The sequence below is a fragment of the Nannocystis pusilla genome, assembly GCF_020073745.1.
GTDB lineage: Bacteria > Myxococcota_A > Polyangia > Nannocystales > Nannocystaceae > Nannocystis > Nannocystis radixulma.
The window spans coordinates 1-57,671 of sequence record NZ_JAIRAU010000037.1 but is presented as its reverse complement, the minus strand read 5'-3'; the positions used below and the strand labels follow the sequence as shown (position 1 = coordinate 57,671).

General features: G+C 70.8%; 50 protein-coding genes and 1 pseudogene. 22 read left to right on the top strand and 29 right to left on the bottom strand.

Going from position 1 to position 57,671, the window contains the following annotated elements:
- Position 1: 1 nt before the first annotated feature.
- Positions 2-232: a hypothetical protein gene (locus K7C98_RS27495; RefSeq protein WP_224194750.1), complete on the top strand. Its 231-nt coding sequence runs from the start codon at positions 2-4 to the stop codon at positions 230-232.
- Here K7C98_RS27495 and K7C98_RS27490 read toward each other — a convergent pair.
- Positions 220-1,266, bottom strand: coding sequence for an IS630 family transposase (locus K7C98_RS27490; protein ID WP_224194774.1), 1,047 nt, complete (start codon positions 1,264-1,266; stop codon positions 220-222). The two genes, K7C98_RS27495 and K7C98_RS27490, sit on opposite strands and share 13 nt — an antisense overlap.
- Positions 1,267-1,477: 211 nt before the next feature.
- Positions 1,478-1,945: a hypothetical protein gene (locus tag K7C98_RS27485; protein ID WP_224194752.1), complete on the bottom strand. Its 468-nt coding sequence runs from the start codon at positions 1,943-1,945 to the stop codon at positions 1,478-1,480.
- Between the two features lie 266 nt (positions 1,946-2,211).
- Between K7C98_RS27485 and K7C98_RS27480 the strand changes: the two genes are divergently transcribed.
- A complete protein-coding gene (locus K7C98_RS27480; protein WP_224194751.1) occupies positions 2,212-2,538 on the top strand; it encodes a hypothetical protein in 327 nt (108 codons plus the stop codon).
- A 261-nt stretch (positions 2,539-2,799) separates the two neighbouring features.
- A complete protein-coding gene (locus tag K7C98_RS27475) occupies positions 2,800-3,906 on the top strand; it encodes an IS630 family transposase (protein WP_346660305.1) in 1,107 nt (368 codons plus the stop codon).
- On the opposite strand, the gene K7C98_RS27470 is transcribed toward K7C98_RS27475, so the two are convergent.
- Positions 3,894-4,124 (bottom strand): hypothetical protein, encoded by a 231-nt coding sequence (locus K7C98_RS27470; protein WP_224194750.1) that lies wholly within the window; start codon positions 4,122-4,124, stop codon positions 3,894-3,896. The two genes, K7C98_RS27475 and K7C98_RS27470, sit on opposite strands and share 13 nt — an antisense overlap.
- 399 nt (positions 4,125-4,523) lie before the next feature.
- On the bottom strand, positions 4,524-4,925 hold the full coding sequence (locus K7C98_RS27465; RefSeq protein WP_224194749.1) for a hypothetical protein: 402 nt from the start codon (positions 4,923-4,925) through the stop codon (positions 4,524-4,526).
- 301 nt (positions 4,926-5,226) lie between these two features.
- Between K7C98_RS27465 and K7C98_RS43950 the strand changes: the two genes are divergently transcribed.
- Positions 5,227-5,352 (top strand): hypothetical protein, encoded by a 126-nt coding sequence (locus K7C98_RS43950; RefSeq protein WP_263429865.1) that lies wholly within the window; start codon positions 5,227-5,229, stop codon positions 5,350-5,352.
- Between the two features lie 652 nt (positions 5,353-6,004).
- On the opposite strand, the gene K7C98_RS27460 is transcribed toward K7C98_RS43950, so the two are convergent.
- Complete coding sequence (locus K7C98_RS27460) at positions 6,005-7,393, bottom strand: hypothetical protein (protein WP_224194748.1); 1,389 nt, start codon at positions 7,391-7,393, stop codon at positions 6,005-6,007.
- A gap of 306 nt (positions 7,394-7,699) precedes the next feature.
- On the opposite strand from K7C98_RS27460, the gene K7C98_RS27455 reads away from it, so the two are divergent.
- Positions 7,700-9,022, top strand: coding sequence for a sensor histidine kinase (locus K7C98_RS27455; protein ID WP_224194747.1), 1,323 nt, complete (start codon positions 7,700-7,702; stop codon positions 9,020-9,022).
- Positions 8,965-9,816 (top strand): LytR/AlgR family response regulator transcription factor, encoded by an 852-nt coding sequence (locus tag K7C98_RS27450; RefSeq protein WP_224194746.1) that lies wholly within the window; start codon positions 8,965-8,967, stop codon positions 9,814-9,816. The genes K7C98_RS27455 and K7C98_RS27450 overlap by 58 nt, the downstream gene beginning before the upstream one ends.
- A gap of 423 nt (positions 9,817-10,239) precedes the next feature.
- On the opposite strand, the gene K7C98_RS27445 is transcribed toward K7C98_RS27450, so the two are convergent.
- Positions 10,240-11,499 carry an IS1380 family transposase gene (locus K7C98_RS27445; protein ID WP_224194745.1) on the bottom strand — a complete coding sequence of 420 codons (1,260 nt, stop codon included), beginning with the start codon at positions 11,497-11,499 and terminating at the stop codon, positions 10,240-10,242.
- A gap of 235 nt (positions 11,500-11,734) precedes the next feature.
- Between K7C98_RS27445 and K7C98_RS45530 the strand changes: the two are divergent.
- Both K7C98_RS45530 and K7C98_RS27435 read left to right on the top strand, forming a co-directional pair.
- Positions 11,735-12,061 (top strand): annotated as a pseudogene (locus K7C98_RS45530) (hypothetical protein); the annotation flags it as partial.
- Positions 12,062-12,142: 81 nt separating this feature from the next.
- The gene (locus K7C98_RS27435) at positions 12,143-12,412 is read left to right on the top strand and encodes a hypothetical protein (RefSeq protein ID WP_224194776.1); all 270 of its coding nucleotides are present in this window, start codon (positions 12,143-12,145) and stop codon (positions 12,410-12,412) included.
- 221 nt (positions 12,413-12,633) lie between these two features.
- Here the strand turns inward: K7C98_RS27435 and K7C98_RS27430 are convergent, their stop codons facing one another.
- From K7C98_RS27430 to K7C98_RS45060, 6 genes are all read right to left on the bottom strand, one after another.
- Positions 12,634-12,774 (bottom strand): hypothetical protein, encoded by a 141-nt coding sequence (locus K7C98_RS27430; RefSeq protein ID WP_224194744.1) that lies wholly within the window; start codon positions 12,772-12,774, stop codon positions 12,634-12,636.
- A gap of 10 nt (positions 12,775-12,784) precedes the next feature.
- Positions 12,785-13,123 (bottom strand): hypothetical protein, encoded by a 339-nt coding sequence (locus tag K7C98_RS27425; RefSeq protein WP_224194743.1) that lies wholly within the window; start codon positions 13,121-13,123, stop codon positions 12,785-12,787.
- A gap of 349 nt (positions 13,124-13,472) precedes the next feature.
- Positions 13,473-13,652: a hypothetical protein gene (locus K7C98_RS27420; RefSeq protein ID WP_224194742.1), complete on the bottom strand. Its 180-nt coding sequence runs from the start codon at positions 13,650-13,652 to the stop codon at positions 13,473-13,475.
- A 141-nt stretch (positions 13,653-13,793) separates the two neighbouring features.
- On the bottom strand, positions 13,794-15,809 hold the full coding sequence (locus K7C98_RS27415) for an alpha-ketoglutarate-dependent dioxygenase AlkB (protein WP_224194741.1): 2,016 nt from the start codon (positions 15,807-15,809) through the stop codon (positions 13,794-13,796).
- Positions 15,810-15,910: 101 nt separating this feature from the next.
- A complete protein-coding gene (locus tag K7C98_RS27410) occupies positions 15,911-16,378 on the bottom strand; it encodes a hypothetical protein (RefSeq protein WP_224194740.1) in 468 nt (155 codons plus the stop codon).
- A gap of 336 nt (positions 16,379-16,714) precedes the next feature.
- Positions 16,715-18,169, bottom strand: coding sequence for a DUF805 domain-containing protein (locus K7C98_RS45060; protein ID WP_224194739.1), 1,455 nt, complete (start codon positions 18,167-18,169; stop codon positions 16,715-16,717).
- A 143-nt stretch (positions 18,170-18,312) separates the two neighbouring features.
- Here K7C98_RS45060 and K7C98_RS27400 point away from each other — a divergent pair, with 143 nt between their 5' ends.
- A complete protein-coding gene (locus tag K7C98_RS27400; RefSeq protein WP_224194738.1) occupies positions 18,313-19,347 on the top strand; it encodes a hypothetical protein in 1,035 nt (344 codons plus the stop codon).
- A 262-nt stretch (positions 19,348-19,609) separates the two neighbouring features.
- Here the strand turns inward: K7C98_RS27400 and K7C98_RS27395 are convergent, their stop codons facing one another.
- The gene (locus K7C98_RS27395) at positions 19,610-20,359 is read right to left on the bottom strand and encodes an SDR family oxidoreductase (protein WP_224194737.1); all 750 of its coding nucleotides are present in this window, start codon (positions 20,357-20,359) and stop codon (positions 19,610-19,612) included.
- Positions 20,360-20,364: 5 nt separating this feature from the next.
- Positions 20,365-21,186 (bottom strand): NAD(P)H-binding protein, encoded by an 822-nt coding sequence (locus tag K7C98_RS27390; RefSeq protein ID WP_224194736.1) that lies wholly within the window; start codon positions 21,184-21,186, stop codon positions 20,365-20,367.
- Positions 21,187-21,248: 62 nt separating this feature from the next.
- Here K7C98_RS27390 and soxR point away from each other — a divergent pair, with 62 nt between their 5' ends.
- On the top strand, positions 21,249-21,722 hold the full coding sequence (soxR, locus tag K7C98_RS27385; RefSeq protein WP_224194735.1) for a redox-sensitive transcriptional activator SoxR: 474 nt from the start codon (positions 21,249-21,251) through the stop codon (positions 21,720-21,722).
- 9 nt (positions 21,723-21,731) lie between these two features.
- Here the strand turns inward: soxR and K7C98_RS27380 are convergent, their stop codons facing one another.
- Positions 21,732-22,628: an AraC family transcriptional regulator gene (locus tag K7C98_RS27380; RefSeq protein ID WP_224194734.1), complete on the bottom strand. Its 897-nt coding sequence runs from the start codon at positions 22,626-22,628 to the stop codon at positions 21,732-21,734.
- A 74-nt stretch (positions 22,629-22,702) separates the two neighbouring features.
- Between K7C98_RS27380 and K7C98_RS27375 the strand changes: the two genes are divergently transcribed.
- Positions 22,703-23,458, top strand: a complete 756-nt coding sequence (locus tag K7C98_RS27375; protein WP_224194733.1) for an SDR family oxidoreductase — start codon at positions 22,703-22,705, stop codon at positions 23,456-23,458.
- 9 nt (positions 23,459-23,467) lie between these two features.
- Here the strand turns inward: K7C98_RS27375 and K7C98_RS27370 are convergent, their stop codons facing one another.
- From K7C98_RS27370 to K7C98_RS27340, 7 genes are all read right to left on the bottom strand, one after another.
- Complete coding sequence (locus K7C98_RS27370; protein WP_224194732.1) at positions 23,468-24,658, bottom strand: hypothetical protein; 1,191 nt, start codon at positions 24,656-24,658, stop codon at positions 23,468-23,470.
- Positions 24,659-24,666: 8 nt separating this feature from the next.
- Positions 24,667-25,032 (bottom strand): hypothetical protein, encoded by a 366-nt coding sequence (locus K7C98_RS27365; protein WP_224194731.1) that lies wholly within the window; start codon positions 25,030-25,032, stop codon positions 24,667-24,669.
- Positions 25,032-25,613 (bottom strand): hypothetical protein, encoded by a 582-nt coding sequence (locus K7C98_RS27360; protein WP_224194730.1) that lies wholly within the window; start codon positions 25,611-25,613, stop codon positions 25,032-25,034. Before K7C98_RS27360 ends, K7C98_RS27365 begins: the two co-directional genes overlap by 1 nt.
- A 316-nt stretch (positions 25,614-25,929) precedes the next feature.
- On the bottom strand, positions 25,930-29,028 hold the full coding sequence (locus K7C98_RS27355; RefSeq protein ID WP_224194729.1) for a serine/threonine-protein kinase: 3,099 nt from the start codon (positions 29,026-29,028) through the stop codon (positions 25,930-25,932).
- Between the two features lie 39 nt (positions 29,029-29,067).
- Complete coding sequence (locus K7C98_RS27350) at positions 29,068-29,634, bottom strand: RNA polymerase sigma factor (protein WP_224194728.1); 567 nt, start codon at positions 29,632-29,634, stop codon at positions 29,068-29,070.
- Positions 29,635-30,274: 640 nt separating this feature from the next.
- Positions 30,275-31,087 (bottom strand): hypothetical protein, encoded by an 813-nt coding sequence (locus K7C98_RS27345; RefSeq protein WP_224194727.1) that lies wholly within the window; start codon positions 31,085-31,087, stop codon positions 30,275-30,277.
- A 136-nt stretch (positions 31,088-31,223) separates the two neighbouring features.
- Positions 31,224-32,375 (bottom strand): hypothetical protein, encoded by a 1,152-nt coding sequence (locus K7C98_RS27340; RefSeq protein ID WP_224194726.1) that lies wholly within the window; start codon positions 32,373-32,375, stop codon positions 31,224-31,226.
- A gap of 424 nt (positions 32,376-32,799) precedes the next feature.
- Here K7C98_RS27340 and K7C98_RS27335 point away from each other — a divergent pair, with 424 nt between their 5' ends.
- From K7C98_RS27335 to K7C98_RS27315, 5 genes are all read left to right on the top strand, one after another.
- Entirely contained in the window at positions 32,800-35,127 is a 2,328-nt protein-coding gene (locus tag K7C98_RS27335; RefSeq protein WP_224194725.1) for an alginate O-acetyltransferase AlgX-related protein, read from the top strand.
- Between the two features lie 13 nt (positions 35,128-35,140).
- Positions 35,141-35,464 (top strand): hypothetical protein, encoded by a 324-nt coding sequence (locus K7C98_RS27330; protein WP_224194724.1) that lies wholly within the window; start codon positions 35,141-35,143, stop codon positions 35,462-35,464.
- Positions 35,461-36,174 (top strand): ferritin-like domain-containing protein, encoded by a 714-nt coding sequence (locus K7C98_RS27325; RefSeq protein ID WP_224194723.1) that lies wholly within the window; start codon positions 35,461-35,463, stop codon positions 36,172-36,174. The genes K7C98_RS27330 and K7C98_RS27325 overlap by 4 nt, the downstream gene beginning before the upstream one ends.
- A 9-nt stretch (positions 36,175-36,183) precedes the next feature.
- Entirely contained in the window at positions 36,184-37,893 is a 1,710-nt protein-coding gene (locus K7C98_RS27320; RefSeq protein WP_224194722.1) for a carbamoyltransferase family protein, read from the top strand.
- Positions 37,894-37,958: 65 nt separating this feature from the next.
- On the top strand, positions 37,959-38,102 hold the full coding sequence (locus K7C98_RS27315) for a DUF5989 family protein (RefSeq protein ID WP_431312841.1): 144 nt from the start codon (positions 37,959-37,961) through the stop codon (positions 38,100-38,102).
- A 20-nt stretch (positions 38,103-38,122) separates the two neighbouring features.
- On the opposite strand, the gene K7C98_RS27310 is transcribed toward K7C98_RS27315, so the two are convergent.
- The 5 genes from K7C98_RS27310 to K7C98_RS27285 all read right to left on the bottom strand — a co-directional run bounded on the left by K7C98_RS27310 (position 38,123) and on the right by K7C98_RS27285 (position 47,537).
- On the bottom strand, positions 38,123-38,680 hold the full coding sequence (locus tag K7C98_RS27310) for a hypothetical protein (RefSeq protein WP_224194720.1): 558 nt from the start codon (positions 38,678-38,680) through the stop codon (positions 38,123-38,125).
- A 139-nt stretch (positions 38,681-38,819) separates the two neighbouring features.
- Positions 38,820-42,065 (bottom strand): protein kinase domain-containing protein, encoded by a 3,246-nt coding sequence (locus tag K7C98_RS45055; RefSeq protein WP_346660304.1) that lies wholly within the window; start codon positions 42,063-42,065, stop codon positions 38,820-38,822.
- The gene (locus K7C98_RS27295) at positions 42,062-44,125 is read right to left on the bottom strand and encodes an SIR2 family protein (protein WP_224194719.1); all 2,064 of its coding nucleotides are present in this window, start codon (positions 44,123-44,125) and stop codon (positions 42,062-42,064) included. Before K7C98_RS27295 ends, K7C98_RS45055 begins: the two co-directional genes overlap by 4 nt.
- Before the next feature lie 229 nt (positions 44,126-44,354).
- A complete protein-coding gene (locus tag K7C98_RS27290; RefSeq protein ID WP_224194718.1) occupies positions 44,355-46,658 on the bottom strand; it encodes a hypothetical protein in 2,304 nt (767 codons plus the stop codon).
- Positions 46,659-46,664: 6 nt separating this feature from the next.
- Entirely contained in the window at positions 46,665-47,537 is an 873-nt protein-coding gene (locus tag K7C98_RS27285; protein ID WP_224194717.1) for a peptidoglycan-binding domain-containing protein, read from the bottom strand.
- Positions 47,538-48,017: 480 nt separating this feature from the next.
- Here K7C98_RS27285 and K7C98_RS27280 point away from each other — a divergent pair, with 480 nt between their 5' ends.
- The 4 genes from K7C98_RS27280 (at position 48,018) to K7C98_RS27265 (ending at position 53,602) form a co-directional block, all read left to right on the top strand.
- Positions 48,018-49,508, top strand: coding sequence for a hypothetical protein (locus K7C98_RS27280; protein ID WP_224194716.1), 1,491 nt, complete (start codon positions 48,018-48,020; stop codon positions 49,506-49,508).
- 184 nt (positions 49,509-49,692) lie between these two features.
- The gene (locus K7C98_RS27275) at positions 49,693-51,660 is read left to right on the top strand and encodes a Hint domain-containing protein (protein WP_224194715.1); all 1,968 of its coding nucleotides are present in this window, start codon (positions 49,693-49,695) and stop codon (positions 51,658-51,660) included.
- Between the two features lie 183 nt (positions 51,661-51,843).
- Positions 51,844-52,908, top strand: a complete 1,065-nt coding sequence (locus K7C98_RS27270) for a hypothetical protein (protein WP_224194714.1) — start codon at positions 51,844-51,846, stop codon at positions 52,906-52,908.
- Positions 52,909-53,335: 427 nt separating this feature from the next.
- Positions 53,336-53,602: a hypothetical protein gene (locus K7C98_RS27265; RefSeq protein WP_224194713.1), complete on the top strand. Its 267-nt coding sequence runs from the start codon at positions 53,336-53,338 to the stop codon at positions 53,600-53,602.
- A gap of 642 nt (positions 53,603-54,244) precedes the next feature.
- Here the strand turns inward: K7C98_RS27265 and pyrF are convergent.
- A complete protein-coding gene (gene pyrF, locus K7C98_RS27260) occupies positions 54,245-54,976 on the bottom strand; it encodes an orotidine-5'-phosphate decarboxylase (RefSeq protein ID WP_224194712.1) in 732 nt (243 codons plus the stop codon).
- Between the two features lie 47 nt (positions 54,977-55,023).
- Between pyrF and K7C98_RS27255 the strand changes: the two genes are divergently transcribed.
- Together K7C98_RS27255 and K7C98_RS27250 are read left to right on the top strand one after the other, a co-directional pair.
- Positions 55,024-56,175 carry a serine hydrolase domain-containing protein gene (locus K7C98_RS27255; RefSeq protein WP_224194711.1) on the top strand — a complete coding sequence of 384 codons (1,152 nt, stop codon included), beginning with the start codon at positions 55,024-55,026 and terminating at the stop codon, positions 56,173-56,175.
- Between the two features lie 101 nt (positions 56,176-56,276).
- A complete protein-coding gene (locus tag K7C98_RS27250) occupies positions 56,277-56,783 on the top strand; it encodes a hypothetical protein (RefSeq protein WP_224194710.1) in 507 nt (168 codons plus the stop codon).
- Positions 56,784-56,919: 136 nt separating this feature from the next.
- Here the strand turns inward: K7C98_RS27250 and K7C98_RS27245 are convergent.
- On the bottom strand, positions 56,920-57,671 hold a 752-nt coding region (locus tag K7C98_RS27245; RefSeq protein WP_224194709.1), incomplete at its 5' end, for a hypothetical protein.

The window sequence follows — 57,671 nt, the reverse complement described above, 5'->3', positions numbered from 1 at the left end:
TGTGGGTAGCCATCTCGAGTTGCCACAAGTTGGCAGCGAGGCGGCGCAGGCGCGCGTGCAGGACCGGATCGTCGGCGGGGCCGGACTCGAGGGTGATGAGAGGGGCGCGATGCCGGACGCGGATGTGTGCGAGGCCCTGGTATTGGCGCAGGAACTGCTCGACAGCGCGAGCATCATCGTCCGTTTTCGCAGCGGTGTTGCGGCTGGTGCGTGGGCGGCTCATGCGGCGTGATGCCGCTGAGTTTGGACGAAGTGGCCACGAAAGGTCCAGTTGAACGGGTGGGCTTCGTCGCGGTTCCAGCGGCGGATGAAGGCCATCACGGCGCGGGGCAAGGCACCGGCGCAGGGAAAGTCGGCGCAGCGAAGGACACGGCGCTGCAGCAGCGAGAACCAGATCTCTATCTGGTTGATCCACGAGGCGTGAATCGGCGTGTACACGAAGTGGAAGCGGTCGCCGTGGCGCTGGTTGAAGCGGACCCAACGGTTGTCCGAGCCGTCATAGTGGATGTTGAGGTTGTCCCAGACGATGTAGACCTGGCCGGTGGGATAGTTGCGGGCGAGGGCTTCCATGAAGCCCACGAGATCCTCGGCCCGCCGCTGCGGCTTGCACTCACCCAGAACCCGGCCGGTGCGGACGTCGAAGGCTGCGATCAGCGACGACGTGCCGCGGCGGACGTATTCGAACTCGAAACGGCCCGCGCGACCGGGTGCGGGGAGCTTGCTGGGGAATCTCCGTCCGAGCGCCTGCATGCCGGTCTTCTCGTCCACGCAGAGCACGTGAGCTCCGTCGGGAGGATGATGGTAGAGGTCGCAGATGCGCTGAACTTTGCGGCAGAAGTCGGGATCGGGGCTGTGTAGCCAGAGCCTCATCTTGTGCGGCCGGAAGTCCTCGTTGCGGAGGATTCGCCCCACCTCAGATACGCTGAGGCCAATACCTGTCTCATGAAGCAGGCGCCTCGCCAACGTCGCGTACGTCCACGTCGTACGCGTCTGCAGGCCGTGGTTGGCAGGCTTGTCACAGGCGAGCTTGATGAGCTCGCAGCGTGCCGCCGGCGATATCCGAGCAGGTCGCCCACTTCGAGGGCGATCCTCGAGCGTCACGACCCGCCCATCACGCGCGAACCGCCCACGCCACACTCTCACCGTATCCACGTGGCAACCCAAGCTGCGCGCAATATCCTGGTTTGAGTGCCCCTCGGCGGCGAGCAGCACGAGCTTCGCCCGAAGGACGAGGCGTGCCTCGGCGCGCCCACTCCGAGCGAGCACCTTCAACTCCTCACGGACCGAAGGCGCCACACGAAGCCGTTGCGCTCGCGGGCCTGACACATCGACGAGATCGTTTTCGCGCCTCGTCTATTCCGCCGCCTGTATCGCCTTCGCGATGGATCCAGTTAGATCCAGGACGGAGCAGCTCGCAGGAACCCATGGAGAACTTCGGGTCGGCTGTACTAGTGCTGCCGGGCGTAAGTGATGGGCGTTATCGCTTATGCGGCCAGAACCTTGCCCTTGTAGCGGTGAGATCGGTCAGTGTGTCGTTGCCCTCGAAGATCAGGACGTCGACTCGGCGTAGACACTCGAGGCCGGAGAGGCCGACGAGACCGTCGTTGTGTTGCAGGGCGAACAAGCCGTCGACGTCACGCAGCGCGAGCAGCTCAGCGGGGAACGGTCTGGTGAAGTCGTGGATGGTCAGGTCGTTGGTGACGCGTCGCAGGCAGCGAAGGGCGGCGGAATCGGTGGCGGGGGTGATCTCGAGGTCGCCGTCGTGGGTCCATGGGAAGTCGCACACTGAGTCGCAGTCGAGCGGGGTGAGCGAGGTGGTCGGCTCCGACACAGCGGAGGACGAGCCGGTTGCGCCGGTGGTGGTGCTCATAGGCTCGGTCTGCTCGACGGGCGGGCGCGGGCCGCAGGTGACGAGCACGACCGCTGCGAGCACGACGCGCGACATCGCAATTCAAGATGCCGCACGCGAGTCGACAGGGCAACGCTCAGTCGCGGGCGCCGAGCGCCAGCACCTCCCGGACGAACGCCGCCGACGCGTCGAGCAAGGCGATGCATCCGGGCTCATGGCCCGCTCCGTGTCCGAGGCCATCGACACATCCGGGGACGCACTCGGAATCGACTGGCACGCCGTGGCATGCCGCCTGCGTCGCACACAGCGCTGCGCAGCCGGCCTCGGGCGTGACGGACGGCAGATCGAGCGGAGGCTCGGTCGTGGTGGTGACTGGGTCGCTCGCGCCGGACGATGTCGACGAGGACGTCGAGGAGGTCACGGTCGAGGTCGTCTCCGTCGCGGTGCCGGCTGGCTCGGGCGGGGTCGGCCCACAGGCACAAAGCAGCGCGAACAACAACCACGGCATCCGCACGCGTCCAGTATATGCCACGAACGTCCGTGGCGTGGGCCGCTGGCGGCCCCGCCGCTTGCACTTCCGCCGAACTCCCGGCTCCAGCAAGATGCTGGTGATGTCGGACGCGCCTCTCGTCGCCTTGTACTCGCTCGGCTTCCTCCGGCGTTTCGCCCACGGTGCTCGGCGCATGTAGCTCGGACACGCCGTGATTCCCGACGAGCAGCCTGTCTCTTAGGCCACGCAAGGGGCCGAACTCGCCGCGAAGGTCGGTTAGCCTGTCTCGACGGCCGGCCGGCCGCCGGCCGCGAAGCTTGGTTCGGCGGGCGGTCTAGTACAGCCGACCCGAAGTTCTCCATGGGTTCCTGCGAGCTGCTCCGTCCTGGATCTAACTGGATCCATCGCGAAGGCGATACAGGCGGCGGAATAGACGAGGCGCGAAAACGATCTCGTCGATGTGTCAGGCCCGCGAGCGCAACGGCTTCGTGTGGCGCCTTCGGTCCGTGAGGAGTTGAAGGTGCTCGCTCGGAGTGGGCGCGCCGAGGCACGCCTCGTCCTTCGGGCGAAGCTCGTGCTGCTCGCCGCCGAGGGGCACTCAAACCAGGATATTGCGCGCAGCTTGGGTTGCCACGTGGATACGGTGAGAGTGTGGCGTGGGCGGTTCGCGCGTGATGGGCGGGTCGTGACGCTCGAGGATCGCCCTCGAAGTGGGCGACCTGCTCGGATATCGCCGGCGGCACGCTGCGAGCTCATCAAGCTCGCCTGTGACAAGCCTGCCAATCACGGCCTGCAGACGCGTACGACGTGGACGTACGCGACGTTGGCGAGGCGCCTGCTTCATGAGACAGGTATTGGCCTCAGCGTATCTGAGGTGGGGCGAATCCTCCGCAACGAGGACTTCCGGCCGCACAAGATGAGGCTCTGGCTACACAGCCCCGATCCCGACTTCTGCCGCAAAGTTCAGCGCATCTGCGACCTCTACCATCATCCTCCCGACGGAGCTCACGTGCTCTGCGTGGACGAGAAGACCGGCATGCAGGCGCTCGGACGGAGATTCCCCAGCAAGCTCCCCGCACCCGGTCGCGCGGGCCGTTTCGAGTTCGAATACGTCCGCCGCGGCACGTCGTCGCTGATCGCAGCCTTCGACGTCCGCACCGGCCGGGTTCTGGGTGAGTGCAAGCCGCAGCGGCGGGCCGAGGATCTCGTGGGCTTCATGGAAGCCCTCGCCCGCAACTATCCCACCGGCCAGGTCTACATCGTCTGGGACAACCTCAACATCCACTATGACGGCTCGGACAACCGTTGGGTCCGCTTCAACCAGCGCCACGGCGACCGCTTCCACTTCGTGTACACGCCGATTCACGCCTCGTGGATCAACCAGATAGAGATCTGGTTCTCGCTGCTGCAGCGCCGTGTCCTTCGCTGCGCCGACTTTCCCTGCGCCGGTGCCTTGCCCCGCGCCGTGATGGCCTTCATCCGCCGCTGGAACCGCGACGAAGCCCACCCGTTCAACTGGACCTTTCGTGGCCACTTCGTCCAAACTCAGCGGCATCACGCCGCATGAGCCGCCCACGCACCAGCCGCAACACCGCTGCGAAAACGGACGATGATGCTCGCGCTGTCGAGCAGTTCCTGCGCCAATACCAGGGCCTCGCACACATCCGCGTCCGGCATCGCGCCCCTCTCATCACCCTCGAGTCCGGCCCCGCCGACGATCCGGTCCTGCACGCGCGCCTGCGCCGCCTCGCTGCCAACTTGTGGCAACTCGAGATGGCTACCCACACCGGGCGCTGGGAACCAACCCCCTTCCGCGCCTCCCGCGACGAGCTGCTCGAGCTGCTCCTCGGTAACTTCGGCTGGACCCTCTCTGAGAGGGCCTAGCAACCCCTGGAGAACTTCGGGCCGGGTGTACTAGGTCGGCGCAGCAGTCCGGATGCGCGACGGCGCGATCCCCTGGTCGTCGAGGAATTTCGTCTCGATTTCGTCGCGAATTTGGCTCTTTTCGAGACGACCCACCGTAAACGGGCCCGTAGGGGGGTCTAGCGCTGCCTGTGCATGATTTCACCAAAGACCAGCGCAGAACACTCGCATAGGTTCGCTTCTGGCCCTGAATCCTCGTCGAAGTGGAATGGCGTTTCAGTCGTGCGATAATGAGCTCTTGACATCCAGCCCGCACGTCGCTCACTCGCCGGAGCTCCCGGTGCCCGAGCCGGTTGCAGAAGTCGATGTCGTCGCGCCGCCCGTCGTCGCGCTGGTCGAGGCGGTACCGGTCGCGGTGACGTCGACGCAGAAGCCGTTCTCACACACGGCGTCGCCGCAGCAGCCGGCGTTGTCGACGCAGCTCCACGTGGGGGTCGCCGCGCCGGGCAAGGCGCAGCCAATGACGCAGGCGAAGAATGGGCAGCCGGGCAGACCGTGGCCGTTGCAAATGATCTCCAGACACGCCTGTCCGTCCGGACAGTCCTCGCTCGCCTGGCAGACCGGGGCGTCGGTCGTCGTGTCCGAGGCCGAGCTCGTCGGCTTATCGGGGCCGCAGCCGGCGAGGGCGAGGGAGAGCGCGAAGGCGGGGCGGAGCGGTCGCATCGTCGATGACCTTATATCATCGGTCACCGGCGGGTCTGGCGAGCGGCGGCCCGGCGCTGCGCCGGCGGGCTCACCGTGCTCGTGCGCGATCCTCCGGCGCTGGCGCGAGGGCCCTCGTGATCGACGCGCGAGGACCGGTCAGGAGCGCCGGCGAGGGCGGCTCAGCGCGCGCTGTGGCGGCGCGCGCCGCCGGCGAAGCGGCGCGCGCCGGTGACCGCCTCGGCGTCGACCGCCTGCAGGCCGCCGCGCGCCTTGGCGTGTTCCTTACCGAAGCTGGTTCGCGGCGGCCGACCTGGGGCCGATGCTCGAGACGCCGCTGTCGCGCCGCGACAAGTTGCTGCGACTCCGCCAGTGGTCGCCCGCAGACACGCAGGTCCCGCTCGATGACGTCGAGCCGTTGAGCGCCGCGCTGCGAGAGATCGCCTGAATGTGGCGGGCGGCGCTGAGCATCACGCCTGACCGGATGGCGGTCGAGGGCGCGGAGAGGCCAGGATATGCCGGCGCCGTTGGTACGTCCGCGATGCTCAGCGCATGGAGTTCGGAAACGTCGTGGTTCTCGACGAGCAGCCTGTCTCTTAGGCCACGCAAGGAGGCCGAACCCCGCCGCGAAGATCGGTTAGCCTGTCTCGACGGCCGGGCGGCCGCCGGGCGCAGAGCTTGGCCCGGCGGGTAGTCCAGGTCGGCACAGGAGCCCGGATGCGCGGAGGCGCGATCTCCCCGTTGTCTCGGAATTTCGTCTCGATTTTGTAGCGATCTTGGCTCTTTTCGAGACGACACAGCGTAAACGGGCCCGTAGGGGCACCTATCGCCGCGCCGACACGATTTCACCAAAGTCTCTTCGGCACCTGCACGTCCGGGCACTCTTCGGGCTCTAAATCTTCGTCGGAGTGGAACCGCGTTTCCGTTGCTCGTTATCGAGCTCTTGACAGACGGCATCGACCGCGCGAGGTCGCATCGACGAGCACGCGACTGCGCGACGTGATCGACCGCGGTCCCGGCCCGCCGACGCCGATCCCTCGGCGAGGAGGCGCGCGGGCGCGGTCCCCGAGTCGGGGCCCCGTGGATGCCCGTTCAGAACGCTAGTCAAGCAGCGTCGCGTACAAGATGTTCGTGCACATCTCGTCGTGGGTCCCCTCGCCCCAAGTCGTGGGCATCTCGCGTCCCGACGTGTCGAAGTTGCACGAGATGCTGAGGGTGTCGCCGGGGGACACGTCGATCGGGGTTTGGTACCACCACAGGTCCTGCCAATGGAAGTCCCAGCGGTCGACGTCGGTGAGGCATTGCTCGGATCCTTGGTGATGCAGCGTGGTCTGCTGGGTCTCGCCTATCACATGCATGTGAGGCATCGAGCCCCACACGCGGAGGCCGCCGGGGATCGTGATTCCAGCGTACCACCCGAGCATCTCCAGCGTCATCTCGGCGCTGACGTTGGCCTTCGGGTCACCGGGAGGCACCGAGAACTCGAAGCTGCCGGCCGGCACCAGGTACGCCCGCTCCAACGTCGCGCCCTGCTCGAGCTGGTACGTCACCTTCGAGCGGTCGGAGTAGAGGCCTGGCACCGGCACGTTGTAGTGGACTTGGACGACCACCTGGCGGCCCGCGCCGTGAAAAATCCCCGTGCCTTCGGGGAGGATGGTCGCCCCGCTGCCAGGGACCCAGACGCCGTACAGGATGGACTTCTGGACGCCGGCGGCACCGAAGCAGCGATACCCGGGCTCGGGGTCGGCCGCGTCCAGCGCCGCGGCCTCGGCCTCAGCCTCGGCGTCCAGCAGGTAGAAGAGCGACACGTGGTGCACGACGCGGGGGTCGCCCGGGAGGATGTCGTAGCCCGTGATGAAGGAGTCCTCGGTGATCCCGGGATCGACGACGAAGCAGCGATATTCGTCCTGCTCGCCCGGGGCGGGCTGGGGCATGTAATCGAGGCCGATGTCGAAGGTCGCCAGTTCTCCGCTGAGTTTTGGGCTGTCGTCCACAGGGGGTGGGGGTGCGTCCGCGGGGTCGCCGAGCGGCGCGCCGGCTTCCGACCAGCTTTGGAAGAGCGCGAGCTCCTCGTCGCTCAGCCACCGCGCGTTCTTGTACGTGTGGCACGAGCCGTCGTTGTTGACCGGCATCGGCGGCATCGTGCGCGATTGGACCGAAGCCGCGAGCAATCCGCTCAACGACGCTGCGGCCTCGGGGTCTTCCAGGGAGAACGGCGCCACGCCGCCGTCCCGGTGGCAGCCGAGGCACTCATTGTTGACGATGGGAGCGATGTCTTTGTAGTACGTGGGCGCGTTCGAGCTCTCGGTGGGGTCGGAACCCTCGGTGGGAGCGGAGCCCTCGGTGAGGCTTGCGCCCTCGGTGGGACTTGAGCCCTCGGTGGAGCCTGGGTTTTCGGTGCTCGACCCGTCGGTGCTGCCAGCGGTGCTCTCGCAGCCGACGATGAAGGCGAGTGTGACCAACGAGGGGATGGCCGGATGCAGTTTCATGATTCCTCCATGTGCACTGCCGTAATAAAGCAGGCGAGCAACTGAATGATCGCAGGTAGCTCCTGGTCGCTCAGGATAGGGCAGGCCGAAGTTGTGACGATACGATTCCGACGAACCGTCGTCTCCCACCGACGAGCCGTCGTCTCCCGCCGACGAGCCGTCGCCTCGCATGCAGAACCGCCCCGCCCCGCCCGCGAGTGTGTTCCACCCGTCTCGTACAGCTTGACAGATGTATCTCGACGATGCACTTTTCGAGGTGTAGTCAGATCATCGCATCGATGTCAGTCGTTGGTGAAGTCGGACGATATGATCTCGGTGGAGGCCGATACCACGCTGCGCCATCGGTTTGGCGGTTCACGACTGGCTTTGCGGGTCAGGCGGCGGAGTCCCCGCCTGCCTGTCGGCGCGGTCGGCCCGGGGCTGCTCAGGAGCCGCACATGGAGTACCCTCGATCCGAGCCGGACCAGTCGCACGCTCATGAGCGCATCGCCCTCGCCCCCCCATACGTTCCGCTGGAAGCGCTTGGCCGTGGGGATGGCCGTCATCTCTGTACTGGCGATCATGCACGGGGCGGCCAGCGCGCTCTCCGGGGACGGCGTCACCGTGTATTGGTTCGCCTTCTGGCTCCTCGGAGTGCCGGTGAACATGCTCCCGCTCTTCGTGAGCTTCACCTGGGGCACGCGCCGCGGCTTCGGTCCGACGCAGACGCTCCTCGCGACCCTCGTCGTTGCCGCCTTCTTCGGTGGTATCGGAGGCGTCGGCGCCTGTTACCTGATGCGGCATCATCCGCAGATCTTGCCGCCCCCGCCGCGCGAGCCGACCTACCTGGGGACCGCCGGATTCGGCGTCGTGTTCGGGGTTCTCATGTGCGCCCTCTGGGCGCTTGCGTTCATCTACCCGTTCGCCTTGGAGGACGCCAAGCTGCGCGCGCTGGAGGCGGAGAAGCTGAAGCTCGAGGCCGAGAAGCTGAAGCTCGAGGCTGAGAAGCTACGCAGCAGCGCCGAGCTCGCCCGGCTGCGCACGCAACTCGAGCCGCACTTCATCCTCAACACCCTCAACGCCATCGCGGGCTTCACGACCCAGGAGCCGCAGGAAGCTCGCCGCCTCATCGGCTGTCTGGGCGACCTGCTCCGCGACGTGCTCCATGACGCGGACGAGATGCAGACGCTCGGAGAGGAGATCGCCTGGCTGCGACGGTACGCCGAGATTCTCGAGGCACGTCATGCGGGCTCGCTCCACTTCCGGTGGGAGCTCGCTCGTGGCACCCACGACGTCTTGTTGCCACGCCTGCTCCTCCAGCCGCTGGTGGAGAACGCCGTGAAGCATGGCGCCCTGCGCCGCAAGGGAGGCGGGCAGGTGCGCATCCAGGCGACGATCACGAAGCCCGACAAGGGAGCCGCGCGCCTCGTATGCACGGTGGAGGACAACGGCCCGGGCATGGCCGCGACGCCGCCTCGCTCCGGGGCATTCGGCATCCGTTCCGTGCGCCGTCGCATCGAACTCAAGTACACGGACGGGTGCCTGCGGATCGATTCGTCCCCGGAGGGGACGCGCACCGTCCTCGATCTACCTTGTGCCACGGCGCGAGAGCCGATGACGGTCATGACAGCGGGAGAGGCGGCACGATGAGGGAGCTCTCCACGACGGGAGTTCTGCGCCCGCTCCGCGCCCTCGTCGTCGAGGACGAGTGGCCGGCGCGCAACTACCTGGTTGAGCTGCTCGAGGAGTCCCATCTCGCCGAGGTCGTCGGCGCAGTCGTCAGCGTGGACGAGGCTCGCCAGGCGTTGCATCTCGCGCCCTCGGGGCTCGGGATCGACGTCGTGTTCGTCGATGTGGCGCTCGGCGGGAACGGCGACAAGACCGGACTCGACCTGGTGCGCGCCTCGGCGAGCGAGGTATATCGGCCGATGTTCGTGCTGGCGACGGCGTTCAAAGAGCATGCGATCGAGGCATTCGCTCTGGGCGTCGACGACTACCTGCTGAAGCCGTTCACCGCGGAGCGGGTCGTGCAGTGCCTGCGCCGCCTACATGCCCGCCGCCGCTCCTCGCCCGCGAGCCCGCTCCGAATCGTGGCCCGTCGCGGCAAGAGCCTGGTGTTCCTCGACACGAGCGAGGTCTGGGCCTTCGAGGCGGCCGATCGGCTCACCTCGGTACACACCCCGCACGGCACGTTCGACCTCGATTTGTCCCTGGTGGCGATCGAGGCGTCGCTCGGTCGGGCGCTCACCCGCGTTCACCGGAACTGGCTGGTCAACGCGGCCCACATCAAGGAGCTCGAGCGCGACGGCGCAGAGACGACGATTTTCGTCGGCGCCGGCATCGGCCCCGGGCAGCCCGGCGTCCGGGTGCCCATCGCACGCGAGCGCGCGGCATCCGTGCGAGAGATGCTGCTCACGACGGCCACGGGGCTCCGCCGCAGCTGACCCTCCGCGACAACCGCAGCACGGCTGTGTCGAATTGGAACTCCGCCGGCGGTTTCTCCAAGACATCATCGTATCCACCATGCGGCGTAGCGACGGCCCTGCGACCTCCGGCCCCAAGGCTTGCTCCGGGGGGGCGCCCAGGCCTGCCCAGAGCCGTGGATGCGCGACGGCGCGATCCCCAGGTTGTCGCGAAATTTCGTCCCGATTTCGTCGCGATTCGGGCAGCTTTCGAGACAACCCCTCGCATACGGGCCCGTAGAGGGGTCTAGCGCCTCCTGCACACCACATCACCAATACGGTACGCGTGGTCTAGATCCGCCCAGTGCGCCCTTGAGCGCGAGAATATGTTCTTCGGGACATGTGCAAGGTCGCTCTAGTCCGGATTTCTCACCACGGATAGCGGAGCCTGCTGAGCGGCCGTCGTCAGACCTGGCACAGGATCATGTACGCGATCGAGGAGAGCCAGAGGCGGAGCTGGTTGGCGCGCAGCGTGTGCGCGCTGGTGCGGTCAGCGAAGAGGCCGAGCTGCTGCTCCTTGATCCGATTCTCCATGTCGCCGCGAGCGCAGTACAGGTCCTCGTAGAGGCCGCGGGCGTCGTACTCGTCGCACGACAGGTTGGTGGCGACGAAGCGCGGGTTCTCCTTGTCGGTGGTGTACTCGGCCTTGCCGACCACGCGACGCTCGCAGGACCAGGACCGGTTCGTCTCGTATCGGAAGTCCTTGAATACACGCGCGTTCTTGCCGGTCCGCTCGGCGATGACGCGGGCTTCGTACATCTCGTCCTCGATCTCGGCGACAAGACGAGAGTTCTTCTGCAAGCCCAGGACGAAGAAGAGGCCGTTGTCTTCGCACCAGCGCATGACCTCGTCCCGGCAGAAGCCGGAATCGCCCCGCACGATGATCCGGACATCGGGCCAGCGGGCGAGGATCTGTCCGACGATCCGCTCGAGCTCCTCGACCGCATGGCTGACTGGCTGCTCGTCGGCGGTGTTCAGCGCAGCGCCAAGGAGAAAGTCGCCGCAGAAGCCGTACAGCGGTAGGTAGCAGTAGCCGTCATAGAAGCCGTGAAAGAAACGGCCTTCCTGCTGACCGTGTACCGGGTCGTCGGTCGCATCGAGATCGAGGACAATTTCCGCTGGTGATTCAGCATGAGCGGCGAGGAAGGTGTCGACGAAGAGGCGCTGGATGCCGTGGTCGTCGTAGCTGATCTTCTTGTAGCGCTCGTCACCAGCGACGAGCGGCGTCGCCAGCTCCAGGCGGTTCAACGTGCTCTTGCCAGCCAGCGCGTGACCTCGGTCGCGCTCCCGCTTGCGCTGCTCGCCGGTCGGATCGGCCTTGCCGACCGCCAGCGCGAGCAAGGCGTCATCGCGGAGTGTGTCGTGGTCGTTCAAATCCTCGTAACCGCACAGCAGGCCCAGCACGCGCTGCGCGAGTAGTTCCTCGACGGTGTGCTCGATGCGGCTGGGGTCGCGGTGATCCCGAAAGCAGGACGCGAACTTTCGAAACACGCCTGAACTCTTGGTCAGCTCGCGCAGCAGCAGCAAACCGCCGTCCGAGCTGACCCGTCCGGCGTCGAACGCAGCTTCGACGCGTCGTCGCCCGGCTGGTTGAAAATCGAACTCGGCGCGGATACACCTTGTCGTGTTCCGGCCGTACCCCTGGGTGGCCAGCAACTGTTTCACACCTGCTCAAACTCGGGAAGTACGGCCGGAATTCCTTTTCTTGGTGAGAAATCCGGGCTAGCTCGGCTCGTTTGTCTCGAAAATCTGGGGGTAGGAGGAACGGTCATGATCACCGCTGCGTTCGTGCGCGAGTGCAAGACTCGCGCGAAGATGTACGAAGTCACCTGCGAAGCACTCCCAGGCTTCATCCTGCGGGTTCTGCCGACCGGGAAGAAGGTCGCGCTGGTTCGGTACCGTGCTGGGGGCACGGACCGACGGGTCAAGACCGGCCTGCTCGGGCCTGCGCTGCCGATCGAGGAGACGCGGCGATGCCGGCGAGCGCGATGCCGAGGCCGACCGTCGCGCCGGCGTCGTCGAGCAGCGCCGCGCCGCGGCCGTCGGCGAGCTCGCTGTCCCTCGCGACCGCAAGCCTAGCGGGGGACGGGGGACGTTCATCAAGATCTGCGACCCTACGTCGCCGTCGCGCCCGCTCTTCGGCGTCGAGCATAAGACAGGGTTTGTGAGGTCGCTGATCGGCCTGCCGGACGGGCGGATGGTGAGCGGCGGGGATGATGCCACGGTTCGTCTATGGGACGTGAGGCGGCCCGAAGAGGGGCGCCCCCTCGACTCCGTGGGGAGCACCCACGGAGGGGTTCGCAGGGCGATGTCGCTCGCGGTGTTGCAGAACGGGTGGCTGGCGAGCTGCTGCGAGGGTGAAGGTGAAATCGACATCTGGGACCTGAGCCCTGCGAACCCGTTGAAGAGTGTAAGGACCCTCGGGCTCTTCTCCACACGCCTGTCTTCATTGGCGGCGCTGCCGGATGGTCGGCTGGTGGGAAATTGTGATGGCGCCTTTCTGGTCTATGATAAGGATGTCGGCGAGGGACATTTTGTCCACCCAGGACTGCCTCCGGATACCGTCATGAGCCCATGATGATGAAAGAGAGCGATCGCGAGGAGATCGGAGTGCAGGGCGAGTGAGCAATGACGGCCGCGGTGAGCAGCCAGACGACGAGGGTCCGGTCGCCCGCTTCGCCGAGGCGGTCCACCGCCGCCGCCCCGCGGTGTGCGACAACCTGCAGCGCCCGGGCGCGAGCGGGGCACACCTCCTCGATTGCGCGAGTGCTGACAATCACGGGCGCCACCGACGCGCCGTCACGTCGCGTCCGGGACGTCCGCGGGCGGGACCTCGACCAGCACGTCGTACGTCCCGTGCCCGTCGTGAAACAGCAGGAGCGCACGCGGGACATCGAGCATCCGCTGCCCGCGGCGCGTGGTTGCCGCGACTTTCGCCACGGGCTGCTAGCTAGTACACGTCGAACTCTTGATGCTCGCTCGGGCCGACGAAAGCGATGAGACAGTCACCGTTCAAGGTCGTTACGACCCAAATGTGGCCGTAGTAGGTCTGCTGCCAGTGTCGGCTCCCGGGGTTGATGGTGGCGTAGTACGTGCGCTGGCCCTGGAAATCGAGCCAGTACAGGTCGACCGCCGAACTGCTGCGATTCGTTACTGCGAAGGAGGTCGAATAGTTGGTAGCCGGCGAAGCTCGCTCGCCGTTGCAGGTCGAATAAGCGTACGCGGGAGCGGCGGCCAGCAGCATCGCGGCGGCCACGGCCAGAGGCAGACGATGGAGAATTCGCTTCACGGGGAACCTCGGTGCGGGGGGAGGCGTCGTCGCGGCGAGCGGCAGGATACCGATCGCAAGCGACGGGTCGAATGTCCGCTATCTGGATCGATCGGGCCCCCGGCGGAGGAACCGTGTCGGAGAGGTCTGTGTCGATGTCTTACTCGGGCGCTCGCGTCCTCGGTGTGACGGACCGCGGTGACCGCCCGCCGATCGATCGGCGGACCTTCACCGGCCTCGTCCACGATGAGCGCGGAGAGCGCGAGCGGCGCTCGGCACGCCCGAGGGCCTGGCGAGCGAACGAGCATGGGCTCGGGCCTACTGCCATTACGAGCTGGCCGGCGACGGGCGCGAGAGCCACGCGGAGCCACTACGAGGGATCGGCGACGGAGTCGAGGTGCGCGGCGAGTCCGGCCGGCAAGGCGGGCGCGAGGACACGCAGGTGCGAGTAAAGGCGCGGCCACTGCTCCGGGTCGGCGACGAGGACGATCGCCGGGCCGTCGCCCGTCGATTCGACCGCGCGCACGATCCAGTCGTCCGCCCTCGGCACGCTCGGGATCGACGGCGCCGACTGAAGGGGACGCCTCGCGCTCGCACCCGCCGGCCAGGAGCACGGCCGCGATGGCGAGCGAGACACGAGCGGATCCGGCGGTCAGCATGGTGCCGCGATTGTGCCACAGGACCCATGGTCCTACGATAGCCCGCGCGCCGCACGAGCACCTGGCGTCGTGGCCGTCTCCGGCGGCCAGAGATCGCTCGGGCTCAGGGTGCAGGTGACGCGGGGGTAGATGAATTCAATCTCCTGGTTCTCCAGGCGTCGGAGCCGGAGGAATTCGCGGCGCTCCTCGTCGTCGGCGAGGGTCAGCGGTGTGCCGTCGGCGAGACGGGGCTGTCCGTCACGAACGTGCACCCACGTCTTCGAGGTGCGGAACGTGACCCCCAACCAGGTGTTGTCGGGAGCTCCAGCCGCGGGGTCCAGCACGATCCGGTGGCGGAACCTCCGATTGGTGTCGGCGGAGAACACGACGACACGGCCGTGGAGGAGCGGGATGACGAAGGAGGGCCCCCCGGGCTCCTTCGACTCCACCATCAGCCGCCGCGACGGCCCGGCCTCGCGGTGTTCATAACAGGAGAAGAGGGCGATCTCCCCGGCATCGTCCAGGTCGAGCGTTTGGTCGGAGTGGGCGCCCATGGTGGCGTAGGCGCGGGAGTAGACCTCCAGCAGCGCGTTGTTGAAGGGGATCGCGAGCGAGGCACACGCGCAGACCTGCCGCGCGAGCGCGGCGTGGATCGGTCGAAAGCACTGAGCCGGGAGCGTGTACGCGGTGGTGGTGCGGACGATGGGGACCCCGCGCGAGCTTTCGGTCACCACGAGCACCGCGCCGCGCCGGCCCTTTCCCAGCTCCTCGAGCCGGGCCGACGCGGACAGCTCCGCGAAGAGGTCGACCTCGGTGGAGATCGTATACGTGCGGAACAGGTCGGACGCCTCGTAGTTCGGCGCACGGTAGTCCCCCGCATTCATGCTGAAGCGAAAGCCGTCTCCGTAATCGATGTGGGCCGACGTCTTGTTCTCCTCGGCGTACAGCCGGCGCAGCTCCGTCATCCCCTCCGGTGTCGGGGCCTCCAGCTCCACCCGCGCCCCATCCCGGAGCAGGAAGGTGCGCCCATCCTCGTGGACCGCCTCGGTCTTCGAGCAGCGCACCACGTAGCCGAGCCGGGTCGGGAGCCGCGCGGCGTCCAGCTCGGACGGCACGATCTCGTGCGTGTAGCGCCGGTTGGTCGACAGCGGCATGAAGAACACGGAATTGGGATACAGCGTGATCGTGAACTGGTCCGGGGACGTGCCTCTCTCCGCGGCCTCGACCTCCTTGAGTCGGAAGCGGAGCCGGGTCAGTCCGCTGATCCCCCGGTGACCACGATCGAAGGGATCGCCGGCCATGGGACCGAGCCGATCGAGGTGTTCGTAGAAGGTGCAGAAGGCCATGACGCCGTGGTCCGGCATGTCCTTGGTCTTGTCGGCGTGGGACGAGATCCGGGCCTTCGCCTGCTTTTTTTCGAGGTCGGCCGGAGTGTTGTGATAGATCTGCGCCAATACGTGGTTGAGCGGCGCCGCCCCCGAGAAGACCAGCGCTGCTTCCTGGTTCAGCGCGTCGACGATGTGGCGGTCGGTCGAGCGGAAGTTGTCGGTCGGGCCCGACAGGTTGGTGGAGCAGCGCAGCAGACGGAAATGGAGCGCGTCGCGCTCCTTTCGCACCGGTGTCAGGTAGAGCCCGGTGCGGTGCGCCGTCGCGGGCTTGGTGGATTCGGTCAGCGACTGGAAGACGTGCTCGCCGCGGATCCGCGCGACGTAGTCGACCTCCGGGTCGAAGTAACACCGGTAGTACACGCCGAGCCCGTGTACGTGGATCGGGACCCGGCCGAGGCTCACCACCGGCCAGGGGGCGAGGTCACCCGCCGCGTCGCCGTGGGAGCCCTCCCGGATCACCAGGATCCGCGACGCGGCCGAGAGGTCGAGGGCTGCGGCCTTCGACACGTCACCGCACAGGTAGACGGCCTTGCCCGCGAGGTCGGGCAGCCCCGCCGAGGGTTCGGTGACCACCGCGCCGGCGAAGCCGTCCACCGGGCGTTCGTCACCCCGCGGTGCGAGCACGATCAGGACCTGGCGGGTGTCGACGATGCGGGCTTCGGGGATGCGCGGCCGGGCCATTGCGGCAGGATACCACCGGGACAGGCCCGCTCTCCCGCTCGCCGAGCGGGAGGCCGCCGCGCGCATGCGCAACGTAACCGTCCGGTCTCCCCGCGTCTGGACTACCCCGGCCTGGAGGCTCTACTGCGCCATCGCAGCCAGGCATCAAGCGGGCCGGACACGCCATGGGTGGCGAGCCAGCGAAGGAGCTCGACATCGGCCTGCCTGTCGCTCTCCCACCCGCTCCACCGAACTCGCGCGCTATCCAAGACATCGATGGTCGCCAACCGTCGTCCATCGGCCGCCAGCAGCTCGAGTACAGCAGCGGCACAGCTCATGCGAAGCGATCCCGTAGTCTCCACCGCCCGAAGCAACGCCCGGAGCCGCTCGAGCGGCTCCGGAGCCTCGACCACCGCGTGCACCCGAAAGTCTTGCCGGTTCTCGCCGTTGGCACCGTCGTGCCACACGCGGACCCGCGTCGTCAGTGACAGGAGCGTCGTGAACGAAACCTCTGCCGCGCCCCCAATCTGCTGGTCGCTCGCGGCCGGCAAGCCACGCAGACGTTGCACGAACAGCCGGAGCCAGCGCATGCCCGCAGCATCCACCATCTCACGCAGCCGTGCAAGTTGTCCAGGGCGGCAGCGAAACAGCGGGTGCATGACCAGCGAGGGCGACGGCGCGGAAGACGTCGGCGGCGAGGCGCTGCTGAGTGTCCTCTCGCTGGAGAGTCTGCTGCCAGAAGGCCGGCCTCGCCGTCGAAGTACCACCGACACTGCCCGGTCATCGGCAGCGCTCCATCTCGATCGACGCCACCGCCCTCATGTCAGAGGAGTCGTGACGTCGTGCGGTGAGCAGGGCTTCGCCCTGTGGATGCCGGCCGTTCGACGTTGTCGCACCACGGCCCGGTCCTACTTGCGACGCGCGCCTCACTCGCCTCGCGGGCTCGCACCGAGGCTCACGCCTGCGACGTCGTCGACGGCCGCCGGCACCGAGACCGCGCCGCGCTCGCTGAGCCGCGCGACGTGTGCGAGCGCGCGGCGGTGGATCCCGTGGATCAGCGCGTCGGTCCACAGCGCCCAGTATGTCGTCGGGGCCAGGTCGAGCGTGTACCACGTGCTGCCGGACAGCTCCGTACGGCCGTCGCCCAGGTCGCGCAGGCGGAACTCGCCCCGGCGCGAACGGAAGTAGCCGTCGAGGTGCGGCGGGTGGACATGGCGGTACGGGCTCAGCTCGTGCATCGGCGCCGGCTGGGCGACGACGTCGAACGCGAGCCGCCGGCCGGGCTCCCACGCGGTGATCGGCTCGACGAACGCGCCCGTGGTGAACTCGCAGTGACGGACCGCGCCGACGCCCTCGCCCTCGATCCGCGCGCGCAACGGATACGCGACGCCGAGCTCGTAGATCCACGCCGGCGGCGCGTCGAGCTCGACGAAGCCGACGACGTTGGGCCAGACCGCCGCCGGCGGCGCGTCGACCACGATCGTCGTCCGCACCTCGCGCTCGACCAGCGGCGCCGGTAGCCATGCCTCGACCGCTGTCAGGATCGGCAGGGCGAGCACCAGCGCCGCGATGCTCCCCGCGCCGACTCGCGCCGAGCCGGCGAGCGCCTGCCCGATCATCGCGCCGAGGATCCCGAGCGGCGCCGCGAGCGGCGCGGCCATCAACAGGCAGAGCGCGCCCTCGATCGCCAGCAGCAGCAGCGCCCCGCCGACCATCAGCAGCGCGAGCAGCCCGACGCCGATCGTCGCCCCGGTCCCGCGTTCCCGCGTACGGTTGTAGACATAGCCGGCGCACGCAGCGACCAGCGTCGGCGTGATGAAGAACAGGGTGTAGCCGTACTCGCGCAGGACCAGCGTCGAGAACAGCGTGATCCCGACCGCGAGCACGAGCCCGAGCGCGACGCCGAGGAGGGCCGCCCGGATGCCCTCGTGCGGCGCAACCACGCCGACGGGCGCCTGCGTGGCGGGGACCGCCGTCTCCGACCGCGGCGCAGTCGGCCACAGCGAGAATGCGAGCAGCAGCGCGAAGTTGACGCCCGGCACGAGGAACAGCAGCGCGAGCACCGGCGACTCGCCCGCGTCCTCCGCTCGCCGCACCGTCATGGCCAGGCCGATCCACGTGAACGGCAGCGACGCCGCGAGCATCACGAGCAGCGCCCACTGGTTGCCGCCGCGGAGGACCGCCTCGCGGGTCGACAGGAGCGGGCTCAGGAACTCCACCGGCGTCCACACGTGTCCGGTCGTCGCGTAGATCAGCCCGGCGTCGATCGCGTACTTGAGCGCCATCAACGCGACCCCGGTGACGAGGTACGAGCGCCTGCCGACCGGCGCCGTCATTCCGAACAGGAACCGGAGCAGCCCGGGGTCGTCGCTTCGCCGCACGTGGTCCAGCTTAGGACGACTGCGCGCACTCGGGAAGATGAGATACGGCCCATTCCCAGAGCTGCTCATCGTCAGGGTCGCCAAGGGCAATTTTGGCCAGCCGATCCCGCAGGAGCGGGCCGAGGTGGTACCGTGCGGCTCCGATGCGCCGCCGCCTCGACCGGCTGTTCTCCTTCGCGCGCGCCGTCGAGAACTGCGCGCTCGAGAACTTCACCACCGAGGCGCTCGCCGACGCCGTCGAGCGCGATCCGGGCCCGCTGCTGCGCGCGCTGCCGCGGGAGGTCGCCCACCTCGCGGCGTTCCGCGAGGCTCGCGTCGGCCGCGTCGACACCCAGGTGCGAGTCCCCGGCGGGATCGTCGACCTCGTCGTCGAGCTGGTCGTCGATGGCGTCCCGCTGCACCTGTGGATCGAGGTCAAGGCGCACGCCGGCCTCAGCGGCGATCAACTGCAAGCCTACCGCGCCGCCGCCGGCCGCTGGCCGTCCGCCCCGCTGCCGATCGTGTTTATGCTGTGCAAATATCCGCTGACGCGCGACGTACCGACATTGCGCTGGAACACGCTGCGCGCGTGCGTCACCGCGGACTGCCACCATTACTGGCTCGAACTGCGCGACTTCCTGGAGGACCACCGGATGGCCGACGAATTCGACGCACCCTTCACGGTCGCCCAGCTGGGCGCCGCTGGGCACGCGCGGGCGCTGCTGTGCAAGGCGACCCGGCTCGCCCGCGAATTCCTGGACCGACCCGATCTGCCGGCCAGTTGGTTCGAGTCGAACTTCCCGCGCAGCGAGGCCAGGCTCACCCGCGCGATCGTCGGGCAGTTCGTCCGCCACAACCGCCTCGTCGTCGACAGCCGGCGTTACCCGTGGGTGTGCTTCGGGATCTACTTCCGCGACAGCCCGGAGCTGACGCTGTGGATCGAGTTCCGGCCCGACGACCGCGCCGCGTACGACGCGATCGGGGCGCTCGCCCCCGGCTTGCCGAAGGGCTGGATCGTCGACTGGAACCCGGTGTCGCCGTGGATCGGAGCCTCGCAGGCGCTCGCCGGCGATCTCGAGCACGAGACCGCGATGGCGTGGCTGTTCGAGCGAGTGCGCGAGCTCGAGGCCGCGAAGATCCTCGCCGCGCTGCCGAGGTGGCGCCGCCACGAGCGGCTCGGCGACGACGAGACTGACTGACCGCGGCCTCGCGCCGCCGATACCGCGCAAGGATCTCCGCGACCTCGGCGAGATCGCCCTCGGTGGGACCGAAGCCGGGGACGCCAGGCATCAAACTTACAGGTCCAGAAACCCGTACTTGTGCGTCCCCCCAATCGACGCCGAACAGTCGCTCACCTCCGCGCCCGCGCGCGGGAGTGCCTCGACGCCCAGGGCCGTCGCGCGCGTGCGGGAGTCGACCGGAGTCCGTCGCGGACGAGCACCTCGACCGCGTGCGCGCGGCTCACCCGCCCTGGCGAAGCAGTCGCGTCATTCCGCCATCGACCAGCAGTTCTTCTCCCGTCATGAACGACGAGTCGTCCGACGCGAGGAACAGCGCGACCCTGGCGATGTCGTCCGGCGCTCCCACGCGCCCGAGCGGGATCTGCGACGCCCACCCCTGGACCCCCGCGGCGAGCCCCGCCTTCGCGTGGATCGGCGTATCGACCGGACCCGGGCTCACCGCGTTGACGCGCACGCCAGCGCCGGCGAGCTCTGCCGCGGCCGTCCGGGTCAATGAGGCGAGCGCGGCCTTGGTGGCTGCATACACCCCGGTGTACGGCCTTCCCACGAGGTGCGTCATCGACGTGTTGACCACGATGCTCGCTCCCCGCGGCATCAGGGGCGCGAATGATCGCACCGCCAGCCAGGGCCCCTTGAAATTGACGCGCAACGACTCGTCGACCGCCTGCTCGTCGATCGCCGTGAGCAGCCCGTAGCGGGTGATCCCCGCGTTCAGGAACAGGACGTCGACCCGCCCGTGTCTGGCGCCGGCGTCGCGCGCCAGTTGCTCGATCTCCGCCGCCGAGCCGGCGTCCGACGCCACCACCTCGGCGAGCCCTTCCAGGTCTCGACGTGCCGTCGCCAGCGTCTGCGGGTTCGTGCCCGTGACCGTCACGCGAGCGCCCTCGGCGGCGAACAGCTTCGCGCTCGCCAACCCGATGCCGGTCGTGCCGCCGGTGATGATTGCGATCTTGCCGTCCAACTTCTTCATGGCGGTCACCGGAAGTCCTCGGCGTGGTCGCGCGCCCAGTCGCGGAACGGACGGGCCGGCGAGCCGGTGATCTCCTCCACCGTGTGCGTCACGGGTTCGGGGTGGGCCACCATCTGCGCCCAGCCGGCGAGCGCCGCGTCGACAAAGGCGGCGTTGCCCCAGGCGGTCAGGAGTTCGCGTCGCGCCGTGTCGGGCGAGAGCTCCTTGTATTGCACCGGACGCCCGATCGCTCGCCCGATCGCGTGCGCTTGCTCGATCTGAGTCAGCGCCTCGGGACCGGTCAGCAGATAGCGCTGCCCGGCGTGGTTCTCCTCCATCAGCGCGCGCACGGCCACGGCGGCGATGTCCTGTTCATGGATGAGCGACCGGCGCGCCTCGCCGTAGGGCCAGCACACGATCCCCTCGCTGCGGATCTGCGGCGCCCATGCCAGGGTGTTGGTGGCGAACCCGGTGGGGCGCAGAAAGGTCCACTCGAGCCCGGAGCGTTCGATCATCTGCTCGAGCTCGGCGTGAAACGATCCGCCCGGCGCAGAGAGATACACGACGCGACGCGCGTGGCGGGCGAGCGCCTCGAGCACCGCGGGTGCGCCTTCGCTGGTGAGGAGCGGCCACAGCAGGAAGACCGCGTCGACACCGTAAAGGCCGGCCTCCAGCGTGTCCGGGGCCATCAGGTCGCCGCGCGCGACCTCGACTCCGGCAGGTAACCGCGCCGCCTCGGGGTCACGCGTCAGCGCGCGGACGCGGACCCCTTCCGTGCGCCTCAACCGAAGAGTGACATGACGACCGACGTTGCCGCTGGCGCCGGTGACCAGGACGTTCCTGTGCATGCCGGGAGCATGCAAGTTCAAGTGAACTTGAAGTCAAGCGGAAATCGTGCTCCGCTGGCCTCATGCTCGCCAAGACGTCGCCGCCCGCGCTTCCGCTCCTCACGATCGCAGAGGTCTCCCGCCGCAGCGGCGTGGCGTCGTCGGCCCTTCGTTTCTACGAGGAGCGCGGACTGATCCGCTCCGAGCGGGCCGGCTCGGGTCACCGTCGCTACCAGCGGGCCGTGCTGCGGCGGATCGCATTCATTGTGTTCGCGCAGCGGATCGGCCTGTCGCTCGAGGAGATCGGGGCCGAGCTCGCCAAGCTCCCGCCTGACCACGTGCCGAGCCCGCAGGATTGGTCACGCCTGTCGCGCGCCTGGATGTCGCGCATCAACGAGCAGATCGTCCAGCTCGAGCGCCTCAAGCTCGGGCTCACCGAGTGCATCGGCTGTGGCTGTCTGTCCTTCGAGCGCTGCCGCCTCGCCAACCCGAAGGACCGTGCCGGCCGAAATGGTCCCGGCCCCCGCTACTGGATGGGCGACGCGCCGGCGACCTGAAGCGACGCGCTAGTGCTCGCGCGCGTAGCGACCCGGAGGCTGGCCCACGTGCCGGCTGAACGCCGTGCTGAAGGTGCTCGCCGAGCCGTAGCCGACGCGTTCGGCGACCTCGGCGAGCCCGAGGTCGTGGCCGCGGAGCAGGTCTTTCGCCACGGCCATGCGCCAGGCGAGCAGGTACTCCATCGGCGGCAGGCCCACGGCGCCGGTGAAGCGCTCGAAGAACGCCGAGCGTGACAGCCCGGCGGTCTTCGCCAGCTGGGCCACCGTCCACGAGCGCGCGAACTGGTTGTGGATCTGCCGGATGGCCGGGGCCAGGCGGGCATCGGCCAGGCCGCGCAGCAGGCCCGGAGGCGCGTCGTCGCCCGGCGTCGCCCGCAGCGCCTCGATGAGCAGCACCTCCACCAGCCGCGTGAGCACGAGGTCGCGGCCCGACCTGCGCGCGCTCGCTTCGTCGCCGACGAGCCGCACCAGCAGCGACAGCCGCTCCACGCCGCGCACGTGGATCACCGCCGGCAGCAGCGAGACCAACAGCGTCGCGTCGGGCGAGTCGAACACGAAGTAGCCGCCGAGGAGGCGCACGTCGGGCCGCCCGCCGCGGGTGCCGTGGCGCACTTCACCGGTCGGCGCGGGCGTCAGCTTCGGGTCGATGTGTTCCGGCCGCGCCGGCTCGAAGCCCGACATGGTGAAGCCCGGCGTCGCCGGCAGGAGCAGGAAGTCGCCCGCCTCGAGCGTCAGGGCCCGGTGGCCGTCGACCGCGAGGCGACAGCGGCCCTCCAGCACGGTGCAGAAGCTCGGCTGGCCGAAGTCCGAGTAGCGGACGGCCCAGCGACCGGCGCCGCTGATCGGCTTCGAGAACACGGCGCGCGGCTGCAGCAGCGCGATGACTTGCGAGAGTGGGTCGTGCATGTCTGGACGCTCGCCAATAAAATGCGGACGCCACAGCATAGAGAGTCCGGCGCGCGCTGGCTATACCAGGACCCATGAAGACCGTGCTCATCACTGGTTGCTCCTCCGGTTACGGCCTCGAGACCGCGCGCCACTTCCACGCCCGGGGCTGGAACGTGATCGCCACCATGCGGACCCCGCGCGAGGACGTCCTGCCCCGGTCGGAGCGAGTGCGCGTGCTGGCGCTCGACGTGACGCAGCCCGCCAGCATCGCCGCCGCGCTGGCCGCGAGCGGGCCCATCGACGTGCTCGTCAACAACGCCGGCATCGGGGCGCTCGGCGCCTTCGAGGCCACGCCGATGGCCGTGGCGCGCGAGGTGTTCGAGACCAACACCTTCGGCGTCATGGCGATGACGCAGGCGGTGCTGCCCCAGCTCCGCGCCCGCAGGTCGGGCGTGGTGGTGAACGTGACCTCGAGCGTGACCCTGGCACCGATGCCGCTCGTGGCCGTGTACACCGCCAGCAAGACCGCCATCGAGGGCTTCACCGCCTCGCTGGCGCTCGAGCTCGAGGCCTTCGACGTGCGGGTCAAGCTGGTCGAGCCCGGCTACGGCCCGACCACGCGCTTCACCAGCAACACGGGGCCGCGCAACGACGGCCGGATCCCCGAGGCCTACGCGCCCTTCGCCCAGCGCGTCTTCGCGGCCTTCACCCAGCCGGCCGCGGTGACGACCGAGTCCGACGTGGCCGAGGCGGTGTACCTCGCCGCCACCGACGCCTCCGGGCAGCTCCGCTTCCCCGCGGGCCCCGACGCGGTGGCGCTGGCGCGGCAGTCCGAAAGCCGAGCCTGAGCGCCCGAGTCACTTGCGCCGCGACTTCTTGGCCGGCGGCGGCGGTGGTGGCGGCGGCAGCACCTCCGGCGGAGGATCGGCGCGCAGCCGGACGCCCGGCGGCAAGGAAGCGAACACCGGGCCGACGTCCTCGACGCGCACCGTCCCGGTGCCCGCCCGTCCGCCGGCGCCGCCCGTCCTGCCGGACGGACCGCTCGGTCCCTGGGCGCCGGGCGGGATCGACTTGCAGCCCGAACAGGGCGAGCGCGAGGGAGCGCCCATTCCGCCGCGGCCGCCCGGACCACCCTCACCCGGCGCGCCACCCGAGACGTCGATGCGGACGCTCTCGGCCAGCTCGGGATAGCGATGGTCGAGGACGACGAGCACCTGGCCGCCGTCGCCGCCGGGGCCGCCGTCGCCTCCTGGACCGCCCGGACCGCCGGTCCCCTGCGGGTCGGCCCCGATGCCGCCCTGCCCGCCCGGTCCGCCGCGGCCGCCGTCGCCCCCGCGCGCGACGACGGTGATCCCCGCCGAGAGGTCGAAGAGCGTCAATTGCTCGGAGTCACCGGTGACGCGAATGATGCCGAGCCGGTCGAACAGGGGGGTCTCGACGATCGACACGTGGGCCGTGAGATTGAGACCGGGCGCCCCCGCGCCGCCCGGGCCGCCGGGACCGCCCGCACCGCCGTTCGACGAGCCCTGGCTGCCCACCCTGCCGGCCTCGCTGCCGGACGAGCCGGCCGCGCCGACCTCCTTGATGCACGAGTACTCCGGCGCGAAGTGCCTGGTCGCTTCCTTGGTCTTGTCGAGGCGGTAGGTCGCCTTGACGTCGAAGCCGAGGAGCGCCGCGAACGGATCGGCGGAGGCGGAGAAGGTCCCGTTCTCGATCGTCCCGCCGCGCGCGGCCAGGGCGAACTCGGTCAGGTCCATCTTGCCGCGCGCGTCGTTCGCCGAGCCCTTCGGGTCGGCCGTCTCGAGCGTCACGGCCGCCGACTTCTTGCTGTCGATCGCCTCGGCGACGACCTTGAAGGCCACCGCGGAGGTCGGGCAGATCGCATCGCCCCCGTGCTGGGGCGCGAGGCCGAGGCTCTGGACCTGGTAGCGCTCCATGTCGACGGTGAAGGCCGACGCGTCGGCCCCGCCCGCGCTCGCGAGTCCGGTGATGAAGGCGCAGCCGGCCGTGTCGAACAGCGCGGCGGCGGTGAACAGGGAAATCATCATGCGTCGATTCACGGCTGGTCTCCGCCTTCCGGGGGCGCGACGGCGCATTGCAAGATCGCCGCGTCGCAGACCATCCGGGGATAGGTGGCGTGCAAGTTGTACGGGAGCGCGGGCACGGTGCAGTTGGTCGCAGGGTCGACCGGATTGCACGCACAACCGAGCTGCCGGCCGAATACGCAGCCGGTGTCCTCGGGCTGGCAGATACCGGGGAGGTTGTAGAAGCGCTCGGGCCCGGTGCGCGCGCACTCCTGCGTGTGCCAGCAATCGTCCTCGACGGTGCACGGCTCGCCCTCGAGCGCCTCCTCGAAGTCGCAGGCGCCGGCGAGGCCGGCGACCGCGACGAGCTTGATGAGATCGTAGAAATGACGTGACATCAGAACCTCACCTCCCAGTGCACCTCGGCGCCGTGGCCGAACATGGTCGGCGAGACCGAGACGATCGAGGTCCGCCGCCGCTCCCGCAGCTTCTTCAGGCGGAGCCGGGCGACCGCGGCGGTGACCGCCCCGCCGACGAGCACGCCGAGCCCGGTGAACGCGACGACCGGGCCGGCGCGGGCGATCGAGATCAGGCGGTGGCGCTCCTCGTCGTCGGTCGGCAACGACCCGCCGTTGTCCTTGGCGAGGTCCTGCAGGCGGGTCTTCGGGCGCACGCCGTAGAGGAGGATCGCGCCGGTGATGGCGAGCGTGCCGCCGAGGATGGCGATCGCGCCGCCGGCGAGGGTGACCCGGCCCGCACGGCGGATCTGGCGGTTCAACGCGCGCGGGTCCCCCTCGACGCCGGCGCCGGCGCCGTAACCCTCGCGGATCCAGTCGGCCTGCGGCGCGTCGGCGGCGAGGTCGGGGTGGAGCACGTCGCTCGGAGGCGCGGGTGATTCGTCGAATTCGGCGACCGGCGGCGGCTGTGCGCCCGCGAGCGACGGTGACGCGAGGAGCACCGTCAGCGCGGCGAGCGACACGCGTCGTCGGTGCGCGGGCGGTGGCGAGAATTGTACGATTGGCGAGGATCTACCTGCGTGGTCCATGGGATACGGCCCCGGCGGGGGCGGTATCGTTAAGTCGTCGGACGCCGCTGGTTGATCCCGAAAAAATTCGCGGCGGCGATGCGCTCCGTTTCGCTCGCGCACGACCGCCGGCAATTCTCCAGGCGCGCGACCGGCGGCTTTCACCGGCAGTTCGTTTGACCAGCTCGATGACTCTCTCGGCAATCGGGCCCTCGCGCCATGCATCGAGGGCGAGGTCATCCGCCAGCACGTGCTCCGGGCGACGCGGCGCCTATCGCCTATCTTCGTGCTGCGTCAGGAACGCCTCGACCTGCGCGAGCTCCTTGCTCTTGCCATTGACGGCGCGCAGGCCGTCGCGGGCCTGTCGCGCCAGCGCGAGCGCGCGGTCCTTGTCCGCGAGCGCGGCCACCAGCGCCCGCGCGAGCACGAAGCGGCTGTCTGCCAACTTGTCCGCCGGCGCCTCGCGGCCGGCGAGGATGCCGGTGGAGCGCTCCGCCAGCGCCACGGCCTCCGCCGGTCGGTCGCGGGCCAGCGCGACCTCGGCGAGGCCGATCAAGGTGTACGCGACCTCCGGGTGGTCGGGACCCAGCTTGGCCTCGTCGATCGCCAGCGCCCGCCGGTACAGCGCCTCCGCCTCCTCGTACGCGCCGGTGGACGCGCGGACGAGGGCGAGGTTGACGAGGGAGAACGCGACGTCCGGGTGGTCGGGGCCCAGCTTCTTCTCGCGGACCGCCAGCGCCCGTTCGGCCAGCGGGCTCGCCCTGTCGTACTCGCCGAGGGCGACGTGGACGAGGGCGAGGCTCTCGAGCGGGGCCGCGAGGCTCACGTGTTCGGGGCCGAACGCCTGCTCCCAGATCGCCAGCGCCCGCTCGAACAGCGGCTTCGCGTCCCCGTACGCCCCCATGGACCTGTGGACGCCGGCCAGGTTGTGGAGCGAGCTCGCCACGTCGGGGTGGTCGGGGCCCAGCGCCTTCTCGCGGAGGGCCAGCGCCCGCGCGTGCATCACTCTGGCCTCCTCGTACGCCCCCGTGCGCGACAAGATCCCGGCGATGCTGTTGAGGGACTGGGCGACGCTCGGGTGCTCGGGGCCGAGCACCTTCTCGCGGATGGCGAGCGTCCGCTCGTAGAGCACCCTCGCCTCCGCGTACGCCCCCTTCAGCCGGTAGGCGCTGGCGAGGTTGTGGAGCGAGATGGCGAAGTCCGGGTGTTCCGGGCCCAGCACCTTCTCCTCGGTCGCCACCACGCGCTCGAGGATCGCCCGCCCCTCGTCGTACGACCCGGTCGCGAGGTGGATGTTGGCGAGGTTGTTGAGCGTGGTGGCGAGGTGCGGGTGGTCGGAGCCCAGCGTCTTCTCGTGGATGGCGAGCGCCCGCTCGTAGAGCGGCCTCGCCTCCGCGTACGCTCGCGTCGCCCAGTGGACGTTGGCGAGGTTGTTGAGCGTGTTGGCGACGTGCGGGTGCTCGGGGCCGAGCAGCTTCTCGTCCATGGCGAGCACCCGTTCGAGGAGCGCCTGCGCCTCCGCGTAGTCGCCCTTGCCCTCGTGGATCTTCGCGCGGGTGCTGACGATCTCGCTGCGCCGCGTGGACAACCGGTCCTCCGGCTCGATCGCGGCGGCCGCGACCTCCGCGAGTCGCGACCACCGGAGTCCGTCGAGGTAACGCGCCTGGCGGTAGCCCACGGTCTCGGCGAGGTCGACCGCTGCGTTCGCCGTCACTTCCAGCGCACCGGCCCTCGCCGCCTCGAAGTACGCATCCTCGAGCATCGGCTCGGCCTCCTGGTACTTCCCGCCCTCGACGAGCAGCATCCCGACGCGCCGGCGAGCATCGGCCGTCAGCGCCGGCCAGTCGAGATCCTCCGCGGCGGCCAACGCCTCTCGCGCCTCACGCAGCCCCTCGTCGTAGTCCCCCGCGGTCCGCAGCGCCCCGGCTCGCGCGAGCTGCCGCCGGACCGCCTGGTGGCGCTCCGGGTCCGGCGGCAACGGCGGCAACCTGGCCAGCTGAGAGGCGTCCAGGCACGGGCCGGTCGGCGACAACGCGGCCGCCGCGTCCACCGCGGCCTGCACCGAGGTCGCCTTGGGCTGCGAGAGCGCGTCGAGCAGCGCCTCGAACTCCAACCGTCGCACCTCCAGGCACCACACCGAGCGCGCCAGCGTGTCCTCGTCCCACGTCCCCCGCACCCGCGCGTTCAGGCACCCCTCCGTGCGCGCCTGCGTCAGCGCCTCCGCCTGGGCCACGAAGTACGGCACGACCTTGTCCGCCGCCGTCTCCGCGTACGCGACCCCCGAGGCGAGCATCCCGTCGCGCAGCTTCGTCCGCGCCTCGGGGCGCCACGCCCCGGCCATGCTCGCCCCGTCCGCCTCGCACGAGGCCACCGTCTGCGCCTCGCGGTAGTCCCGGACGCCGAACCAGCCCGCGACCGCGAGCCCCGCCACGACCACGGCCGCCACCACCCGTCGCCGCCGGGTCGGGTCGGCGCGCAGCGCCGCCAGCAGCGCCTCGGTGGTCGGATAGCGGTCACCTGGCGCAGCGGACAGCCCGCGCTCCAGCACCTTGCGCAGCCACCCCGGCACGCTCCGTCCTTGCGCCTGGGCCACGCGCGCGCGCGCGTCCGCCGGGCGCGCGCCGAACAGCGCCTCCCAGGCGGTGACGCAGAACGAGTATTGATCGGAGCGGTGATCGCCCGCGGCCCCGGCGAGGCGCTCGGGCGCCATGTAGGCCGGGGTCCCGCCGTGCACCGAGGCAGCGGTCGCCGGCGCGACGGCGGCGGACTGCGCCGGCTCGGGCAGCTCCGCGATCGGCCGCGCCAGGCCGAAGTCGATCACCCGCGCGTGGCCGTTGCCGTCGATCACCACGTTCTCGGGCTTGAAGTCGCGGTGGACCAGCTCGACCGCGTGCGCCGCCGCCAGCCCGCGCCCGGCCTCGACGAGGCGGGCCAGGATCGCCGCGGTGGTCCTCGGCTGGCGCAACCACTCGCGCAGGTTGTGCCCGTCGACGTACTCCATCGCCACGAACACGCGGTCGTCGAGCTCGCCGACCTCGAAGACCGCGACCACGTTGGGGTGCTTCAGGCGGGCCAGCGCCCGGCCCTCGCGCAGGACCTCGCGCCGGCCCCGGTCGCCGCGGTTGTGCAGGACCTTGAGCGCGATCTTGCGGTCGAGGACCGGATCGTAGGCGACGAACACGACCCCCATGCCGCCGCCGCCCAGCGGTTCGAGCACCGTGAAGCGCCCGAGGCGGAACGGCTCCCCCGTCTCGCCGATCAGGTTGCGCCGGATCGACGCATGCACCGAGCGCGCGAACACGTCCGTCTGGTCGGGCCGGATCGCCGCGAGCTCTGCCAGCAGCTCGTCGTCCTCGTCGAAGGTGGTCATGGTCGTCTCATCGGCCTCGATGCCCGCTCTGATGAGTCGTCACAGCGAGTCTTTTGATCCCAGCCGCTCGAGCTCCTCGCGCAGCGCGGCGCGGGCGCGCGACAGCCGGCTGCGCACCGTGTTCTCGCCGATGTCGAGCGCCTGGGCGATCTCCCGCCCCGTCAGCCGCTCCCAGTGGGCCAGCTCGAGCAACATCCGCTGCTCGAGCGGGATCCGGCGCATCGCCTCCTGGATCATCACTTCGCGCTCGTTGCGGGCCACCGCCTCCGATGGCGTGGTCCCGAGGTCGCGCAGCGAATACATGTGGACGTCGTCGTGCTCGCCGCGGCGGTAGAGCCGGCGCAGATGGTCGAGCAGCAGGTTGCGCGCCACCCCGAACAAGAACCCGCGGAAGCTCCCGTCGGCCTGCAGCTCCTTGCGCCGCACGGTGCAGATCTGGAACGTCCGCTGGATCAGGTCCTCGACGTCTTCCCCGAGCTTGCTGCGAAAGAACCGACACACCGCTTCGAAATGCCGCCGGATCAAGGCGTCGCCGGCGACGTTGTCGCCGGCGCACCAGGCGTCGAGGAGCTCGATGTCCGTGCGCATGAGGAGGACCGGGAGCATACCCCGTCTCCGTCGCTGCACGTGCGTGCCGCCGCGGCGGCAGATCGGGACGATGGGCCGCGTTCAGGGGGTCGGAGACGCGTGAAGGCCCGCGCCCGGCCGCGCGGTCGAGGCACTCGAGGCGCGGCCGCTCCGCCGCAGCGCGGTTCGGCGACAGTGGCATGCAGCACCGCCACGGGTCACTTACAGCGCGATTTCTTGGCCGAGTGCTTCCCCGCGCACACCGCCGATCTCGCAGCCCGCGGCGCCCTGACCTCCCGAAGACGGCCGGTCGGGGCGGAGCACGTCCCGTGCGCCCCGGCCGCCGGGCCGCAGCGACGACGGCCCCGTCGACCTCCAGCCCTCGGCGCCGCTGACCTCGCGCCTGTCGACATTCTCGCGTCGCGGCAGGGATATCGATCCTGGATCTCGCTCCCGCGTGCGCGTGAGGGCCCGCTTTCGTGCAATGGGTCGAATCGACGATCTCGCGTCTGTGGTCATCGCATATTTTTCGGCGCACGTCGCACCCATGCGCGAAATCATCGGACCGCGAATCACGGTGCTGTGCGAATAGCCGGCGTTCATCGTCGGTCCGACAACCTGCCTCGAAGGCCAGATCATCCAAATACGACGACCTGTCCCTCGGAACCCGCGCAAACGGTCAGGGGCCGCACGGGTCGAGATAGACCGTGTTCTCGGCGCTGCAGAAGTAGTTGTCGCCGTTGGGCATGCAGCAGCCGATGCCGTTGACCGCCGTGGTCTCGTCGCACGGGGCGCCTTCCATCACGTCGGGCGGGCAGTCGATCGGGCTGGTGCCGCCGGGATCTTCGCCCACGAAGCCGCACGCGTAGTAGGCGTTGCCGCCGTCCCAGCCGCAGTTGCCATACGGGCTGCCGGTGGTCTCCGGGTCGCCGCTGGTGCTCGTCCACGGATCGCTCGTGCTCGTCCACGGCTCGCTCGTGCTCGTCAGCGGCCCGGTGGTGCTCACGCTGGTGGTCGAGGTCCCGCTGCCGCCGCAGGCCGGCTCGTCGGGGTAGAGCGTCCCGAAGCTCGCCAGCCCCTCCGAGCACGCCTGCAGGCACTGCTCGGTCAGCTCCGGCGTGGTCCAGCAGGTGCCCTCGGGCCCGTAGGCCGTCTCGGTCTCGGCCAGCGACTCCGGGCTGACCGCCCCGACGCACAGCAGGAATTGGTCACAGTCGCCGTGGCCGCCGCCGCTCGTGGTCGTGCCCTCGGTCGGGGCGCCGGTCTCGGTCGAGCTCTCGGTGCTGCCCTCGGTCGGGTCGCCGCCGCTCGGGCTACCGCTCGGGTTGGGGCTCGACCCGCCGGTCGGGCCGGCCGTGACATTGCCGATCGTGTCGAGCGGGTCCTTGTTCTCGCCGCAGCCGACGAGCAGCGCCGCGGCTGCGAGGCCGCCGAACAGGCGCGAGGACCGGACCATATCGACCAGAGGACGAGACAGGGACGCGGGGGACATCGGCGGGCCTTCTACCAAGCGCCCCCGCGCCCCGCAAGCGCCTCTGCGGGCGTCTGCTCGGGGTCTTCGGCCGCGGCGCCGGCCGGCGCCCGACATGTCCCCAGGGACATATGCCGGCGCCGGCCGACACCCGCCGTCACGGCGTGCAGTAGGCCACCGTGCGTCCGGCGTAGTCCGTGGTCGCGCAGCCGCTGTAACCGGCGGCCACGCAATCGATCGTGCCCGGCTGGTTCCAGTCGCAGAACGAGAGCGTCGCGCCGTCGCAGCTCTCCGGCGCATCGAGGCCGCAGGCCGTGTCGATCAGCCCGCACGACGCCGCGCCGGCGAACGGGCCGGCCTGGATGTAGCCGCAGCCCTGGCCCGCCGGCTCGACCGTCGAGCAGTCGCGCCGACCGAGCTTGCCGCCGGCGCAGGTCTCGAGCACGTCGCCGTCGCACTGCTGCGAGAAGAAGTCACACGGCTCGCCGGTGCCGACGCAGGCGTTCGCGTTGCGCATCGGGTCGAAGCCGCAGGTCTCGCCGGCGATCGTGAACACCTTGTCGCCGTCCTTGCCGCCGACGATCACGAAGTTGTTCTGCGTGCGGCAGTCGACCCGCGACAGGAACCCGTCCGGCTGGCACTCGATCAGCACCTCCGGGTCGTCCGGGTCGCACGTCGCCTCGGTGACCCCGTACTCGCACGGCTCGAGCCCGCAGCCGGCCCACGCCTCGAACCCGCAGGCCTGCCCGGCCGCCCCGCAGTCCATCGCCCGCAGCGGCGCCCCGAGTTCGTCGCAGAACACCCACTGGTCGCCCTCGCACACGCTCCAGCCCACGTTGTCCTGACAGATCTCCGCGAACGGCTCGAGCGCCGGCGTGCACGCCCGCACGCCCTCGCAGTCGGGCGCCGCCAGCTTGCACTCCATCGCCTCGATCGCCATCCGCATCGTCCCGGTCGCCGCCCACGTCCACGGCACGTCGAGCGCGTGCGCCAGGCAGGTCTGCAGGCCGAACGGCGAGCCCCCGTCGGCCTCGCAGGCGTTGATCCGCAGGCAGTCCGCGACGCGCGGATCGATCTCCTCGCCGCCGCTGGTGCTGCTCGCCTCGCCCGTGCTCGTCGGCGCCGTCGTCCCCTCCGTCGTCGTCGTCGGCGTCCCCGTCGTGGGCGCCTCCGTCGTCGCCGCCTCCGTCGTCGAGCTGCCCGTCGTCGCGCTTTCGGTCGAGCCCTCGCCCCCGGGGCAGGCGCTCAGCAGCGCCCCGACCAGCGCCAATCCTCCGAACCTTCGATGTCCATGCCAATCAATCCGCATGCCGCGAGAGGTAGCACGCCGCCCGCGCGCAGCCACATCCGCGACCGTGCGCGGGCGGTCGCGACAGCTTGCGCATCCTCTCGCGTGCGCGTGCCCGCCGCCGCGATTCGTCACGTCGACCGAGCGCCGTGTCGCACCTGCGCCCGCATCGACGGGCCCGCACCCGCGGGTCTTGTGACATGTCTGAAACGACATGTGCATTTCGACATGTTGTATCCGACATGCCCATTGAGACACCCGAATGCCACGTCCCCCCGAGCGCGCCTCCGGGCCGCGCCGGCGCGACCCGGGGCGCGCCGGTTCGGGCGCCAGCGCGCGCCCGGCGGCCGATTCCGCGCTTTCTGACGGGTGGGTACCCGCTCCCCCGCGATCCGGAATACCCTCAGCCGGGTCGGCCGTTTTACGGCGACCGAGCGAGACGACGATGGCGACTCGAGTCCAGCCCCCCAGTCCCCCGCCGCGCCGCCGCTGGCTCCGGGCCCTGTCGATCACCGGCCAGCTGCTGGTGGGCCTCGGTCTCGGCGCCGCGCTCACCGAGGTCGCCTTCTCGGCGCGCGACGGCGGGGCGTTCCCCCACGTCAACTTCTACGTCGCCGACCCCGAGCTCGGCGTCCGCCTCGAGCCCGGCGCGACGATGGAGTTTCGCCTCAAGCCCAACCCGTCGTCGACGATCCACGTCAACAGCCGCGGCTACCGCGGCGACGAGTGGCCGGCGCCCGGCGGCGACGAGGTCATCGTCGTCGGCGACTCGCAGGTGTTCGGCCTCGGCGTCGACGACGACCGCACCTTCTCGGCCCAGCTGGCGCAGCTGTCGGGCCGCAGCATCATCAACGCCGGCGTGCCGACCTACGGGCCGATGGAGTACCTCGCGGTCGCGCGCGAGCTGCTGGCCGAGCGCCAGGCGAAGACGGTGGTGGTGGTCCTCAACTTCGTCAACGACCCGTTCGAGATCGATCGGCCCAACCGCGAGCGCCACGCGGTGTGGGACGGCTGGGCCGTGCGCAGCGAGACGGCGCCGACGCACGTGACCCAGTTCCCGGGCCGCAGGTGGCTGTTCTCCAGATCTCACGCGTTCTACACCCTGCGCCGCTGGCTGCACGAGCGCGGCACCGTCGCCATCCCCGAGGACTCCGAGCTCGGCCGCCCCGTCGACGCCGGCACGCCCTCGGAGGGCGGCCTCGCCGACCTCGTGCTCGCCAGCCAGACCGCCCACGCCGCCGCCGCCAGCGAGCACCAGACCGCCGTCGCCGCGCTCGCCACCTCGCGCACCGACCTCGACGCCCTCGGGCAGAAGCTCGCCGAGCAGCGCGAGACCATCGACCGCAAGCTGCTCGTCGGCAACGTCGACGACAAGCTCGGCACCTTCGAGCTCGCCGTCGCCCGCGGCCGCCCCGGCGACATCGTCCGCGAGGACTACGGCGAATCGAGCCGCTCGATCCAGGTCACCGCCGCCCTCGTCCGCCAGGCCGCCAAGCTGCGCAACGACCACCTCGCCGCGCAATTGAAGAAAGAGGAGAAGGCCGGCAAGACCGAGCTCAAGGACCTGCTCGCGGCCGAGGCCGAGCTCGTCGCCGAGCAGCAGCGGCTGCGCCAGCAGATCGCCGCCGGCGTGCCGCCGCCGAGCCGCCCGCCCTCGCGCTTCCACGACTACCTGCAGCAGTTCAAGGCCCTGTGCGACGAATACGGCGCCGAGCTCGTGGTCGTGGCATTGCCGATCGACGTCCAGGTCGACCCCGGCGAATGGGCCAAGTACGACGTCGCCGACGCGCCCGACATGCAAGACTCGCTGATCCTGCTCGCGGACCTGGTCGAGGACGCCCGCGCCCTCGGCCTGCGCGCCCTCGACGTCACCCCCGCCCTGCGCGAGGCCCAGCCCGGCGCGTTCCTCGATCACGACATTCACATGACCGCGAAGGGCCACGCCGCCTTCGCCGTCGCGCTGCACGAGGCGCTGAAGACCCCGCTGCCGGTCCCGCTGCGCGCCCCCGACCCGGGCCTGCCCGCGGGGCGCTCGTTCACGCCGACAACCGGCGAGTGGGTGAACGCGCCCGAGGTCAAGGTCACCGGCTCGACCGCGCTCGGCTGCTCGACCCAGATCGAGCGCGAGTGGCTGCGCGTGCAGTGCCGCCGCCGCAGCGCCGCCGACAAGTTCGGCGGCGTCGTCGTGTCCGAGGGCGCGACCCCGGCGACCATGGCGATGCGCACCGCCGACGGCCTCTCGCTCGTCACCCCGCTGACCGTCGGCCAGCCGCTGACCGCCCGCTTCTACTGGAAGAAGGAGGTCCACGACCTGCAGGTCCGCTGGCCCGCCGGCGACGACGGCAAGCCGAAGTTCGTCGGCGAGTTCGTCAAGGCCGAGCTCACGATCCCGCCCGGCGACGCCGCCGTCGAGGCCGCGATCGCCGGCCTGTGCGCCTGCCACAAGCTGAGCCGCAAGGAGCAGCTGTGCCCCCAGAACACCAAGCTCGACGACGAATACGAGCAGGACGTCTACGACTGCCAGGAGGTCTGCAGCGACCTGTGGGGCGACCCGGAGCTGATCGCCGCCTGCACCCGGACCTACCCCGAGGACAAGGACTGCGCCGCCCGCCTGGCCTGCGCGCAGAACGATCCCCTGTTCGCTCCGACATGCCCTGAAGGCCATGTGCATGCATTCGCCAGCAACCGCTGCTGGACCCCCTGCGACGAGGCCCACCCGTGCCCCGCGGGGGGTAGCTGCATGCCGTGGCAAGGCGGAGGCGTGTGCCAGTGAGCGGAGGTTCGGCATGACCGACAGGACCTACCGGGTCGGCGACGTGGTCGCCTGGTCGGAGGTGCAGGACGGCTGGCTGGTGCGCGACGCGGGCAGCGACCTGTGGGCGGAGCCGGCCTACGCGCTGCGCCTGGCCGGCCGCGGGCGATGGGTCCACGAGGAGCGCGTCACCGACTGGACGCTGACCCTCGAAGACTGGCCATGGGAGACCGGCGAGGCGGCCGAGTACGGCGCGAACGGGGTCACGATCGTCGCCATGAACCTCGGCGGCACGGAGACCGCCGGCGACCTGCAGGGCCTGGCCGAGGCCTTCGCGGAGCGGGCGGCGTCCTCATGACCGGCGACCTCACCGGCGCCCTCGCGCGTCTCCTCAGCCCGCTCGCCTGGCGGACCCCGGCCCGCAGCGCGCGCAAGCTGTACGCCTTCGCCCTCGCCGAGCAGGGCAGCATGCTCGACCTGCGCCTCGCGGCCGCGCGCACCGCCTCGCCGGCGCGGGCGGCCGCCTACCTGCGCCACGCCGACGACGAGGCCCGGCACGCGCAGATGTTCGCCCGCCGGGCCGCCCGGCTGGCCGGCGAGGCGCCGCGTCCGTTCGCGCTGCCGCCGGTGCGCGCCGACTCCGAGCGCCTGTTCGAGCTGCTCGGCGAGCGCGAATTCCTCGCCTTCGTCCACCTCGGCGAGGAGCGGGCGCGGCGGCAGTTCGAGGCCTACGTCACATGGTTCAAGGGACAGGCGCGCGATCAGGACGCCGCCCTGTTCGAGGCCATCCTCGTCGACGAGCGGCGCCACGGCGAGTACACGCGCGCGCTGTTGTTCGCGCTCGCCGGCGCCGTCGAGGCGCGCCGGGCCCTGCGCCGCGTCGCCCGCTGGGAGCTCGGGCGCCGGTGGTTGCGGGCCGGCCGGTTCGTCGCCGAGCGGGTCTACCTCGCCCTCACGCTCGCGCTCTACGTCCTCGCCGCCCCGCTCGCCCTGCTCGTGCGCCTGGTCCGGCCGATCCGCCCCGGGCTGCGCGTCGAGGGCCCCGCCGGCCTGCCCGCCCCGAAGTGACACCGCGCCATGGCCCGCGTCCTCGGCATCTCCGCCCACTACCACGACGCCGCCGCCGCGCTGGTGGTCGACGGCGAGGTCGTCGCGGCGATCCAGGAGGAGCGGCTGTCGCGGATCAAGAACGACCCCGGGCTCCCGCTGGCCGCCGCCTTCGCCTGCCTGCAGCACGCCGGCCTGCAGCCCGCCGACCTCGACGCCGTCGCCTTCTACGAGGAGCCGTTCGCCAAGCTCGAGCGCGTGCTCGTCCACCTCCTGCGCCACCTGCCCCGCACCTGGCGGGCCTTCCCGCGCGCCCTCGCCGGCCAGCTCGGCAGCAAGATCTGGGTCCTCGATCACCTGTCCGAAGGGCTAGGTGTCGCCCGCGACCGCGTCGTCCGCTTCGACCACCACCGCAGCCACGCCGCCAGCGCCCTGCTCGTCTCGCCCTACGAGGACGCCGCCGTGCTCGTCGTCGACGGCGTCGGCGAGGCCCACGCCACCACGATCTGGGACGGCCGCGGCGGCCGCCTGCGCCTGCTCGCCAGCGTCGAATTCCCCCACTCGCTCGGCCTCCTCTACGCCGGCCTCACCGCCTACCTCGGCTTCGCCGTCAACGAGGGCGAGTACAAGGTCATGGGCCTGGCCGCGTGGGGCCAGCCGCGCCTGCGCGAGCAGTTCGCGAAGATCGTCCGCCTCACCGGTGACGGCGCCTACGAGCTCGACCTCGCCTGCTTCGCCCACATGAGCGACGCCGACCTCGGCTTCGGCCCCGCGCTCGAGCGCCTGCTCGGTCCGCGGCGCCCGCCCAACCGGCCGTGGGACTTCGAGCGCGCCGACGACCGCCACTACGCCGACGTCGCCGCCACCTTGCAAGCTGTCCTCGAGGACATCTTGCTCGCGCTCGCCCGCGAGGCCCGCGCCTTGACCGGCGCCGACCACCTGTGCCTCGCCGGCGGCGTCGCCCTCAACGCCCTCGCCAACGCCCGCATTCAGGCCGAGGCGGGCTTCTCTCGCGTGTTCGTCCAGCCGGCCGCGGGCGACGCCGGCGGCGCGCTCGGGGCCGCCTTGCTGGCCGCGCAGGAGCGCGGCGACCCGCGTCCTCCGCCGCTGCGCAGCGCCGCCCTCGGCCTGGCGATCGACCCGGCCCGCGCCCACGCGATCGCCGGCGAGCTCGGCCTCCCCGCCCGCCGCGTCGACGACCCCGCCGCCGAGGCCGCGCGGCTCGTCGCCGAAGGCCGGATCGTCGCCCACGCGCGCGGCCGCTTCGAGTGGGGCCCGCGGGCGCTCGGCCAGCGCTCCTTGCTCGCCCGCCCGCGCGACCCCGCCACCCGCGAGCGCATGAACCGGCTGATCAAGGAGCGCGAGCCGTTCCGCCCGTTCGCCCCCGCCGTCCTGTCCGAACGGACATGTGATTTCTTCACCGCCGGTCCCGACGACATGACCCCCTTCATGACCACCACCGCGCGCGCGCGCGACGACGTGCGCGAGCGCCTCGGCGCCGTCGTCCACCGCGACGGCACCGCCCGCCTGCAGACCGTCGCGGCCGAGCGCGCCCCCGAGCTGCACGCCGTGCTCACCGCCCTGGCCGCGCGCGGCGAGGACCCGGTGGTCCTCAACACCTCGCTGAACGGCGCCGGCGAGCCGATCGTCGCCGGCGCCGAGGATGCGCTGGCCTTCTGGTTGCGCCACGGCGTCGACGCCCTCATCGTCGAGGACCTGCTGATCGAGAGGCCCGCATGACCGCCCCGCTGCCCCGTCCGCCGCGCCCCGGCCTGCTGCGCCGCCTCGGCGCCCGCCTGCGCACCATCGCCGGCCTCGTCGCCCACTTCCTCCACCCCGCACGGTTCGTCCTCGCCCCGCTGCTGGTCGTCCTGCTGCTCGCCGGCGTCCTGTTGTGGCTCACCGGCGGCCTCGCCTACGTCGCCCCGTTCGTCTACACCCTGTTCTGATCCACGCGAGCGGGCCGGCCTCACAGCAGGCGGTAGATCGCATGGCGCAGCGGGCGGATCAGCTGGATCATCGCCTCGTCGCCCTTCAGCAGCGCCGCCGCGGTCAGGCACGCCTCGGCGAGCACCACGTCGATCAGCTCCGGGCTGAGCCCGAGGTGTTCACCGACCGCGCGCACCCGCAGGCGCTCCGCGCCGGACAGCCCGTCGAGCGCCGCCAGCAGCGTCCCGCCCGACAGCATGTACACCGCCAGCGAGCTGCGTGGTTGTACGATCTCCGCCACGTCCTCGGGGCGCACCGTCGACACGTCGAACTCGAGCAGGTGGCGCTGGGCCACCTCGGGCAGCCCGTGACGGTCCATCAATCGCTTGAGCCCCGTGACCTCCGCCCCGCTGACGCCGTCGGCCGCCGCCATGTACTTCGACAGCAAGATCAGGTGCAGCTCCGTCTCGACGTCGATATCCGCGCCCAGCCCGTGGACCGCGTGGTCGCGGACGCTGAGCTCCACGGCGCGGTAGGTCTCGTCGTCGAGGTCGTTGAGGAGCGCCTGGACCGACGCCAGGATCGGGTTCGGGTTCACGCAGATCCTCCGCGGCTCTGGTTTATAACCCACGCGATCGCCGGCAGCATTGAAGTCCTCCCCCTGCTCGGCGCGCGATCTCGGGCGGCGTCGTGGCGTGGCGACGAACGACGATCGCCAGTTCGCGTCCTCCTCGCGCTCAGCGCTTGAGCTCGAACCCCACGGGCGCGGGTGCGCGGCGGGCCGCTCCTTGCTTGCTCTCGAAGAAGGCCTGCGCCGACTTGTTGTCCGGGTCGATCCGCCGCACGCGCTCGTAGTATTCGGCCGCGCGGTCGTAGCGGGTCATCAGCTCGTTGACCTGGGCCAGGCCGAGCAGCGCGATCAGGTTGCGCGGATTGGTCGCTTGGATCAATTCCTCGTAGTACTTCTCGGCCTCGGGATAGTCGCCCATCGTCTGCAGGCCCTGGGCGAGGCAGCGCAGCGTCTCGATGTTGTACGGTCTCTCCGCGCGCACGGCTTGCAGGATCTTCACGCCGAGCTCCGCGTCGCGGGCCCGCACCTGGAAGCAGCCCTCCTCGACGCGCTCCTCGATCGTCTTCTTCGCCGCCTTCTTGATCCCGGTGTTGGGCGGCTTGTCGTTGGGCGGCTTGATGGCCGTGCCGTTCGCCTTCCCGGCCGTCTCGTTCGTGTCGGTGCCGTGGGGCGCTTCCGGAACTTGCGCGTCCGTCGTCGCCTCGCTCCCGGTCGTGTCGCCGCCCGGCTCGGCGCTCGACGTGGTCGCCTGGGCCGGGTTGGGTGGTTTCTCGCCGGTGATGCTCGGCGGCGTCGTCGTCTCCGCGGGGACCTTCGCGTCCTTCGTCTCGGGAGGAGGATCGTTCTTCGTCTCGAGGTGCTTCTCGTCCTGCTTGCTGTCGACCAGTGTCCTCGGCGCCTCGATCGCCGTCGGGTCGTCCTGCTTCTGCGCCCCCGGCTCCGAGCCGATCGCGGCCAGGTTCGGCCCGACGATCTGCAGCGCCAGCAGCACGAGCGCCGCGCTGGCGAACACCCCGAGCGCCGCGTACACCCCGCGGCCGGGCGCACGGGCGTGCGGCGGCTCCACCGGGAGCGGCGCGGCCGCGACGGTGCGCTCGTGCCTCGCCTCGCCGGCGCGCGCCGGCTGCTGTGGCGGCTCGACGTCGTCCTCGGCCAGCACGTCGAGCGCCATCACGGCCGCGGCGGCGCGCTGCGGCGAGGCGTCGTGGTCCTCCACCTCGCCTGCGGCGATCGTCGCGAACGCCGCCGTCTTCGCCCGCATTCTTTCGCTCACCGGCGCCGCCGCGGCTGCCGGCGCCGGCGCGACCACTGCCGGCGCGGCCGCGCCTGGCACCCCCTGCGGGGCCGCGGGCGCCGATTTCGTCGGCGGCCCCGTCTCCGACGGCAGGGTCGCGAGCATCGCCGTCCACGTCGGCGCCATCTGTTTCTTCGGCGCCGGCGGGGCCGCGGCCGGCACCACCTGCGCCTCTTCCTTCTCCGCCCACGCCGTCGCCAGCGCCTGGGTGAATTCGGCGGCCGACGTGAAGCGGCGCTCGATCTCCCACGCCACGCCTTTCTTGAGCACGTCCTTCATCAGCCCGCCGCAGTGCAGGCGGTCGATGAAGCGATCGGCGTCGCGGACCACCTCGAGCGGCAGCTCCGCGCCGTGCAGCCCGAACACCGCCGTCATCGCCAGCCCGTAGATGTCGGCGCGGTGGTCGGCGTCCTGCGGGCGGTTCAGCACCTCGGGCGCGGAGTAGATGAACGAGCCCATCGGCCCGGTGCGGGTCGTGCCCGACGCGTCCTGTTCGCGCACCAGGTCGAAGTCGGTCAGCTTGGCCGTGTCGGCCTCGCCGAGCAGCACGTTCGACGGCTTGACGTCGCGGTGGACCAGCCCGCGCTCGTGCGCGTGGGCCAGCGCCTGGCCGACGGCGAGGATGCCGGCGACCACCTGGTCGTGCGAGAGGCGGCGGTCGAGCACCGCCTCGTGGAGTGTCCCGCGGGACATGTACTCCATCACGAAGTAGTGGCGGCCCGCCTCCTCGCCGTAGGGCTCGATCACCTGGACGATGGCCGGGTGGCGCAGCTCCGACATCTTCCACGCCCCGCGGAAGAAGCGGTCGCGGCGGGTCTTGTCCTCGGCGAATTGTCCGTGCAGCACCTTGAGGGCCACCTCGCGCTTGGCTCGCTCGTCGCGCGCGTGCCACACCGTGGCGAACCCGCCCTGACCGATCTGCCCGATCAGGCGGTAGCGGCCGCGGGCCAGCACGTCGCCCTCGCGCAGCTGCGCGCCCTCGCGGAACTCGCGGCGCAGCGCCGCGATCTCGGCCTCGACCTCGGTCGTCTTCGAGCCCTCGTCCTCGAGCTGCTGGCGCTTCGACAGCGCCGCCTCGAGCTTGCGGCCGAGCGTCACCTTCGCGCCCGCGACCTTGAGGTCGAGCGGTCCGCCGGCCCCGAACACGCGGGCGTACACCTCGTTGCGGAACGGGTCCATCCCGCGGCACAGGCCCGTCAGCTGCAGCTCCTTGCGGTCCTCCTCGCCGAGCTCCTCGCCGTCGACCAGGCGGCGGAACAGCATCGCCAGGCGCGCGTCCTGGGTGACCAGGCGGAAGATGTTGTAGAAGTGGATGTTGCGCGGGCTCTCGGCGACGATCGACGTCACCACCGCGTCGACATCGCCGGCGTCGAGCTTCTTCTGGCCGCGGGCGGCGCGGCTCCACAGCGCCTCGAACACCAGCTGGCACAGGAACACCGAGCCGGCCGTCAGCTCGAACACGCGGGCGACCAGGTCGGGCCCGGCGAACGCGCCGGCGGTGGCGAGGTACGACGCCAGCTGGCTGACCTGGGCCGACGACAGGTCCTCGAGCGCGATCTCGATGGCGACGTTGAACGGCGACCAGCGCGGGTCGGAGATGAAGCGCGACGAGTGGGCCGCGCCGGCCAGCACGAAGGTCAGGCGCTGCAGCGCCGCCTCGTGGGCGCGCAGGTTGAAGAAGGTCCTGATCTTGCTGAAGATCTGCTCGCGGCACTCGACGTGGAGGAGCACGTCGATCTCGTCGACGAAGATCACCAGGCGGCCGGGGAACGCGGTCAGCCAGGCCGTGAACACCTCGCGCGGGTCGCCCTTGCCGATCGGCGCCGGGTCGAAGTTGGCGCTGCGGGCCACGTCGTGCAGGAACTGGCGCCAGAAGTCGTCGTACGAGCGGACCACGAACGGCGACAGGTCGACCAGCGCGCAGCGGAACTCCGGCGCCGGCAGCGACGACATCGTGCGCGCGATCAGGCTCGACTTGCCGCTCTGCCGCGGCGCCGCGAAGTACGGGTAGTACTGATTGTCGCGGATCTGCTCGACCAGCTCGGCGTCGGCGCCGCGGCGGATGTACGCCTTGCCCGCGAACGCGCCCGCGGCCCGGTACGGGTTCTCGACCGTCACCGGTAGCTCTCTTTCTTGCGCACCCGCAGCGCCAGGTCGGCGTCGCTCGCCCCGGCCGCCTCGTCCTTCCACAGGTTGAAGCACAGGCACTGCGCCGGCTTCGGCAGCATCTTCGTCCGCTCGTGGACCACCGCCCGCTCGCGCTCGACGACCGCGCGGGCGCGCGGCGAGAGCAGCGCGAGCAGCCGGCCCAGCTCCGCCTCCGTGAACGGCCGCAGCTCGACCTCCGGCCACTCGCCGAGGTTCGGGTTCGACAGCTCGAAGCTCGCCAGCACCTCGGCGATCGGGTCGCGCGTGGTCACCACCACCCGCATCGACCCCGCCAGCTGCGTGACCACGCGGTACAGCGCCGGCACGAACCGCTGCGCCACCTCCGGCGTCAGCCCGCCGAACTCGTCGAGCGTCAGCAACAGCGGCCGCTGCGCCGCCGCCGCCTGGATCTCGCGCCAGCCCTTGAAGCTCTGCCCGTAGGCGCGCCCGGCCTCGGCGAAGAACTCGTCGAAGTACAGGTTCACGTCGTCGACGCGCATCATCTGCAGGTCGAGCCGGCACACCGCCGCCCCGGTCCCGCTGCGCCACGCGCGGTCGGCCCGCAGCAGCAGGCTCGACTTGCCGATCGAGAAGTCGCCGCGGACCACCACGATCTGCGCGCCGTCCTCGAGCGCCTCCGCCAGCCCGGCGTCGGCCGCCCGCTCGACGTACGACGGCACCGCCAGCCCCAGCATGCCCGCCTTCTGAAACGGATTGGTCCCCGAGGACATGCTCGAAGCGACATGCCCATGAGAACCTGTCTCCGAAGGCATGCCCTGATCGACATGTCCCGGCGCGCAGGCGGCCTCGGCGTGGGTCCCGAGCACGTCGGCGATCGGCCCGGCGGTGTGCGACGACGCCGCGTCCGGATCGGCCGGCGGCACGATCGGTCGCAGCCCGCTCTCGCCGGCGAAGAACTGCCCGCTCGCGCCCGGACGCGAGCCGCTGTCGCCCGCGTGGTGCGCCCCGCTCGCGCCCGACCCCGCCCCGCTGTCGCCGGGTCGCGGCCCGCTGTCACCGGCGAGATGCGCCCCGCTCGCCGGCGCGCTCGACTCCGCCAGCCGTTCGGCCAGCCGCGGCAGGAACACGTGGGCGTCGATGCCCTTGTAGAGCATCACCCGGCCGATCTCGATCCCCGGGCGCAGGGCCTCGAGCAGGCGCCCCGACTCGCGCTGGATCACCGCCTCGTCGCCCGGGTAGAACGCCCACGCGATCTTGATCGGCAGCCCGCCGCGGATGGTCGCGATCAGCGAGCGCGTGAACACGTCGTCCCACCCGCTGTAGCCGAGCACCACCAGCGTGCGCGAGCTGATCAGCTGCGACAGCGACGCCGACAGCTTGGGCCGGTCCTGGCCCAGCTGCGACGGCGTGTGCAGCGTGTCGGTGCGGAACCAGTGGCCGTGGAAGTGCACCACCAGGCAGCCCTGGCCGTCGACGCCCGACAGGCTGCCGTCGCCGTGCAGCGCCGCCATGTACGCGCGCCCGCCGGCCCGGCGCACGCTGATCGACACCAGCGGGTCGAAGTTCGACGTCAACACCAGCGGCCGCGCCGTCGCCGGCGCGCGGGCCAGCACCTGCCCGAGCGCGTCCGCGGCCGGCGGCAGGTGCCAGCCGTCGACGTCGTCCTCGAGCGCGCGCCACTGCTCGTGGTCGTCGCTGTCCGCCGGCGGCCCCGGGAACTGCGGCGACGCCCGGCGCGCCTGCAGCACCGCCCGCCGGATCACCGCGTTGGCCACGTCCTGGTCGCGCGTGCGCAGCAGGTGGCGAAACGCCGCCTGGTAGCGGTTGTCCGGCTCCTTCTCGAGCGCCGCCTCGAACCGCTGCAGCTCGCTGGCCCGCTGGTACTCGCCGCGGATCAGCGCGATCACCCCCTCGACCCGCGGCACACCCGGCTCGTCGCCGCGGCTGGGCGCCGTGATCGCCGAGCCCACCAGGTACACCAGCTCGTGCGGCCGCGCCGAGAGTCGATCCAGCAGGTCCTCGTCGCTCGCGAACTCGAGCGCCATGCGTCCGGCGGAGTCGGGGGGCATCGTGTCTTCCGAGGATACCCCACGCCCGGCCGCCCGGCCCCGCATGACGACGGCGACAGCCTCGCTCGCCGCGAGCGCCCCGGCGCGACGCGCCGCTCGTGACAGTCTTGCTCGATTTCGCGCACCCCTCCACCACGTCAGCGGCCGCCTGCGCAGGAGCGTCGGTCACGGCTCGAATGGCCGCACTCGGTGTTGCTTCGCGGCGTCGTACGGTGATGGCGACCCTCGCTCACGGCAGGTCGGTGAGGTCGGCGGCGGCGTCGGGGTGCAGGATCCTGAAGCCCCACTTGTCGCGCTTGGCAGCGCCGGTGACCCTGCCGCCCTGGGCCCCGTACTCCCACGGGACGGCCTTGTACGCGAGGACCTCGAGCTGCGGGTAGACCTGGGCGAGGGCGAGCTTGGCGGCGTTCCACTTCGAGAGCGGGAAGTGAAGGGCAGGTGTGAAGATCATGTGCCCGGGATCGCTGACGGGGTCCTGTCCGGTGTCCACGTCGGCGCAGACCTTGACGACGAGCGCGGTCGCGTCGCGCACGAGGTCGACGCCGCCGAAGATCTGGCACTCGAACAGGAAGTCGCCTTCGGGGTAGTCGAGCTTCGTGCCGGTGCACGAGCGCTCGAGCTGCTCCTCGAGGTCGTCCTCGATGTCGTCGTGCTCGTCGCTGTGCAGCCAGCACACGCGACGCAGCACCCGCTCGAGCACCTTGAGCCGTGAGGACGCGGCCTGAGGCCCGTCGCCGTCCTTCTTGGTGTGACCGTACAGGAGGTCGTCGAGGAGGAGCAGCATGCTGCGGCGCGGCTGCTGCTTGTCGCCGAAGCAGATGATCCGCCGGTGCCGGACCTGCGCGGAGTCGTAGAGGAGGAAGTGATGGCCGTAGTTGTTGTTCGGCTCGGGGACGATCGGGTGGACGGCGAGCGAGGCGAACAGCGGCCGCCGCTGCGGATCGATCGGGAAGCAGTCGTACAGCCAGCGATCCTTGTGGTTGCGCCAGTCGAGGTAGTGAGCCGGCCGCGCGCTGGTGCCGTCGATCGCCGCGTAGTGCCGGCGGAGGCCGAGGAAGCTGTGGCCCTGAGCGAAGCCGTCGGCGGGGAAGACCTCGTCCCAGTCGATCGCCTGGAGGCTCAACGGGAAGAACCCCTTCGGCTCGACGGCCCGGTTCTGCGCGGCCTCGTCGATGAGGTGCTTCGTGAGGCCGGTGTCGAAGCACTGGTCGATCAGGAAGTCGTGCTGCATGGCGACGAGGACCTTGTCGACGAACCTGGAGACGTCGCGGCGAGAGCAGCCGGAGTCCGGCGGATCTTCGGGCTCGTCGGGCTCGGGGTCGGGATTCGGGCGGTCCGGCGTGGGGTGTGCGTGGAGAAGCGCGGTGAGCTTGTGGACGACGCGCCGCCGCACGACGGTCTCGCACGCGGATCGCTGGGCCTTCTGCGCTCGCAGGTGATCGAAGGTCGGGAGGTACTGCAGGTACCGCTTCTCGACCGCGTCGAGGAGGTTCTCGTTCTGCACGTTCTGATCGGGGAACCGCGGGTGCTGCGGGAGCTGATTGGCGGCGCGCCCGGGGTCGTGCAGGACGGTCCACAGGCGATCGAGCTCGTACTGGGCGGCGTCGCAGAACCCGTCGGCGACCTCGACGTTGCCGAACAGCGCGGTGAAGTGCGCCGCCGAGACATAGCCGAGCGCCTCGCCCGGCAAGAAGCCGCTCGCGCTGGCCGACCAGTGCCCCGCCCACGCGCTCTGCGGACGCGCGGCGAGGCGGACGTGGTAGAGGATGGTGGCGATCTCGAGGATCTCGCGCGCGCGCTGCCAGCCGCCGGCGTGGGCGAGCAGGTCGATGGCCGTCAACGTCGGCGACTTGAACCCCTTGAGGAAGTACTCGAGGTCGTCCCACGCGAGCGCCTCGAGGTACGGGTGCGTGACGAACAGCTCCTGCTCGATCTGCTGCCCGAACGCGGCCGCGATGTCGTTGCGGTGGTGCCCGAGCAGGGTGCTGGCGATCAGCCGGATCTGCCAGCGCTTGACCGGCTCGACGGCGGCATCGCTGGTCTCGGCCGAGTCGCCCCTGACCCGGCACTGGACGCGCTCCTGCGCGCTGAGGTGGGCGACGAGGAGGATCTTGATCGCGGTCGGGCTGTACTTGCAGGTCGGGTAGAGCCGATCGAAGGTCCGCTGGATCGTGCAGGCGTGCTTGGCGAACTGCTTGCCGTACAGCTTGGCGCGCTTGTTCTTGAGCTGATCGGCGACGTAGGGGCTGACCTCGCCCATGTACTTGAGGAGGAGCTCGCACGGGACCGGCGCGGGGCCGATCGAGGCGAGAAAGCGCTTGAACTTGCTGCTCGACTGACGCGGGACGTACACGTCCTGGACGCCCTGCGCGACCTCGTCGGCGACGGCGTGCTGGGTGCCGGGCAGCGGCCCTTCCTCCCACATCGCGCAGCGGAAGCACATTTCGACGGCCGGGCTGCGGCAGATCGAGCAGCGGGTGCAGGTGCGGCGGCCGTTGGCGAGGTCGGCGTTGCACTGATGACAATGCGGCATGAGCGGTCACCGGGGGCGAGCGACGCGGAGATCGTCGTCGTCGAGGTCGCCCTCGTAATCGTCGTCGCCGAGGAAGGCCTCGGGCCCGGCGAGCGCGGCGGCGGACACGACGGGGGCAGGTGCGGGGGCGGGTGCGGGTGCGGATCGAGGGGGTGGCGCCGCGTCGCCCTCGTCGTGGTCGTCGACGTACGACGGCAGGTCGCCGCGGCGATCGTGCAATTGCTCGAGCGCGCCGCGCGTGGCAGCGTCGAGCACGCCGGTGTCTTCGAGGCCGAAGCGGAGCTGGAATTGGTCGAGCGCGAAGCGCAGGACGGCGGGGTCGCGCTCGTCGACGTCGCGCAGGAAGCCGAGGTTGTGCAGGCGCTGGCGGGCGCCGAGCATGTCGTCGCCGCGCAGGGACGCGCCGGCCTCCGGGAGCTCGTCCGCGGGCGGGAGCGGCCGCAGCGCGCCGAAGTGCAGGCGGTAGCGCGTGGGATCGCCGGCGAGCTCGAGGGTGCCCGCGCGCGCGTCGCTGGGCAGCCAGATCTCGAGCACGCCGTCATCGTCGGTCTCGCCGACGACGCGGGCGCCGGGCCGCTCGATCACGAAGCCGATCCGCGCCCGTGGCTCGCCGGCGGCATCGTAGATCTGCAGGCGAAACTTGGTGGGCACGCCCTTGCGCACGAAGCGGTGACGGGCGTCGACGGCACACTCGACCTTCTTGAGCCGGGGTTCGGGGAGCACGAGCCGATCGCCCGGAGCGAGGATGTTGGGATCGCCCCGCCGACGCCGTAATTCGGCGTTGTCGCGGTGCTGCCAGACGGCGTCGGGCAACAGGCCGTGGGCGACGGCGACGCTGTCGACGCATTCGCCGGGCTGAATCACGTGTGTCCGCGGCATGAACCTCGGCAGGCGAGATTAGCGGTTGTCGGCGGCGCTTGGGAGGGGCGAAGACACGCCGCGGGTGATCGCTCGCTGTACGGCGGCCGAAACGGCCGATGCGCAGCGGGACGATCGCGACTTCTGCATGCTCACGCGCAGAGTGATTTCCCGCCCACCTCCGCGATAGACCTCGCGTGCGACGACCGCAGCGAGCGCGGGCGCGCGCGACGGCCACACCTCGCCCTCCCGGTAGTCTGGGGGTCGCACACCTCTCACCGGCCTCTGCATCGGTCGACCTGCCGCCGCGCCTGGCATCATATGTCTCGAAGGACATCCGAACATTCATCCGGTCGTCCGGCGGCTCGCCGGCTCGCGCCGAAGCCCCCTGCACAGCACGGTTCGCACCCTCGCGAGGACCTCGAACTCGGCTTCGCCGGTCGAACCTCCGCGAACGCCGCATGACGTGCCGGACCCGCGTATGATGCTACGTTCGCCGCGATGACTCGCCTCGCCGTCGTGTCCCTCGCCCTCCTCCTCGCCGCCTGCAGCGACGGCCCTGCCACGTCGACCGAGGCGAGCGGCACCGATCCCGGCACCTCGAACACCCCGCAGACGACCGGCGCCACCGACGACCTCGCGCCCACCGGCACGACCACGAGCACCGCCGGCGATCCGACGACCACCGGCCCCGGCGATCCCGTCACCACCGCGACCACCGGCACCACCGACGACCTCGTCACCACCGGCGATCCGCTCACCGGCACCACCACGACCGCCGACACCGACACGACCACCGAACCGCCGCCCGAGCCGATCTGCACCGACCCGCCGGCGTGCGGCGACGTCGAGGCCACCGCGACCGAGCACCGGCTCGAGCTGCTCGACGGCTGCGCCTTCGCCCTCAAGCCCAACAACTTCGCGGCCGGCATCGCCCGTGCCGACGCCCTGCTCGCGCGCGCCGGCACGGCCGTGACGATCGACGACGTGCTCGGCCAGCTCAACCGCGAGGGCGTCCCGGGCCTGTCGGCCTACCAGGCCGACCGCATGAAGAACCACGACTACACCGGCTTCCGCTGGAACGACGGCGACGGCGCGGTCAACTACTGGTACCCGCAGGGCATCACCGGCTCGAGCGACGCGCGGGCCGACGGCAAGGTCAGCGGCAGGCGACTGCTGCTGGTGTCCTGGTACCACAAGATCGACCGCGAACCCACGGATCCGCCAGCCAGGGGCGTGCGCCTCAGCCTGGTCGACATCACCGACCTCGACGCGATCCGCTACCGTCACCTGCTGCTCGTCACGCCGACCGGCGACGGCCCCGACGTCAACTTCGCGGCCGCCAACACCAGCTCGGGCAACGCGCTGCACGCCGGCGGCATCGTCTGGCTCGGCGACCGCCTCTACGTCGCCTCCACCTCGGCGGGCTTCCGCGTCTACGACATGTCGCGGATCTTCGAGACCACCGCCAGCGACGACGACACCAAGATCGGGATCTCCGGCGGCGAGGTCAACGCGCACACCTATCGCTACGCGGTGCCGGAGATCGGCCGTTACTCCCTCACCGACGAGTCGTGCCCGCTGCGCTTCTCCGCCGTCGCGCTCGACCGCACCGCCGACCCGCCGGTGTTCGTCACCGCCGAGTACATGACCGACCTCACCGGCCGGCTCGCCCGCTGGCCCGTCGACCTCGACAGCTCCGAGCTCGTCACCAACGGCGGCACCGTGTTCGCCCGCGACGCCGCCCTCGCCGGCCAGTCGCGGATCCAGGGCGCCGTCACCCACGAGGGCGTCTATTACATGTCGTGCTCGAGCCAGGCCTCGCAATGGGGCCGCCTCTACCGCAACCTCCCCGGCTCGATGAGCGAGATCACCGCCTGGCCCGACGGCCCCGAAGACCTCTACGTCGAGCGCGACCTCAAGCTGATCTGGACCGCCGCCGAACACCCCAACAAGCGCGTCAACGTCGGCATCCCGATGCAGGGCTACTGATCGCCGGACTCGCCACGACTTCAGCGTCAGCATCGCCCGATCACCCTGACACGATTGTCGCAGTGACCGTCGCTTCTGACACTGCGACGGCGGTCGGTGTTTCAGCGCGCTGGCCCTCGTGCGCCCGCGGGTCCGCACGGCCGCGTCACTTTCCCGGCCTCGGCGCGCTGCTACGCTGACGCGCATGTCCTTACGCCCTATCGCTCGTCATCTCGCTTATCTGGCCGCCACACCGCTCGCGCTGTGGTCCCTCGGCTGCAACGACGAGAGCCACTGCGTCGCCGCCGGCACGCGAATCGCCACACCGCGCGGTTGGGTCCCCGTCGAGCAGCTCCGGCCCGGCGACGCGCTGTTCGCCGTCGACACTGCCACCGGCGCGTTGATCCCCACCACCCTCACGGCCGTGCGGACCGCCCGGCGCGAGTGCGTGAAGCTGGTCAGCGGCGCGCACGAGCTGCGCCTCACCTCCGATCACCCGATCTACGCGCCGCGGCTGGACGGCTTCGTCGAGGCCGGTCGGGCCGCGCTCGGCCAGGTCGCGGCCGTGTGGATCGTCGACGCTCCGGGCCCGGACGCGCGGGCCCGCGAGGCCCGCGTCGACGGGCGGCACCTCCACGCCGGCCTGCACGACGTCTTCGACCTGACCGTCGACGGCGAGCACCCCACGTTCGTCGCCGAGGGCTTCGTGGTCCACAACAAGTCGACCTGCGCCTACACCACCTGCGGAGACGAATTTCCGGGCACCACGGGCACCACCGAACCGGTCGATCTCTCGACCTCGACCAGCGAGACCCCGACCGAAGGCACTACCGACACCACCGACACCACCACCGGCGAGCCCGTCGCCGATCTGTGGAGCGCGGCCTTCGGCGCGGCGCACCGGAGCTTCCGCGGCCAGGTCGTGGCCGCCGGCGCCGACGGCCACGCCGTCATCGCCGGGATCTTCGGCGGCCCCGTCGACTTCGGCGGCGGCCCGCTGGGCAGCGCGGACGCCGAGGGCATCTACCTCGCCCGGTTCGACGACACCGGCGCCCACCAGTGGAGCCGCGAGATCGAGGGCATCGCTGCGAGGACCGCTCGCCTGTCGAACGTGAAGGTCGCGGTCGATCCCGCGGACGGCAGCGTCGTCCTCGCCGCCTCGTACATCGGTGACCTGGAGATCGACGGGACGACCCTCGAGTGGGTCGAAGGCAGCGAGACCGTGGGCGACGTCGAGCAGCCGACCGCCGACGCGTTCATCGCCCGCTTCGACGCCGCGGGCTCGCTCACCGCGCTCCGCCGCTTCGGCGACGCCGGCGACGAGCGAGTCGCCGCGGTCGCCGTCGGACCGACGGGGACCATGCTGCTCGCCGGCGACTTCACCGGATCGATCGACCTCGGCAACGGCGCGATCGCCAGCGCCGGCGCCGAGGATCTGTTCCTCGTCCGGCTCGACAGCGCGGGCGTGCCGCAGTGGCGCGCCACCTTCGGCGGTCCGCTCGCGGACACGCTCCTCGACGCCACCGTCGACCCGTCCGGCAACGCCTCGCTGGTCGGCTTCTCGCAGGACGCGATCGACCTCGGCGGCGGCCCGCTGGCGCCGATGGAGGACGCGCCCGCGTTCGTCGCCCAGCTCGCCTCGAACGGGTCGCACCGCTGGAGCGCCCGCACGGCGCCGCGAGAGCAGCCGCACGCGATCGCGGCGTCGGCCACCGGCGAGGTCCTGATCACCGGTCGCGCCTTCGCCGGCGACGACGCCTCGGAATTTCAGCTGTTCGTCACGCGCCACGGCAGCGACGGCGCCGTCCTGTCCGCCGTGAAGGCGGAGCCCGCGGCGACCGGCGTGTCGCAGGGCGCGGCAATCGCCTTCGATTCGAAGGGCGGCGCGGTCGTCACCGGCGAGTTCTCCGGCACCGTCGACCTCGGCGGCGGCCCGCTGGCGAGCGCCGGCGACAGCCTCGACGTCTTCGTCGCCCGCTTCGACCCCACCGGCGTCCACACGGCGAGCGTGCAGTACGGCGACGCCGCGGCCCAGGGCGGCCTCGACCTCGCGCTCGGCCCCGACGACCACGTGCTGCTCACCGGGCACCTGCGCGGCAGCATCGACCTCGGCACCGGCGTCCTCACCCAGGCGGGCGACGACGACGTGTTCGTCGCCGAGGTCAACCCGTAGCCGCCCCGATCCATGAAGGCGGCCCGCGGCGGACGAGTATGGACCGTAAGGCCCATGGGGCCTGCGGTCCCCTGTCTGACGGGCATGTCGCCGCGCGCTCGTGGTCCTGCTCATGCACGGGCACGTCGCCGCGGGATCGCGGTCGTGCTCATGCCGTCCGGGGCGCGTTATCCTCGCCGGATGATGCGGCCGCTCTCCTCCGTGCTCGCCCTCGCTGCCGTCCTCGCCTGCGCGCCCGAGGCCACCTCCCCGTGTTACGCGCCAGCATCCTACAGCTACCGCGGCGAGGTGCGGTCGGTCGGCCAACTCCCCGGCGTGGCGTACCGGGTGCTCGCGCTGCCCGGCGGGCGCGCCCTCGCGATCACCGCCGACCTGGACCAGAGCCCGTACCGCTTCGAGGCCTTCACGATCGATCCGGCCGGAGGCGCGGTGGAGTCGGCCGCCGCCTGGCAGAGCGATCTGGGCGAGGTGATCCGTCTGGACGACGGTCGCATCATGTTCTTCGAGGACTTCGCCTGCCGCTATTTCCTCATCGACCTCGACGAGCCCGCGACCGTGACCCCGCGGACCTGCGACTTCGAGGACATGCGGGTCACGCTGTTGTGGCAGGCCTCCGGCGCCGAGGTGTTGCTGTTCGGCGAGTATTTCGGCGGCGGCTCCGGCGGCGGCGCCGTGTTCAGCCTCGACCTCGCCACGGACAAGGTGACGCGGCTCGCCACCCAGCCGACCGAGCACGCCTTCGGCACTCCGCCGCGCGAGCCGTTCCCGCTGTGCGACGGTCGCCTGGTGTTCCCGCACACCATGCTCGACGGCGGCGACTTCATCGATGACGCCCCGGCCGTGCATTACTACGACCCGGCCGAGAAGGAGCTCACCAGCCTCGATCTGTCGTTCGCGCCCGAGCGCGCGGCCCAGCTCGACGCCAAGACCGCCCTGCTGCTCGGTCACGACGACGACCGGGCGCTGCTCGCTCAGCTCCTCGATCTCGAGGCCGGGACCCTGCGCCCGCTGACCGCGCCCGACGAGGAGCTCGACACCATGTTCGACGACACAGTCGTCGGCCTCGCCGACGGCACCGCGCTCGTCACCGGCGAGGACGGCGCGATCCTCGTCTTCTCCCCGGAGACCGAGCGCTTCGCCCCGCAGAGCGCGCGCTTCGCCGGCGCCGCGCGGCACCTGCTCCGACTGAGCACCGGTCCGGTCCTGGCCTTCACCGACGCAGACAACCAGATCGACATCTACGAATAACTGCCACCATTCAGGCCCGCCGCGCGGCGACGTGATGCGAGCCCGAGAGTGACGACATTCAGCGAACCGCCGAAGTACATGCACCGCCGCACCGGCTCATGTCCGACCGGTCGCTTCCGCCGGCGAACGGATGTCGCCCGACCCCGCCGGCTCGACGAGGCGGACGTGCACGGCTCGGTCGGCTGTGGACCCATGACTATCTTCAGCCCGGCCGGCACGCCGGATCCGGCGCCCCCTCGTTTCTGCCGAGCCTGCTCTGGCATTAGGTGAATCCCCCATAAATTTTTCGGTCGTCCGCTAGCCGTCGGGACGACCCTGTTCATTGTTTGCGCACCGTCGGCAATGCTGCGACGGCACCCCCACTCAAAACTCGGAGATGAATCGAATGTTGCTCTTCAGCTGCTTCCAGACCGTACTGTTCGGCGCCATGGTCGCTTTCACCGCCCCGGAGGGCCCGGACGAAGCCGTCGAGGCCGCAGTCGTCGAGGCCGACGCCGACACGCTCGAGACGCGGTCGAATCCCTGGTATCCCTGCTCGGCCGGCGACGGAGAACTCCTGGCGTACTTGCGGGTCTCGGACTTCAGCCCCGACATCTGCGAACGGATGGTGACCAATGAGCCGGATACGGAGGGGCATGTCTCCTGCTACGACTTGAGGGACTCGCTGGGTTGCAGGAAGATCATCCCCTACTAGCCGGTTCTCGACCTTCGACGGTCGGCTTCGCCGCGTCGCGCGGACCGGTGGACTCGACCACCGCGCCGAAGCCGGCCCGCGACGTGCAGGTCATGCTGGAATTCGGCCGCCTCCGCGAGGCGCCACTACCCCCAACACGGAGATGAATCCAATGTTGCATTTCGGTTGCTTCGCCGCTGCGCTGTTCGGCGCCGCGGTTTTCGTCGCCCCTGAACCCCCTGTCGAAAACATCGACGCCGCTGCCCCCGCGATCGCTGGGGAGGGCGATACGGAAGCGGGCCCCTGGTACCCTTGCTCGGCCGGCGACGGGAGGCTCCTGGCGTACGTCCGGGTTTCGGCGCTCACTCCAGAGATCTGCGAGCGAAGGGTGACCGACACTCCGAATGCCGAGGGGTACATCTCGTGCTACGAGTTGAAGGACTCGCTCGGGTGCACGGAGATCATCACTCGGTAACCACTCCGACGCAGGGCTGTCGACTCGGTGTTGCTCGTCACCCGGACGCGCCTCCATGCCTCGAGGCAGCGCTGCCGGGGTCAGGGCCCGATCGCGCTGGACCGACACCGCCTGGACCGCTGCCACGTCGCGCGGGAAGGCGGTGAAGGGCCGTTCCTGTCCCGCGAGGCCTGTCCCGAGGGACAGCCTCAGTTCGCCTCGGCGCCGGCCAGCATGTCCGCGACGATCGCGTCGGCCGCGGCGGCCGGGTCGGGCGCGCCGAGGATCGGCCGGCCCACCACCAGATACGCCGCCCCGTCGGCGATCGCCTGCCCGGGCGTCATCACCCGCTTCTGGTCGCCGACGTCGGCCCCCGCGGGGCGGATGCCGGGCACCACGCAGGCCAGCCCCGGCGCCGCCGCGCGCACGCCGGCCAGCTCCTGGCCGCTGCAGACCACCCCCGCGCAACCGGCAGCGCGGGCGATCGCCGCGCGCATCGGCACCAGCTCCGAGGGCGTGCGGGTGTGTCCGGCCTCGGCGCAGGCGGCCGCGTCCTGGCTGGTCAGCACCGTCACCGCGAGCACCCCGAGCTCCGGGCCGGCCTCGGCCACGCACGCCTTGAGGTGGGCCAGGCCCGAGCCGGCGTGGACCGTGATGAACCGGCAGCCGAGCGAGCGGGCCGAGCGGATCGCGCCGCACATCGTGTTGGGGATGTCGTGGAGCTTGAGGTCGAGGAAGATCTCGAGCTCGGGGACCTCGCCGCGGAGGCGCCGCACCACCTCGGGGCCCTCGGCCACGAACAGCTCGAGCCCGACCTTCAGCATGCCGACGTGGCCTTGCAGCAGCTGCGCCGCCGCCACCGCCGCGTGGGCGTCGGGCACGTCGAGCGCGACGATCAGGCGGCGGCGCATTTCGGACTCGGAGGCGACGGGCAGCGGCATGGGCGGCTGTCTAGCAAGCGCGCCGCGGGTGTTGCAAGCTCGGCGGCGTGCGCGAAGATCCGCATCGAGACCTGTTCGACCTCCTCGAGGACGGCGTCCGCGCCGGAGTCTATCCCGGCTGCGTCGCCCTCGTCTGGCGCGACGGCGCCGAGGTCTACCACGAGGCCCACGGCGACCTCGCCAGCCGGGAGGGCGCGCCCGGCTACCTGCGCGCCGTCTCTCGCGACACCGTCTACGACCTCGCCTCGCTGACCAAGGTCCTCGCGACCACCAGCCTGGCCGCCCTCGCCGTCGCCGAGGGCCGGGTCGAACTCACGAGCCCGGTCCCGGCCGAGTGGGATCGCGCCTGCCCGGGCGCCACCCTGGCCCACCTCCTGTCCCATAGTTCAGGTCTGCCCGCGCACCGCGAGTACTTCCGCGACCTCAAGCCCGGCCGGCCCGAGCGGGTGCTCGAGCGGATCGCCGCCACCGCGCCCGAGTACCCGCTCGGCAGCAAGGCCGTCTACAGCGACCTCGGCTTTATCATCCTCGGCGCCTGGCTCGAGCGGCTGTGGGGTCACCCGCTCGACCGCCTGTTCGACGACAAGATCGCCTGGCCGCTCGACCTCCACCGCGGCGACGTCCCGCGCCTCGGCTTCCACCGGATCGTCGGCGCCCGCGGCCCCTCGGCGGCGCAGCAGTACAAGGTCGCCCCGACCGAGGTCTACGACCCCGCGCTGCATCCTCAGGGCGTCCCCAGCTGGTTCGCCTGCCGCGCCCCCGTCCGCTGCGCCCACTACGAGGTCCACGACGACAACGCCCTCGTCATGGGCGGCGTCGCCGGCCACGCCGGCCTGTTCGGCGACGCCGCCGCGGTGCTCGAGCTCGCCCGCGCCTGGCTCGAGTGCACCCTCCCGGGCCTGCACCCGACATTGCGGGATGTCTTTTGGACCCTGTCCGATGTGCCAGGTTCCACGAGACAGCTCGGCTGGGACGGCCCCAGCCCCGACGGCAGCGGCACCTCCGCCGACGCGCTGTCGCCCGGCGCCTCCGGGCACACCGGCTTCACGGGCACCAGCCTGTGGATCGATCGCGCGCCGCCCGACGGCCGCGGCCCGCTGATCGCCGTCCTGCTGAGCAACCGCGTCCACCCGACGCGCAACGGACCGCCGATCCTGCCGGTGCGCCAGCAGTTCCACCGCCTCGCCGTCCGCCTGTAGCGGCGAGGCCGAGGCGATGGGGCGCCGTCGCGCGCACCCCCGCGGCCGCGGCCGGCGCCCTCTTCACCCCAGGCCGCGGGCGTGCGATCCTCCGCGCCACGATGCCCGTCCGCCGCGCCGTCCCGTTCCTGCTCGCCCTCTCACTCACCACCGCCTGCGGCGGCGAGGCCAAGAAGGCCGAGCCCGAGGTCAAGGCCGAGGAGCCGAAGAAGGCCGAGGACGACGCGATCGCCAAGCGTCGGGCCGAGCGCGAGGCCAAGGCCAAGGCCGAGAAGGACGCCGAGGACGCGCGGATCGCCGCCGTCGACGCCCTCGCCGTGCTCCCGCCCAAGCTGCCGAAGGACATCAAGAAGGCCTGCGACGCCGTCGCCGACGCGCAGCTCAAGTTCTTCGAGCGCATGTTCGAGGGCCCCGAGCTCGAGAAGCTCAAGGCCGCCCAGGGCACCCAGCGGCCGATGACGATCAACGGCTGCACCGGCCTCGGCAGCATCGAGGCCGCCGCCTGCCAGGTCGCCGCCCTCGACGCCGCCACCGACAAGACCCTCAAGTCGTCGATCTCCGACATCATGCGGGTCTGCATCGAGAAGTACGCCAAGCCGGCCGGCTAAACCCTGCGCGCCCCTCGCCCGCAGAACCGACGACGCCGGTCCGTGCGGGCGTATCTCAGGCGGCCGACGTCCCAGCGACGCGTAGGAGGTTCAGACGACCGTCGCCACCCACAGCGTCGAGCTCGGCCGTCGGCCGCTACCCCGCGACGGAGACGCGGTCTCCGTGGCCCTCGGACTTGCGAGCGATCTCGTAGCGCAGCTCGAGGAAGGGCAGGCCGAACACCATGAATCGGTGGAAGGCTGCGATCGCGTCGCCTTCGACCTGCAGGCTCAGCTGTTCTTTCATCGTTCGCACCCGGCGGACCCACGCTTCGCCGGGTTTGGCGAGCACCGTGAAGTAGAAGCCAGGATCGCCGAAGCGACGGCCGTCGCTGACGAGCGACAGCCCCCCGTTCGGATCGGCCCGTGGCCGCAGCACGACGATCGCGTTGCCGTTGGGCAGCGGAAAGACCACCTTGATGCATGGCCCCGCATGGCCGGGGATGATCGTGGTACCGTACTCGCCGACGAACGCGGGGCGGCCGGTCTCCACCGCCGTTCGGACCCACGCGGTGTGGCGCACCTGCCCCGTATCGTCGACGAGTCGCACGATCCGGCTCTCGAATCCGCCGCGGAGCTCGCGCTTCGACAGCGGCATGTTGAGTTGCGCGAGCCGGCGCGCGAACATCCGCGCGATCGACCAACCGACCGCGCGGAACGGACCCGACCAGCGACTCTCGATCCGCAGGTCGTACGCCGCGGTGTGGGCGTAGAAGTCGTGGATCCTCGGATCCACCGCCTGCGGATCGAAGCCCGGTCCGGCGAGCGCGGCGAGCCCGTCGATGAGACCGTCGTCGGGGCCGGGCGGCAGCACGCGCATGCCGTTCGACTCGCCCCATCGCGCGAAAG

Coding starts and splice junctions, on each gene's coding strand:
- K7C98_RS27485 (WP_224194752.1), bottom strand. CDS start 1,945: ATGTCGCGCGTCGTGCTCGCAGCGGTCGTGCTCGTCACCTGCGGCCCG.
- K7C98_RS27465 (WP_224194749.1), bottom strand. CDS start 4,925: ATGCGACCGCTCCGCCCCGCCTTCGCGCTCTCCCTCGCCCTCGCCGGC.
- K7C98_RS43950 (WP_263429865.1), top strand. CDS start 5,227: ATGCTCGAGACGCCGCTGTCGCGCCGCGACAAGTTGCTGCGACTCCGC.
- K7C98_RS27460 (WP_224194748.1), bottom strand. CDS start 7,393: ATGAAACTGCATCCGGCCATCCCCTCGTTGGTCACACTCGCCTTCATC.
- K7C98_RS27455 (WP_224194747.1), top strand. CDS start 7,700: ATGATCTCGGTGGAGGCCGATACCACGCTGCGCCATCGGTTTGGCGGT.
- K7C98_RS27435 (WP_224194776.1), top strand. CDS start 12,143: ATGTCGCTCGCGGTGTTGCAGAACGGGTGGCTGGCGAGCTGCTGCGAG.
- K7C98_RS27415 (WP_224194741.1), bottom strand. CDS start 15,809: ATGGCCCGGCCGCGCATCCCCGAAGCCCGCATCGTCGACACCCGCCAG.
- K7C98_RS27410 (WP_224194740.1), bottom strand. CDS start 16,378: ATGCGCTGGCTCCGGCTGTTCGTGCAACGTCTGCGTGGCTTGCCGGCC.
- K7C98_RS27400 (WP_224194738.1), top strand. CDS start 18,313: ATGCGCCGCCGCCTCGACCGGCTGTTCTCCTTCGCGCGCGCCGTCGAG.
- K7C98_RS27395 (WP_224194737.1), bottom strand. CDS start 20,359: ATGAAGAAGTTGGACGGCAAGATCGCAATCATCACCGGCGGCACGACC.
- K7C98_RS27390 (WP_224194736.1), bottom strand. CDS start 21,186: ATGCACAGGAACGTCCTGGTCACCGGCGCCAGCGGCAACGTCGGTCGT.
- soxR (WP_224194735.1), top strand. CDS start 21,249: ATGCTCGCCAAGACGTCGCCGCCCGCGCTTCCGCTCCTCACGATCGCA.
- K7C98_RS27380 (WP_224194734.1), bottom strand. CDS start 22,628: ATGCACGACCCACTCTCGCAAGTCATCGCGCTGCTGCAGCCGCGCGCC.
- K7C98_RS27375 (WP_224194733.1), top strand. CDS start 22,703: ATGAAGACCGTGCTCATCACTGGTTGCTCCTCCGGTTACGGCCTCGAG.
- K7C98_RS27370 (WP_224194732.1), bottom strand. CDS start 24,658: ATGATGATTTCCCTGTTCACCGCCGCCGCGCTGTTCGACACGGCCGGC.
- K7C98_RS27365 (WP_224194731.1), bottom strand. CDS start 25,032: ATGTCACGTCATTTCTACGATCTCATCAAGCTCGTCGCGGTCGCCGGC.
- K7C98_RS27355 (WP_224194729.1), bottom strand. CDS start 29,028: ATGACCACCTTCGACGAGGACGACGAGCTGCTGGCAGAGCTCGCGGCG.
- K7C98_RS27350 (WP_224194728.1), bottom strand. CDS start 29,634: ATGCTCCCGGTCCTCCTCATGCGCACGGACATCGAGCTCCTCGACGCC.
- K7C98_RS27345 (WP_224194727.1), bottom strand. CDS start 31,087: ATGTCCCCCGCGTCCCTGTCTCGTCCTCTGGTCGATATGGTCCGGTCC.
- K7C98_RS27340 (WP_224194726.1), bottom strand. CDS start 32,375: ATGCGGATTGATTGGCATGGACATCGAAGGTTCGGAGGATTGGCGCTG.
- K7C98_RS27335 (WP_224194725.1), top strand. CDS start 32,800: ATGGCGACTCGAGTCCAGCCCCCCAGTCCCCCGCCGCGCCGCCGCTGG.
- K7C98_RS27330 (WP_224194724.1), top strand. CDS start 35,141: ATGACCGACAGGACCTACCGGGTCGGCGACGTGGTCGCCTGGTCGGAG.
- K7C98_RS27325 (WP_224194723.1), top strand. CDS start 35,461: ATGACCGGCGACCTCACCGGCGCCCTCGCGCGTCTCCTCAGCCCGCTC.
- K7C98_RS27320 (WP_224194722.1), top strand. CDS start 36,184: ATGGCCCGCGTCCTCGGCATCTCCGCCCACTACCACGACGCCGCCGCC.
- K7C98_RS27295 (WP_224194719.1), bottom strand. CDS start 44,125: ATGCCCCCCGACTCCGCCGGACGCATGGCGCTCGAGTTCGCGAGCGAC.
- K7C98_RS27290 (WP_224194718.1), bottom strand. CDS start 46,658: ATGCCGCATTGTCATCAGTGCAACGCCGACCTCGCCAACGGCCGCCGC.
- K7C98_RS27285 (WP_224194717.1), bottom strand. CDS start 47,537: ATGCCGCGGACACACGTGATTCAGCCCGGCGAATGCGTCGACAGCGTC.
- K7C98_RS27280 (WP_224194716.1), top strand. CDS start 48,018: ATGACTCGCCTCGCCGTCGTGTCCCTCGCCCTCCTCCTCGCCGCCTGC.
- K7C98_RS27275 (WP_224194715.1), top strand. CDS start 49,693: ATGTCCTTACGCCCTATCGCTCGTCATCTCGCTTATCTGGCCGCCACA.
- K7C98_RS27270 (WP_224194714.1), top strand. CDS start 51,844: ATGCGGCCGCTCTCCTCCGTGCTCGCCCTCGCTGCCGTCCTCGCCTGC.
- K7C98_RS27265 (WP_224194713.1), top strand. CDS start 53,336: ATGGTCGCTTTCACCGCCCCGGAGGGCCCGGACGAAGCCGTCGAGGCC.
- pyrF (WP_224194712.1), bottom strand. CDS start 54,976: ATGCCGCTGCCCGTCGCCTCCGAGTCCGAAATGCGCCGCCGCCTGATC.
- K7C98_RS27250 (WP_224194710.1), top strand. CDS start 56,277: ATGCCCGTCCGCCGCGCCGTCCCGTTCCTGCTCGCCCTCTCACTCACC.